This is a genomic window from Corynebacterium sp. c8Ua_99, from assembly GCF_039907185.1.
GTDB classification, from domain to species: Bacteria; Actinomycetota; Actinomycetes; order Mycobacteriales; family Mycobacteriaceae; genus Corynebacterium; species Corynebacterium jeikeium_D.
This window is the reverse complement of sequence record NZ_JASBOG010000016.1, coordinates 1-57671: the sequence shown is the minus strand read 5'-3', so window position 1 is coordinate 57671 and position 57671 is coordinate 1. Positions and strand designations below refer to the sequence as shown.

At 58.2% G+C, this 57671-nt stretch carries 49 protein-coding genes and 2 tRNA genes; 26 read left to right on the top strand and 25 right to left on the bottom strand.

What is annotated here, in order from left to right; translation table 11 throughout:
• Positions 1 to 89: 89 nt before the first annotated feature.
• The 10 genes from trxA (QKE19_RS09415) to QKE19_RS09370 all read right to left on the bottom strand — a co-directional run bounded on the left by trxA (QKE19_RS09415) (position 90) and on the right by QKE19_RS09370 (position 10110).
• On the bottom strand, positions 90 to 470 hold the full coding sequence (gene trxA, locus QKE19_RS09415) for a thioredoxin (RefSeq protein WP_016421700.1): 381 nt from the start codon (positions 468 to 470) through the stop codon (positions 90 to 92).
• Between the two features lie 142 nt (positions 471 to 612).
• Positions 613 to 1461, bottom strand: a complete 849-nt coding sequence (locus QKE19_RS09410) for a fumarylacetoacetate hydrolase family protein (protein ID WP_016421701.1) — start codon at positions 1459 to 1461, stop codon at positions 613 to 615.
• Between the two features lie 89 nt (positions 1462 to 1550).
• Positions 1551 to 2747 (bottom strand): acyltransferase family protein, encoded by a 1197-nt coding sequence (locus QKE19_RS09405; RefSeq protein ID WP_069358888.1) that lies wholly within the window; start codon positions 2745 to 2747, stop codon positions 1551 to 1553.
• Between the two features lie 142 nt (positions 2748 to 2889).
• Complete coding sequence (dnaB, locus tag QKE19_RS09400; protein WP_049170075.1) at positions 2890 to 4482, bottom strand: replicative DNA helicase; 1593 nt, start codon at positions 4480 to 4482, stop codon at positions 2890 to 2892.
• A 735-nt stretch (positions 4483 to 5217) separates the two neighbouring features.
• A complete protein-coding gene (gene rplI / locus QKE19_RS09395) occupies positions 5218 to 5670 on the bottom strand; it encodes a 50S ribosomal protein L9 (RefSeq protein ID WP_005511982.1) in 453 nt (150 codons plus the stop codon).
• A gap of 100 nt (positions 5671 to 5770) precedes the next feature.
• Positions 5771 to 6337, bottom strand: coding sequence for a single-stranded DNA-binding protein (locus tag QKE19_RS09390; RefSeq protein WP_005511984.1), 567 nt, complete (start codon positions 6335 to 6337; stop codon positions 5771 to 5773).
• Between the two features lie 121 nt (positions 6338 to 6458).
• Complete coding sequence (gene rpsF / locus QKE19_RS09385; protein WP_005511978.1) at positions 6459 to 6746, bottom strand: 30S ribosomal protein S6; 288 nt, start codon at positions 6744 to 6746, stop codon at positions 6459 to 6461.
• A 311-nt stretch (positions 6747 to 7057) separates the two neighbouring features.
• On the bottom strand, positions 7058 to 7249 hold the full coding sequence (locus QKE19_RS09380) for a hypothetical protein (RefSeq protein ID WP_016421704.1): 192 nt from the start codon (positions 7247 to 7249) through the stop codon (positions 7058 to 7060).
• Entirely contained in the window at positions 7250 to 9727 is a 2478-nt protein-coding gene (locus QKE19_RS09375; RefSeq protein WP_049170079.1) for a transglycosylase domain-containing protein, read from the bottom strand.
• 11 nt (positions 9728 to 9738) lie between these two features.
• On the bottom strand, positions 9739 to 10110 hold the full coding sequence (locus QKE19_RS09370) for a DUF5318 family protein (RefSeq protein WP_224433683.1): 372 nt from the start codon (positions 10108 to 10110) through the stop codon (positions 9739 to 9741).
• Between the two features lie 272 nt (positions 10111 to 10382).
• Here QKE19_RS09370 and QKE19_RS09365 point away from each other — a divergent pair, with 272 nt between their 5' ends.
• The 4 genes from QKE19_RS09365 to QKE19_RS09350 all read left to right on the top strand — a co-directional run bounded on the left by QKE19_RS09365 (position 10383) and on the right by QKE19_RS09350 (position 14033).
• Complete coding sequence (locus tag QKE19_RS09365; protein WP_016421706.1) at positions 10383 to 11468, top strand: inositol-3-phosphate synthase; 1086 nt, start codon at positions 10383 to 10385, stop codon at positions 11466 to 11468.
• Between the two features lie 522 nt (positions 11469 to 11990).
• A complete protein-coding gene (locus QKE19_RS09360) occupies positions 11991 to 12482 on the top strand; it encodes a MarR family transcriptional regulator (protein ID WP_016421708.1) in 492 nt (163 codons plus the stop codon).
• A 158-nt stretch (positions 12483 to 12640) separates the two neighbouring features.
• Complete coding sequence (locus QKE19_RS09355; RefSeq protein ID WP_016421709.1) at positions 12641 to 13573, top strand: universal stress protein; 933 nt, start codon at positions 12641 to 12643, stop codon at positions 13571 to 13573.
• Positions 13574 to 13616: 43 nt separating this feature from the next.
• The gene (locus QKE19_RS09350; protein WP_048733161.1) at positions 13617 to 14033 is read left to right on the top strand and encodes a hypothetical protein; all 417 of its coding nucleotides are present in this window, start codon (positions 13617 to 13619) and stop codon (positions 14031 to 14033) included.
• 156 nt (positions 14034 to 14189) lie between these two features.
• Here QKE19_RS09350 and leuS read toward each other — a convergent pair whose 3' ends face one another.
• Positions 14190 to 17108 carry a leucine--tRNA ligase gene (gene leuS, locus QKE19_RS09345; protein ID WP_347890858.1) on the bottom strand — a complete coding sequence of 973 codons (2919 nt, stop codon included), beginning with the start codon at positions 17106 to 17108 and terminating at the stop codon, positions 14190 to 14192.
• Between the two features lie 60 nt (positions 17109 to 17168).
• Between leuS and QKE19_RS09340 the strand changes: the two genes are divergently transcribed.
• The 4 genes from QKE19_RS09340 (at position 17169) to QKE19_RS09325 (ending at position 20976) form a co-directional block, all read left to right on the top strand.
• On the top strand, positions 17169 to 17780 hold the full coding sequence (locus QKE19_RS09340) for an SdpI family protein (protein WP_347890857.1): 612 nt from the start codon (positions 17169 to 17171) through the stop codon (positions 17778 to 17780).
• 71 nt (positions 17781 to 17851) lie between these two features.
• A complete protein-coding gene (locus QKE19_RS09335; RefSeq protein WP_016421713.1) occupies positions 17852 to 18835 on the top strand; it encodes a bile acid:sodium symporter family protein in 984 nt (327 codons plus the stop codon).
• Between the two features lie 108 nt (positions 18836 to 18943).
• Positions 18944 to 20074, top strand: coding sequence for a DUF695 domain-containing protein (locus QKE19_RS09330; RefSeq protein WP_347890856.1), 1131 nt, complete (start codon positions 18944 to 18946; stop codon positions 20072 to 20074).
• A gap of 14 nt (positions 20075 to 20088) precedes the next feature.
• Positions 20089 to 20976, top strand: a complete 888-nt coding sequence (locus QKE19_RS09325; protein ID WP_049170092.1) for a hypothetical protein — start codon at positions 20089 to 20091, stop codon at positions 20974 to 20976.
• 51 nt (positions 20977 to 21027) lie between these two features.
• Here QKE19_RS09325 and QKE19_RS09320 read toward each other — a convergent pair whose 3' ends face one another.
• From QKE19_RS09320 to QKE19_RS09305, 4 genes are all read right to left on the bottom strand, one after another.
• Entirely contained in the window at positions 21028 to 21378 is a 351-nt protein-coding gene (locus QKE19_RS09320; RefSeq protein ID WP_049170093.1) for an AzlD domain-containing protein, read from the bottom strand.
• Positions 21375 to 22058, bottom strand: a complete 684-nt coding sequence (locus tag QKE19_RS09315; RefSeq protein ID WP_049170132.1) for an AzlC family ABC transporter permease — start codon at positions 22056 to 22058, stop codon at positions 21375 to 21377. Before QKE19_RS09315 ends, QKE19_RS09320 begins: the two co-directional genes overlap by 4 nt.
• Before the next feature lie 111 nt (positions 22059 to 22169).
• Positions 22170 to 22811, bottom strand: coding sequence for a YqgE/AlgH family protein (locus QKE19_RS09310; RefSeq protein ID WP_016421725.1), 642 nt, complete (start codon positions 22809 to 22811; stop codon positions 22170 to 22172).
• Positions 22811 to 24253: a CCA tRNA nucleotidyltransferase gene (locus QKE19_RS09305; RefSeq protein WP_016421726.1), complete on the bottom strand. Its 1443-nt coding sequence runs from the start codon at positions 24251 to 24253 to the stop codon at positions 22811 to 22813. The genes QKE19_RS09310 and QKE19_RS09305 overlap by 1 nt, the downstream gene beginning before the upstream one ends.
• Positions 24254 to 24413: 160 nt before the next feature.
• On the opposite strand from QKE19_RS09305, the gene QKE19_RS09300 reads away from it, so the two are divergent.
• The 7 genes from QKE19_RS09300 to QKE19_RS09270 all read left to right on the top strand — a co-directional run bounded on the left by QKE19_RS09300 (position 24414) and on the right by QKE19_RS09270 (position 35662).
• Entirely contained in the window at positions 24414 to 25271 is an 858-nt protein-coding gene (locus tag QKE19_RS09300) for an NUDIX hydrolase (RefSeq protein ID WP_191622131.1), read from the top strand.
• A gap of 6 nt (positions 25272 to 25277) precedes the next feature.
• Positions 25278 to 27815: a hypothetical protein gene (locus QKE19_RS09295; protein WP_070546007.1), complete on the top strand. Its 2538-nt coding sequence runs from the start codon at positions 25278 to 25280 to the stop codon at positions 27813 to 27815.
• A gap of 27 nt (positions 27816 to 27842) precedes the next feature.
• Complete coding sequence (locus QKE19_RS09290; protein ID WP_347890855.1) at positions 27843 to 31451, top strand: murein biosynthesis integral membrane protein MurJ; 3609 nt, start codon at positions 27843 to 27845, stop codon at positions 31449 to 31451.
• A 235-nt stretch (positions 31452 to 31686) separates the two neighbouring features.
• Entirely contained in the window at positions 31687 to 32250 is a 564-nt protein-coding gene (locus QKE19_RS09285) for a sigma-70 family RNA polymerase sigma factor (RefSeq protein ID WP_224783764.1), read from the top strand.
• A 164-nt stretch (positions 32251 to 32414) separates the two neighbouring features.
• Positions 32415 to 33353: a thioredoxin-disulfide reductase gene (gene trxB / locus QKE19_RS09280; RefSeq protein WP_005511625.1), complete on the top strand. Its 939-nt coding sequence runs from the start codon at positions 32415 to 32417 to the stop codon at positions 33351 to 33353.
• Positions 33354 to 33746: 393 nt separating this feature from the next.
• On the top strand, positions 33747 to 34067 hold the full coding sequence (gene trxA, locus QKE19_RS09275) for a thioredoxin (RefSeq protein WP_016421730.1): 321 nt from the start codon (positions 33747 to 33749) through the stop codon (positions 34065 to 34067).
• 410 nt (positions 34068 to 34477) lie between these two features.
• Positions 34478 to 35662: an N-acetylmuramoyl-L-alanine amidase gene (locus tag QKE19_RS09270; RefSeq protein WP_048733139.1), complete on the top strand. Its 1185-nt coding sequence runs from the start codon at positions 34478 to 34480 to the stop codon at positions 35660 to 35662.
• 26 nt (positions 35663 to 35688) lie between these two features.
• On the opposite strand, the gene QKE19_RS09265 is transcribed toward QKE19_RS09270, so the two are convergent.
• The 8 genes from QKE19_RS09265 to rpmH all read right to left on the bottom strand — a co-directional run bounded on the left by QKE19_RS09265 (position 35689) and on the right by rpmH (position 42209).
• Positions 35689 to 36642, bottom strand: coding sequence for a hypothetical protein (locus QKE19_RS09265; protein WP_070827213.1), 954 nt, complete (start codon positions 36640 to 36642; stop codon positions 35689 to 35691).
• Between the two features lie 11 nt (positions 36643 to 36653).
• Entirely contained in the window at positions 36654 to 37931 is a 1278-nt protein-coding gene (locus QKE19_RS09260; RefSeq protein ID WP_016421733.1) for a ParB/RepB/Spo0J family partition protein, read from the bottom strand.
• Between the two features lie 21 nt (positions 37932 to 37952).
• Entirely contained in the window at positions 37953 to 38909 is a 957-nt protein-coding gene (locus tag QKE19_RS09255) for a ParA family protein (protein ID WP_016421734.1), read from the bottom strand.
• A 278-nt stretch (positions 38910 to 39187) separates the two neighbouring features.
• On the bottom strand, positions 39188 to 39823 hold the full coding sequence (gene rsmG, locus QKE19_RS09250; RefSeq protein ID WP_231367212.1) for a 16S rRNA (guanine(527)-N(7))-methyltransferase RsmG: 636 nt from the start codon (positions 39821 to 39823) through the stop codon (positions 39188 to 39190).
• 320 nt (positions 39824 to 40143) lie between these two features.
• The gene (gene yidC / locus QKE19_RS09245; protein ID WP_070827214.1) at positions 40144 to 41292 is read right to left on the bottom strand and encodes a membrane protein insertase YidC; all 1149 of its coding nucleotides are present in this window, start codon (positions 41290 to 41292) and stop codon (positions 40144 to 40146) included.
• 86 nt (positions 41293 to 41378) lie between these two features.
• Complete coding sequence (gene yidD / locus QKE19_RS09240; RefSeq protein ID WP_083324569.1) at positions 41379 to 41711, bottom strand: membrane protein insertion efficiency factor YidD; 333 nt, start codon at positions 41709 to 41711, stop codon at positions 41379 to 41381.
• The gene (rnpA, locus tag QKE19_RS09235) at positions 41671 to 42051 is read right to left on the bottom strand and encodes a ribonuclease P protein component (RefSeq protein ID WP_005511651.1); all 381 of its coding nucleotides are present in this window, start codon (positions 42049 to 42051) and stop codon (positions 41671 to 41673) included. Before rnpA ends, yidD begins: the two co-directional genes overlap by 41 nt.
• A 20-nt stretch (positions 42052 to 42071) precedes the next feature.
• On the bottom strand, positions 42072 to 42209 hold the full coding sequence (rpmH, locus tag QKE19_RS09230) for a 50S ribosomal protein L34 (protein WP_005511646.1): 138 nt from the start codon (positions 42207 to 42209) through the stop codon (positions 42072 to 42074).
• Between the two features lie 694 nt (positions 42210 to 42903).
• Here rpmH and dnaA point away from each other — a divergent pair.
• From dnaA to QKE19_RS09195, 7 genes are all read left to right on the top strand, one after another.
• Positions 42904 to 44652: a chromosomal replication initiator protein DnaA gene (gene dnaA, locus QKE19_RS09225; RefSeq protein ID WP_048731378.1), complete on the top strand. Its 1749-nt coding sequence runs from the start codon at positions 42904 to 42906 to the stop codon at positions 44650 to 44652.
• A 502-nt stretch (positions 44653 to 45154) separates the two neighbouring features.
• Positions 45155 to 46345, top strand: coding sequence for a DNA polymerase III subunit beta (gene dnaN, locus QKE19_RS09220; protein WP_048731377.1), 1191 nt, complete (start codon positions 45155 to 45157; stop codon positions 46343 to 46345).
• A gap of 9 nt (positions 46346 to 46354) precedes the next feature.
• Positions 46355 to 47554, top strand: a complete 1200-nt coding sequence (recF, locus tag QKE19_RS09215; protein WP_347890854.1) for a DNA replication/repair protein RecF — start codon at positions 46355 to 46357, stop codon at positions 47552 to 47554.
• A 5-nt stretch (positions 47555 to 47559) separates the two neighbouring features.
• Positions 47560 to 48222: a DciA family protein gene (locus tag QKE19_RS09210; RefSeq protein ID WP_049170117.1), complete on the top strand. Its 663-nt coding sequence runs from the start codon at positions 47560 to 47562 to the stop codon at positions 48220 to 48222.
• Positions 48223 to 48511: 289 nt separating this feature from the next.
• Positions 48512 to 50551, top strand: a complete 2040-nt coding sequence (gene gyrB / locus QKE19_RS09205) for a DNA topoisomerase (ATP-hydrolyzing) subunit B (protein ID WP_016421743.1) — start codon at positions 48512 to 48514, stop codon at positions 50549 to 50551.
• Between the two features lie 96 nt (positions 50552 to 50647).
• The gene (locus QKE19_RS09200) at positions 50648 to 51535 is read left to right on the top strand and encodes an alpha/beta fold hydrolase (protein ID WP_049189410.1); all 888 of its coding nucleotides are present in this window, start codon (positions 50648 to 50650) and stop codon (positions 51533 to 51535) included.
• Between the two features lie 47 nt (positions 51536 to 51582).
• A complete protein-coding gene (locus QKE19_RS09195) occupies positions 51583 to 53535 on the top strand; it encodes an alkaline phosphatase family protein (RefSeq protein ID WP_049189409.1) in 1953 nt (650 codons plus the stop codon).
• A 13-nt stretch (positions 53536 to 53548) separates the two neighbouring features.
• Here the strand turns inward: QKE19_RS09195 and QKE19_RS09190 are convergent, their stop codons facing one another.
• Together QKE19_RS09190 and QKE19_RS09185 are read right to left on the bottom strand one after the other, a co-directional pair.
• Positions 53549 to 53887, bottom strand: coding sequence for a hypothetical protein (locus tag QKE19_RS09190; protein ID WP_049170123.1), 339 nt, complete (start codon positions 53885 to 53887; stop codon positions 53549 to 53551).
• Positions 53884 to 54111, bottom strand: a complete 228-nt coding sequence (locus QKE19_RS09185) for a hypothetical protein (RefSeq protein ID WP_049189408.1) — start codon at positions 54109 to 54111, stop codon at positions 53884 to 53886. Before QKE19_RS09185 ends, QKE19_RS09190 begins: the two co-directional genes overlap by 4 nt.
• Before the next feature lie 169 nt (positions 54112 to 54280).
• Between QKE19_RS09185 and gyrA the strand changes: the two genes are divergently transcribed.
• From gyrA to QKE19_RS09165, 4 genes are all read left to right on the top strand, one after another.
• Complete coding sequence (gene gyrA / locus QKE19_RS09180) at positions 54281 to 56884, top strand: DNA gyrase subunit A (RefSeq protein ID WP_049193108.1); 2604 nt, start codon at positions 54281 to 54283, stop codon at positions 56882 to 56884.
• A 4-nt stretch (positions 56885 to 56888) separates the two neighbouring features.
• On the top strand, positions 56889 to 57221 hold the full coding sequence (locus tag QKE19_RS09175) for a DUF3566 domain-containing protein (RefSeq protein ID WP_016421749.1): 333 nt from the start codon (positions 56889 to 56891) through the stop codon (positions 57219 to 57221).
• Positions 57222 to 57424: 203 nt separating this feature from the next.
• Positions 57425 to 57498 (top strand) — tRNA-Ile (locus QKE19_RS09170).
• Positions 57499 to 57529: 31 nt separating this feature from the next.
• A tRNA-Ala gene (locus QKE19_RS09165) sits at positions 57530 to 57602 on the top strand.
• The last annotated feature ends 69 nt before the right edge of the window (positions 57603 to 57671 follow it).

Here is a 57671-nt window from a genome sequence, read left to right as displayed (position 1 = left end):
GCGCGCTTGAGGGCTAGTTCAGGCGCGGGGGCTTACGCGGAAGTGCTCCAAGTCGGAAAACGCACAGTATGCGGGCTGAACCGCAGAGTTTACTCGGTAGCGCTATCCTGTGCAGCCTGCTCGGCAATTTGCGCACGGACATCATCCATGTTCAGCTCCGAAGCCTGGCCAACCAGATCGCTCAGGGCGGCCTCCGGCAGCACACCAGAGTGCTGGAACAGCAGGATTCCCTCGCGGAAAACAAACAGCGTCGGAATCGACTGAATGCCCAGGGCTGCCGAAACCTCCTGGTTGGCATCGGTGTCCAGCTTTGCGAACACTACCTCTGAGTGCTTCTCGGAAGCCTTCTCATAAATCGGGGCGAACTGGCGGCACGGACCGCACCAGGATGCCCAGGCATCAACGAGCACAATGTCGTTGTTCTGAATAGTCTCAGCGAAAGTCTCGTTCGTAATATCAACAGTTGCCATGGGTCTAACTCCTCTTACTCTTTAACGTCGTGTTCTAACTTCACGTTCTTTACGTAGGTTTTTACCCGTTAGTCTCCCACAACGCACGCGGGGGTCGATTCATTCCCGCCGGGTTCGCGGGAACGTCGTAAAGCGGCGCGTGCTAGTGGTTGATGCGGACAGTGTTGGCCTGTTTACCCAGACCATCGATGGTGATGACCATTTCCTGACCATCCTGAAGGTAGGTCTGCGGGCTCATGCCGTGGCCAACACCCGCCGGCGTTCCTGTGGAGATGACATCGCCCGGGTTCAGCTGCACGAACTGTGAGATGTAGGCGATCAACTTCGCCGGGGAGAAAACAAGGTCCGCAATCGGTGCATCCTGGCGCAGCTCTCCGTCGACGTATGTGCGCACCCGCGCGGAGTCCGCATCGAAAGCATCAGCCGTGAGCATCCACGGCCCGAAAGCACTGGCGCGCTGCAACGTCTTCCCCTGTAGCCACTGCGCGGTGGCATACTGGAAATCGCGCTGGGTGAAATCATTCATAATCGCGTACCCAGCGATAGCGTCCTGTGCCTGCTCCTCCGACACCCGCAGGCAGGTCTCGCCGACGATAACCGCGAGCTCGCCTTCGTAATCGAGTTTCTCCGCGCAGGCCTCCGGCACTCGGATGTCATCCTTCGCGCCAGCGACGGCATCGGCAAACTTCGCGAATAACGTCGGCACCTCGGGGCGCTGGTGTCCCATCTCATCGATGTGCGCGGCATAGTTCAGGCCGACGCAGACGATCTTGCCCGGCCGCGTAATCAGCGGTGCGAACGCCCACGCGCTCTCCGCCATGACGTTGTCAGGGTTGTTCCCCGCCTCCGCCAAGAGTTCTTCCGCTTCACGACGCCACGTTGGCCGCGCTAACACATCTCCGAGACAGTGGTCATCAAAAAGGACCGCTACGCCGTCGCCGAGAACAGCGGCGCGGGTTGCACCCTGGTATCGCAACGTTGCTAGACGCATGGCTTTCTCATTTCTTCATGGCTATTCTCTGTGTCACTTCTGCCGCCTGATCGGCTCTCGGTTCCACGCTACCGCCTTGTTGAGCTGAATTAGGAAGCAGGTTCGCTCTTCGGCTGCCGCGGAGCCTCGCCTTCAGGCAGGGAAGAAGGATTCTGGCTGCGCTGAAGGGCACGCTGCCCCGGCGTAGTCATGCGCACTACCCACGCAGGACGGACAAAGAGCCACCCGGCACCGATGGCAAGCAGCAACCTGTGCAGACCAAGACACAGCATCGCCGCAATGATAGTCACCAGCGGCGTCATGATGACCAAGTGTGGGTCCTTCGGCAGGATGAGGTCACAAATAATCATGACCACAACCAACATTGGAATGTGCATGAGGAAGATAGGCAGCGTTCGGCCGCCAACCTTTTCAAAAGGCACAACTAGGCGAGTGTTCTGCAGCATCGCCATGACATTGATTGCAGCCAGTGCGCCAGTGGTGGACAGGTACACGCGGGTGAAGCCGACGTTGCCTTCGTTAAAGCTCGAGTAGGTCGCCTGCACCCAGATTGCCACCGACAGGAACGCCGTCAGTGTCACTAGCAGTGAGAGGCCGCTGCGACGCTGTGCCATCCGGAAAATCCAGGGCGCACCGTACATGCCCAGCACGTAGAAGAACAGCATTTTGCTGACGAAGTCCCACGACCAGCTGGACGAGGCAAAAGGTGCCCATGCACTAATGAGGCCTGTAACGATGAGCTGAATCACCGGATGTACCCAGCGAAATGCTCGTGTGAGAATTGCAAACAGCGCCAGCGCCCACAGGAACCACAGGTAGGAAGTTGGTTCGATGATCGCGTGAAGCGTGTTGTAAATTCGCGGCCCCCACGCGCTGTGGTCCGTGATCGGCGGCGGAGACACTATGCCATCGGCATCCACGTGCGTATATGGCATGAGGAAAAGCACGAAGTCACGCAGTGGCACCCAAATCACGTAGAGATAGACCATCACCCAGATTCGGCGATTGGCCAGCTTATGCCACGACTCCTTGAGTGCCTTACCGGCGAACAGACCAGATAACAGGAAAAACAGCGGCATACGGATTGGTCCGAGGAAGAAGTTAATCCCCGCCCACTGCGCCGTGTAGTAACCGTGCGCTTGCAGCTCTGTGATGGCATGGCCAAGCACAACTAAAAGAATGCACAGCCCCTTAGCCGCATCTACCCAACCGACGCGCTGTTTCGGCGCACTCTTCTGCCTTTTCGCTTTGGCCTCCGCTGCCACGGGAGCGGCAGTTGGTGACATAGTGCTTCCCCGCTTCCCGACGACTCCGCGTAACCCTCAAAACCTTCAAAACCATCAACGCACGAAAACTCGCCCCATTGACTGTCACTCACCTTACCTAGCCACCCGGATTGCACTAATTCTGGGTGGCTAGGCCAGGCACCTAGAGAGAACCGCTGGGCTCCTCCGCCAGGTTGGCGAACCTGGAGTAATGCAGCTGGTGGGCCACAGCAATGCTTCCGGTCGGTCCACCACGGTGCTTTGCGACGATAATATCCGCCTCACCAGCACGTTCATGGTCAGCCTCCTGCGAGTCCGGCCGGTAAATCAGCATGACGATATCGGCATCCTGCTCCAGCGAACCCGACTCACGCAGGTCCGAGACCTGTGGCTTCTTATCTGTGCGAGCTTCCGGACCACGGTTCAGCTGCGAAATTGCAATCAGCGGTACCTCGAGCTCCTTCGCCAACAACTTGAGCTGACGGGAGAACTCCGAGACCTCTTGCTGCCTGGACTCGACTTTTTTACCCGAGCTCATCAGCTGCAGGTAGTCGACCACGATCATCTTCAGATCGTGCTTCTGCTTCAGCTGACGTGCCTTCGCGCGAATTTCCATCATGGTCAGGTTCGGCGAGTCATCAATAAACAGCGGAGCATCACGAATCTTGTCGCCGACCTCGACCAGCTTTGTCCAGTCCCGCTCATCCAGGTCACCGGAGCGCAAAGATGCCATGTTGATCTTCGCCTCTGCGGACATGATGCGCATCATGATTTCGTTGCGCGACATTTCCAACGAGAAAATTGCGCTGGTCATGCCGTTGCGAATCGATGCCGAACGCATGAAGTCCATTGCAAGCGTGGACTTACCCACACCCGGACGAGCCGCAATAATCACCATCTGACCTGGGTGAAGGCCATTTGTCAGCTTGTCCAGGTTGGTAATCCCCGTCGGCACACCCTGCGCCAGGCCGCCGTTTTGGGTAATAAGATCCAGTTCCTCCAGCGTGTCATCCAGGACATCGGCGATGGGAACGTAGTCATTCTTCGTGTTCTCACGTCCAACGCTGAAGATGAGCTGCTGCGCCTCATCCACCAGCTGCTCCGGCTCCGTGTCCTCCGCGCCCGCATAGCCAATCTGGGCGATCTTCGTGCCGGCCTCGACCAGGCGACGGATTGTCGCCTTCTCCGCAACAATACGGGCATAGAACTGCGCATTCGCCGCCGTTGGCACCAGGGAGGCCAAGGTGTGCAGGTACAGCGGACCACCGATACGCTCCAGGTCTCCAGTTCGATCCAGACGACCTGCCAGCAAAATGGGGTCAATTTCCGAGGACTCACCGTAGAGGTGCAAAATCGCCGAGTAAATCGTCTGGTGCGCTGGCCGGTAGAAATCCTCCGGCGTCAGCTGCTCGTACACATCCGCGACGACCTCTGAGTTCAGCAGCATCGCGCCGAGCACACTCTGCTCCGCCTCGATATTGTGCGGCGGGGTGCGCTCAAAAGTCGCGCCCGCGACGGCACTCGCACGAGCGCCACGACCACGGTCTCGCTCCCAGTCCCGCGCCCCAGATCCGCTTGCCGACGATCCGTTGCCCGAGCTCTGCGAGAAGGAATACTCCTCCGGTGGCGCATCCTCTACCGGCGGTTCCGGAGGCAGCGGAACGTCATCGAAGGAATCATCGTGGGAATTTACCGAGTAGGACGACGCCTCGTCCCCTGCTCCTGAATGACCACCATCACCTACAGGCTGACTCATCGTGAGCAGCTCCTCCCCTTCTGGACCACTTAGGTGCCTTTTCAACCCTGTTGCTGACTGACCGTCACACTCAATATGTCTGTTCCGCCCGCCAGCACTGGACACCTGACTACCTACCGCAGTTATACCTGCTCGAGCGGATTGACGGACCTGTAAAAGTACCCTTGAAGGCCCCAGAAAACAATCTTCTACGAGGTTTATCCCCGAAGTTATCCACAGCACCTGTGGATAAGCCTGGGGAGAACATGTGCACAATCAAGAAAAGTCCAGGTGAACGGTCCGTAACCCTAAACCGCCGCTTGAATGTTAACGGGGGTAGCGGAGTTTCAATCCGAAAATATTCTATCTACGCAGGTCAGTGCGTATTTGCCTTAATCCTGCACAAATGTAATCCTCTGCTACCCCTTTAGCATCGATGCTGCTCATGCGGAGATTATTAACGATGAATTAATAAAAATCTCGCGCTCTCCAGAAAAGTTATCCACGGCAGCCAGGCAAGTTACCCACAGGTCTATCCACAGCAATCGTCGTTAGCCTGTGGACAAGTCGTAGACGCTCTTTCCAGCACCTGCGTAAAAGGCTTTAAACCAGCCTTAAACCACGAAAAGCCCCGACCTTTCACTACGAAAGATCAGAGCTTCACGTGTGCTGTTGTCATTGGGCCTCAGAGCCCGCGCAGTCTTTAAACGCGGTGCTCGTCAGCCGCCGTCAAAGTAAAAACTCTAAACCGCGAACTTACGCGGCGACGACCTGTACGGAAACATGCGCGGTAATCTGCGGGTGCAGCGCGATGTCAACGGTGTGCTTACCAAGGGACTTGATCTGGCTCGGAGCAAGCACGACTGCGCGCTTGTCGATAGCCTGACCGGAAGCCTTACGAACTGCATCGGCGATGTCACCCTTGGTGACAGAACCGAACAGCTTGCCATTTTCCGAAGCCTTCACAGCAACGGAGACGTTGTCGAGCGAATCAATCTTCTGCTTGACTTCACGTGCATGGTCGAGGTCGCGGATAGCGCGAGCCTCCTGGGCACGACGAATGCCCTCGATCTGCTTTTCTGCGCCGCGGGTGGCAACAATTGCCAGTCCGCGAGGAAGCAGGTAGTTACGTCCGTAGCCGGCCTTGACCTCAACGATGTCGCCTGCGACACCGAGCTTGTCAACGTCGGCGGTGAGGATCAGCTTCATGATCCCTGCCTTTCGCTGGATATGTCTTTAAAAGATTTTGAGAATTGTGGATGCTAAATCTGCTGCAAACTAGTCACGTAGTGCCGTGGCTGGAAGGAGTTTAGAACGGAGGCTCATCGCCGCCGAAGCCGCCACCGGCCGGAGGAGCTGAGTTCCACGGATCTTCCGCAGGAGCTCCGCCACCAAAACCGCGATCGCTCTGTCCACCCTGGTTGCCCTGGTTTCCACCAAAGCCACCGCCGAAACCACCACCGGCATTTCCACCCTGGCCGCGGTTGCCGCCGCCAAAGTTTCCACCGCCGTTGCGTGGAGTGCGCGTGACCTGAGCTCGAGCGAACTTCAGGGACGGGCCCACCTCATCGACCTCAACCTCAAAGACGGTACGACGCTCGCCCTCGCGGGTCTCGTAACTGCGCTGGCGCAGACGACCCTGGACGATGACGCGCATGCCCTTGGAGAGACTTTCGACAGCGTTCTCCGCTGCCTCACGCCACAGGCTGCAGGTGAGGAACATGCCCTCGCCGTCAACCCACTGGCCATCTCGGTACACCCGCGGAGTCGACGCAACGCGGAAATTCGCCACGGCGGTGCCATTCTGGGTGTACTTAAGCTCCGGGTCAGCAACCAAGTTGCCAACCACCGTGATTTGTACGTCTCCCTGAGCCATGCTTCTTCTCCTCGGTTGTATTCTGTCGAGCTGATGATGGGGCTTTCGCCCGCTATCCTACGACTTTCGCATTACCGGTGTGTCCCATTCGAGCACTCTGGTTACGCAAATATGACGCAGATTAACGATCAACCCGCAGCACCTTGGTGCGCAGGATGCTGTCGTTCAGATTCAGACGACGGTCGAGTTCCAGCACGGTTGCGGACTCGCAGGTGAGGTCGACGACAACGTAGATGCCGTCTTCCTTCTTCTCGATCGGGTAGGCGAGGTGGCGCTTACCCCAGATGTCCACCTTCTCCACCTTGCCGTTCTCCTTGCGGACAACGTCGAGGTACTTCTCCAGGGACGGGCCTACGGTGCGCTCATCCTGAGACGGATCGATAATAATCATTACTTCGTAGTGACGCACGGACCTCATCACCTCCTATGGTCTAGTTCTTGTATTTCGGCTACACAGCGTGGTGCGCTGGCACTGTCTTTCATGCCAACCGCTATGCAGCAGGAGGATCGTTGCGTCAAGCAACCCTGCCAGGGTACCGCAGGCAGAGGTATATGTCCTAATCGCAGGCGCCATCGGCAAGCAGTACTGGCAAGCGGTGTCAGGGCGCCGAATAGAAAGAGACGCACACAGAGCTACTGCGTGCGCCTCTTTGAATTGTGAAGTTGTCGCGTGCTTGGTGGGCAGTTAACGCTCTAGCAACTGACTACCTGGCCTGCGTCCTACATTGATGTCGAGGAAGCATGTGCCAACGCAATAATCACCGGAATGACTGTCGCGAATAGGAAAGCTGCCAGGCACAGAGCCCAAATGATTGCCGGTTTCCACTTCTGCATGAAGCCCCAAAAGGCCGTGCCGAACATCAGGAAGCCAATCGCGACGCAGACGATGGTGAAAATCACCCACGTGTCCACTTACTGTCCACCTCCAGGGTTACCGGGGTCTCCGCCGCCTTCATTGCCACCGCCGAAACCACCGCCTCCCGGAATCGGGATGGGCAGTAGGTCAGCGATTCCGCCGCCACCGCCTCCGCCATCGCCACCCGGAACCGGAAGCGGTGCAGGCTGCTCCTCGGAGGACTCAGAGGTCGACTCCTCGGCCGACTCCTCTTCTGTGGTCTCCGGGGCATAGCCCTGGTCATAGCCAGAGTCAGAGGTCGACGGCGCCTGGTACTGCGGCGCACCTGCGACACCACCGATTGGCTCCGGCTTGGTGAAGTACTCAAAGTCCTCGTTAGACAGTGCGTTATCCATGGTGTACTTCCACAGATCGCCCGGGGTTTGCGAGCCGTACATGATGCCACCATAGGAGTTGTAGAGCGCCGAACCATCGACGTTGCCAACCCACACTGCAGTCGACAGCTGCGGTGTCGAACCGATCATCCACGCATCCTTGTTCTGGCCGGTGTCACCCAACTGCGTAGTACCGGTCTTGGCGGCCGACGGGCGACCACCACTCAAGGGCTTGTTGCTGTAACCGGCAATAGGCTCCATGGCCGATATCATATTGGTGGCCACTGCCTTGGAAACTCGACGGTCGCCCTTGTCAGCGTTGGACTCGTAAACAATCTCGCCCTTGGAGTTTTCGACCTTCTCTACGAAGTGAGTCTGCTGATAGACGCCATCGTTAGTCAGGGTAGCCAGACCAACGGCCATATCCAGCGGACGTGAGAGGTACTGACCCAGGGCGATACCGTCCTGCGAGTGACCGTTGTCGTCCATCAGAGTCTTTTCAATACCCGGGATGGACTCAGCCACGCCCAGACGATGAGCCATTTTGGCGGTGTCATCCGGACCATTCTTCAGGTCGCGCTGCAGGCGAATAAACGGGGTGTTCAGCGACTGCTTCAGGGACTCATAAAGCGGAAGCACGCCACCGCCGGCACCGCCGTCGTTGTGCAGAGTGACGTTACCGGACTGCACAGGTGCCGAAGAGTACTGCGCGGTCAGTGGAATACCTTGATCGAGAGCTGCTGCCAGCGCAAAAATCTTGAAAGTAGAGCCGGTCTGCAGACCGCTGTTTGCGTAGTCCCAACCAGTCGGATCGTCGCCACCGTAGTAGGCGCGGACAGCACCGGTCTTCGGCTCCACCGAAACGATGGCGGCACGCAAACCCGTTGACTGATCGACGTAGTTTTCCATCGCATCCAGGGCAGCCTGCTGCACCGTCGGGTCAATGGTCGTCGTAATGCGTAGACCGCCAGTGTTGACCTCCTGCTCGGAGATACCTTCGCGCTCCAACTCAGCCAGAACCTGATTCTTAATCATGGCAGCCGGGCCGGGCTCCGGAGCCTGCTTCGGCGCCAACGCCGGATCGATGGTCTCCGGGTACTGCATTCCCGCGCGGTCCTGCGGCGAGACGATGTTCATCTCCACCAGGCCATCGAGGACGTAGTTCCAACGCTGCTCAGCCTCCGGGCGGTTAGTCCACGGATCCAGTGCAGATGGACGCTGAATCGAGGCTGCCAGCACAGCACCCTCTTCGGCATTCAGCTCACCGACTTCCTTACCGAAGTAGGCCTTCGACGCTGCCGCGATACCGTATGCGTTACGACCAAAGTAAATCGTGTTGAGGTAGGCCTCAAGGATTTCGTCCTTAGTCCACTCCCGCGCCATCTTCGCCGACATGACCAGTTCCTTGGCCTTACGGGTCAGCGTGCGCTCATTGCCCACCACAGCATTCTTGACGTACTGCTGCGTAATGGTCGAGCCGCCACCGGCACTGGAATTACCAGTCACGACTCCCAGAGCCGCACGGGCATAACCAGTCAAGGAAAAACCCGGGTTGGTATAGAAATCACGATCCTCAGCTGCCAGCACTGCATTGCGTACAGCATCCGGCACCTTGTCGATAGTGATGTTGCTTCGGTTACCGCCCTCGGGGACGATGCGCGTGATTTCCTTTTCACCACTGCGGTCATAAATCACCGCAATCTGGCTATTGGCCAACTCCTCTGGCTCCGGCACGTCCGTTGTCGCATAAGCAACACCGAACACAACTACCGGCAACAGCACGACCAGCGCCACGGCTAGACCGAGCCACGCTAAAATTCGCCGCTTATTATCAGTCGGCTGTTCTTCTTGCGCCATCGAGCTTTCCTCTTCATGGTCATCTGGTTCATGGTCATCTGGGGCGTACTGCCCCTTCTCCGGGTCCGGCTCGCTTGCCGACGTCATCTCTGAACCGGTAGCCAGACCCTCGTCACTGCCACCGACCGAAACAGCATCAATGCTGTCGCTGGAATCGTCGTCAAGCGATGCGTCATCGGAGCGTGCGTGCGTATTGAAGGAATCAGCATCCGGCTGATCCCACCACTCGCCTGATGAATTAGAACCCTGGCCCTCGTGAGGGCTGTTAGGACCGCCTGGGCTATCGGGTCGATCATTGCTCACGGGTGCTCTCCCTAGTTTTCTGACTCTTCTCGAGCTGCCTGAAGTGTCCGGGTCAGGAAACTCCACTTGCAGTCGGGGCACACCTCAACTTCTTTGACGGTGCACGAACCATATTCATTAACTATTGCGGATAATTCGTTTTCAGTACAAGCAGAGCCGGAACGACGGCCCAAGTTTTCTCCGAACACCCAGAATACGAGTCGGAGGTCGAATTTGCGACATACTGGGCACTCTTCCTGGGGCTTTCTGCCGTGAAAACGCGCGGCAGCGACCAGCCGAGCATCGGCATCACAGAGTGATTTCCGTGAAATCTCCCCTGCACGCCACTGCTCCAATAACTGCTTCTTGAGCAAGGAGTGATCGATCTCGCCCTGCCATGTCATCACGAAGACAGATTAGCAGGCGCGTGCGGGCTGATTTCACCCCCGCTTTATCGGTAAACACATGCCCCCTCACGGTTCGGGCATCGGCAAAAAACGCATAAAGGTATAACGTCACGCTCGTTACCTCAATGCGTGCACCCACTCACGGCCGCACTGCTGGCGTAAGGCCCTGGCGCGGGGTCCTGATGCTAGGTCCTGATGCGAGTTCCCGGTGTGAGTTCCCGGCGCGAGGTCAAAGCCTCCGAGCACATAGTTTCAAGGAGAATTACCAAATGAGTTCAATTCGCGTCGCTATCGTCGGCGTCGGCAACTGCGCCTCCTCCCTGGTGCAGGGTGTCGAGTTCTACCGCGATGCAAAGCCCGATGAGACCATTCCTGGCCTCATGCACGTCGTCTTCGGCGACTACCACGTCTCCGATGTCGAGTTCGTCGCAGCTTTCGATGTTGACGACAAGAAGGTCGGCAAGGACCTCTCCGAGGCCATCGTTTCCTCTGAAAACTGCACCATCAAGATCGCCGATGTCCCGACTCTCGGCGTTGAGGTTCAGCGCGGCCCGACCCTGGACGGCGTTGGCAAGTACTACGCGGACACCATCGACGAATCCCCAGCTGAACCGGTCGACGTAGTTCAGGCGCTGAAGGATGCCAAGGTCGATGTCCTGGTCTCCTACCTGCCAGTCGGTTCCGAGCAGGCCGACAAGTTCTACGCACAGTGCGCCATTGACGCTGGTGTAGCTTTCGTCAACGCCCTGCCGGTCTTCATCGCTTCCGACCCGGAGTGGGCCAAGAAGTTCGAAGACGCAGGCGTTCCGATTGTCGGCGACGACATCAAGAGCCAGGTCGGCGCAACCATCACCCACCGCGTCATGGCCAAGCTATTTGAGGACCGCGGTGTTCGCCTCGAGCGCACCCTGCAGCTCAACGTCGGCGGCAACATGGACTTCAAGAACATGCTCGAGCGCGACCGCCTCGAGTCCAAGAAGATCTCCAAGACCCAGGCTGTCACCTCCAATCTCACCGGTCCGCTGGCCGGCAAGATCGATGACCGCAACGTCCACATCGGCCCGTCCGACTGGGTGGACTGGCTGGATGACCGCAAGTGGGCCTACGTCCGACTCGAGGGCAAGGCCTTCGGCGAGGTGCCGCTGAACCTTGAGTACAAGCTCGAGGTCTGGGACTCCCCGAACTCCGCTGGCATCATCATCGATGCTGTTCGCGCTGCCAAGATCGCCAAGGATCGCGGTATCGGCGGCCCGGTTTACGCCGCTTCTTCCTACCTGATGAAGTCCCCGCCGAAGCAGCTTGCCGACGATGTTGCGCGAGCACAGCTCGAAGCATTCATCAAGGGCGAAGACTAAAAGGTACAAGCACTCAAAAGTACAAGCGAGCAGCTCCGAGAGCATGTTCCTTGAAAAGCGTCAGCCGGTTACCCATGCGGTAGCCGCTGGCGCTTTTGTGCTTCTCTAGCCTCCCCGCGCCCTCCCACGCTCTTCTCTTCCTCCTCGCCCTACTCGCTGCTGCGCCCATCTCGTCCCCGCCATGGATGCGTGCGCTGCAGTCGTCGTAAAGCAGACAGCAATACACCCGCGAGGATGAATCTGCGAGACATATCACAAGCCAAAAGCATTCTCGAAAGTAGCCGTATGGCTACCTCCAACCCAACGTTCTAAGTACAGAAGAAGTGACACTTTAGGGGGTTTCTGCCAGCACCGAAAAACCTTATACGCAGATAGGTTTAATGTTTTGTACTGGGGTTTTAGATGTTTGGTGAAAATTCCTGGTGATTTCATCGCCGAAATCACCAGTTGTAGAAAAATAAATAGCACCCCAAATAAATTTCGTATTGGCAACTAGCACTGTTCGCATATAACATCGTCGCTATGACATTATCTTCGGGCTCGATTGGCAATCCTGATGCCGTTACTCCTCTGTCGCTCGCTAAGCGCATTCGCCCTCTCCTGACTCGCGCTGAGCTGCTCTACAGCCGCCGCTCCTCGGAGTCCCAGCTCAGCCGCGCGCAGCTGTCCATCATGATGACCCTGGAGGCACTGGGCGCCTGCCGTATCAGCCAGTTGGCTGAGGCCGAGGCCATCCGCATGCCCACCGCCTCCAACGCCGTGCACCACTTGGAGGTCGCCGGCATGGTGGAGCGCGTCCGCGACAGCAAAGACCGCCGTGGCGTCCGCGTTGAACTGACCGACCGTGGCCGTGAAGAGCTGCACCGCGTTTCTGAAGAGCGCAATCAGCAGATGGCTGAGATGTTCAGCACGCTGACCCAGGAAGAGCTGGAGTTTGGCGCTGGTCTTGAGACGATTCTGTCCAAGATCCTCGAAAACTACCCGGAGCACCCAAAGACAAACCCAAGCGTCTAGTCTCTTTTCCAGCTAGCCCTGCCACCTTTAAGCCCACAGGCAGGATACATAGCTTTTACACTTCCTCGGTGCCGTTTTAAATATGCCCGCCTATCCACGTAGGCTATTACCCAGAAGCACCACTTGGATATTTCTGAGTAATCACAGGAGGATTAGCGATGGCTTCCCGCCCGCTTCGTATCATGATTGCGTGGCGTCCAGGCGAGTACGGCACCGAAACGCTTGCTTACGCCGCTTGGTTAGCTCGCACCACGAAGGTGCAGATTCGCGTTGTCAGCGCACTGTCGCGTGGCTGGCCGCTGACCTCACTGGCTCGGTTGAGCACCAATGACTCCTGGGTTTCCCACGAAACCGAGTCTCTTGAAAAAATCATCAAGGATGAGCTAAAGCTCGCTGGCCTGCGCAAGGGCATGCTTGACGACGATGCCGTGCGAATCATCGAATCCTCCAGCGAATCCACAACTATCTGCAACGAAGCCGAAGAATTCGAAGCCGATGTGGTTTTGCTTGGCACGCGCCGAAGCAATACCAAGGACTGGACCGCCAAGAACCGCAGTCGCTTTACTGCGGGATCAACCTCGGATGCGCTGCTGCATTACTCGCCAATCCCGCTGGGATTGGCGATCCCCGGCGCGAAGCTTTCTAAGCACGGTGTGACCCGTGTCAGCATTTGCTACATTGACACCCCGCAGTCCCACCATGCATTGAATAAGGCTGCTGACCTGGCATATCGCTGGGAAGTTCCCCTGCGCCTGGTCTCGTTTACGCCTCGTGGTGCGACCATGTACCCAACGGAGAACGGCTACGGCCCCTCCTCTGACCTGATGATTGAGTGGCGCGAGCAGGCTATGGGGCTGCTCGACCGCGGTATCGACCGCGCACATACCCGTTACCCAGACCTTTCCGTTGATGCGGAAGTGGCGTCCGGCAACGGTTGGGAAGAGGCCATTCAGTCCATCAAGTGGAAAAAGGGAGACTTGCTCGTTTTGGGTTCGTCTACCCTTGGCCCATTCGGACGAATTTTCATCGGCTCGTCGACTAACCACATCGTTCGCCACAGCCCGGTGCCAATGCTGATTACTCCGGCCTAGTATGGCAGGCACATCAGACGGCATTTAGAGGCGAGGGGAGCAGATGGTGGATAATTCACCGAAGCGCAGTACACCAGAGCGCAATGAGGATGAAATCTTCGACGAGCTTGAGCGCAAGATGTATTCCGGAAAGCGTGCCTACATCTACACCGCGGGTGTGATTCTTACGACGCTGCTCGCGGGCCTCATTATCGGCATCGCCGGCGCCATTGTCGGTGGCCCCACCTGTGATGCGGGTAAGTCCAGCTTCCTCTGCTCCCGCACTTGGGAGATCCTTTTCCCCGTTGTCCCGGGCGTAATCTCCCTGGTCGGCTGCCTTTTGGGCTTCTGGCAGACCTACGTGGAGTGGAAAAACTTCCGCAACTGGCGCGCGTGGCTCGCTATGTGCTGGGTGCTCATGCCCTTCACTTTGATGTGGATGCTCTCCACATTCGGTGTCCTGATTCTGGGCGTTAAGTAGGGGTAAGAGGCGGCCAGCCTCGGAGCCACCCTCTTGAGGTTTTTGCGAGAAAGCCTCAAGCGAGAAAGTGTCTGGGTTTATGACAAATTTGAGTCGATTTTAGGCCTCAAACTGTCATAAACCCAGACACTTTCTTGTACGCACTAGTCTCCTTGGCTACTTCTTCACAACCAGGTTGACCATCTTGCCCGGAACGACAATGACCTTCACGATATTGCCACCGGCGTTCTCCACAGCTGCGACAACCTTTTCGTCGGCACGCGCGGCGGCCTCGATGTCCTCGCGGGAAGCATCGGTAGCCACGTCAATGCGAGCGCGAACCTTGCCGTTGATCTGAACTGGCAGCTCAACGGTGTCGTCGACCAGCCACTTTTCGTCAACTGCCGGCCACGGACCGTGTGCCAGGGACTCGGTGTGGCCGAGACGGCTCCACAGTTCCTCCGCGATGTGCGGTGCCACAGGGCCAAGCATGAGGGCCAGCGGTTCCACGGCGGCGCGCGGGGCACCGGTCGAACCGTAGGTCTTAGTCAGGTAGTTGACGTACTCAATGAGCTTTGCGACGGCCGTGTTGTCACGCAGCTCTGCGTAGTCAGAGGTAACCCCTTCCACGGTGCGGTTGAGCGCCTTGAGGTCGTCGTCGGAAAGCGCTGCGTCCGTGACGGCGAGCTCACCGGAGTCCTCATTGACCACCAGGCGCCAAGCGCGCTGGAGGAAGCGCTGCGAGCCGACCAGATCCTTCGTCGCCCACGGGCGGGAGGTGTCCAGCGGACCCATGGCCATCTCGTAGACGCGCAGGGTGTCAGCGCCGTAGTTGTCGCAGACCTCGTCGGGGGAGACGGCGTTCTTCAGGGACTTGCCCATCTTGCCGTACTCCTGGAAGACCTCCAGGTCAGAGCCGTCTTCGGCACCGCCTGGGATGAGGAACTTACCATCGCGCTCAACAACCTGATCCGCCGGCTGGTAGACACCACGGGCATCGGTGTATGCGTAAGCCTGGATGTAGCCCTGGTTGAACAGACGGCGATACGGCTCCTTGGAGGTCACGTAGCCGAGGTCGAAGAGGACCTTGTGCCAGAAGCGGGAGTAGAGCAGGTGCAGCACTGCGTGCTCGACGCCACCGACGTAGAGGTCGACGCCGCCTGGGTCGTCCTTACCGTGAGTCTCCGGGCGAGGGCCGGTCCAGTAGCGCTCGTTTTCCAGGTCAACGAACTCCTCAGCGTTATTCGGGTCGATGTAACGCAGCTGGTACCAGGAGGAACCTGCCCAGTTCGGCATGACATTGGTGTCACGGCGGTACTTCTTCTTGCCATCGCCGAGATCGAGCTCGACATTGACCCAGTCAGTGGCCTTGTCCAGTGGAGCCTTTGGCTCGGTGTCAGCATCGTCCGGGTCGAAGGTGACCGGCTTGTAGTCCTCGACCTCTGGCAGCTCGACCGGAAGCATGGACTCGGGCAGCGCGTGGGCGTGACCGTCCTCGTCGTAGACGATGGGGAAGGGCTCGCCCCAGTAGCGCTGGCGGGCGAACAGCCAGTCGCGCAGCTTGTACTGGACCTTCTCGTGACCAGCACCTTCCTTCTCCAACCACTCAATGACGGTGGCGATGGCGGTGTCCTTGTCCAGGCCATTGATGTCCAGGCCGGAATCATTGGCGGAGTTCACGCACGTACCGTTACCGACGTACGCCTCCTTTGCAATGTCACCACCTGCGACGACCTCGCGGATTGGCAGACCGAAGGCAGTGGCGAACTCGTAGTCGCGCTCATCGTGGGCCGGGACAGCCATGATGGCACCGGTGCCGTAGCCAATCAGGACGTAGTCGGAAATGAATACCGGCACCTGCTCACCGCTCACCGGGTTGGTGGCGTAAGCGCCCAGGAAGACACCGGTCTTTTCCTTGTTCTCCTGGCGTTCCAGGTCGGACTTGGAGGCAATTGCGGCGCGGTAAGCGGCGACGGCCTCGGCTGGGGTTTCCTTGCCGAAGGTCCAGCGCTCATCCACGCCCTCGTAGGAACCGCTGCCGGCTTCAACCAGCTGATCCACCAGCTCGTGCTCAGGAGCGAGCACCATGTAGGAGGCTCCGAAGAGAGTGTCCGGGCGAGTGGTGAAGACCCTGACCTTGGTGGAGACCTTCGGGCCGACCTCGGCTGTGAAGTCGACCTCGGCACCGCGGGAGCGGCCAATCCAGTTGCGCTGCATGGACTTGACCTTGTCCGGCCAGTCCAGCAGCTCCAGGTCGTCGACTAGGCGATCAGCGTAAGCGGTGATGCGCATCATCCACTGGCCCAGCCGCTTGCGGAACACCGGGAAGTTACCGCGCTCCGAACGGCCCTCGGCGGTCACTTCTTCGTTGGACAGCACAGTGCCGAGGCCCGGACACCAGTTGACCATCGAATTCGACTGGTAAACCAGACGGAATTCGTCGACTGCTTCGCGCTGCTCGGTCTCGCTGAGCTCAGCGTAGACGCGACCGTCCTTGGTAGCCATCTCGCCCGACTCCAAGAGTGGAATCAGCTCATCGATGCGACGGGCCTTCTTCTGATCCTCATCGAACCAGGCGTTGTAAATCTGCAGGAAAATCCACTGCGTCCACTTGTAGTAGTCCTGGTCAGTGGTCGCGAAAACACGGCGGCGGTCATGGCCAAGTCCCAGGCGGCCCAGCTGTCGCTCCATGTTGGCGATATTCGTTTCCGTCGTCACGCGCGGGTGCGTACCGGTCTGGATTGCGAACTGCTCCGCCGGCAAGCCGAAGGCGTCGTAGCCCAGGGTGTGCAGCACGTTTGCGCCCTGCATGCGGTGGAAGCGCGCGAAGACGTCGGTGGCGATGTATCCCAGCGGGTGGCCTACGTGCAGACCGACACCGGACGGGTACGGGAACATGTCCTGGACGAAAAGCTTGTCCTTCGGCGGAGTCGATCCGTCGGCAGCTGCCAAATCGCCCACCGGGTTGGGGGCGTAGAAGGTGCCGTTATCTTTCCAATACGCCTGCCACTTTCCCTCTAGCTGAGTCGCCAGCTCGGGGGAGTAGCGGTAGTCGGTGGCTTCTGCCGAGGACGAGGACTTTTCGCTGTTGGTCATGGTCTCACAGTCTAATAGGTGCGTTTGGCACGTGCTCAACCACCTATATAAATTGGAAGCATGATTGTCATCCCTGTAATTACCCTGGTTCTGGCTGTTTGCATAGCCGTTGTCGCTGGTTTGGCATGGTCGGCGAAGCTACCGGGTAATAACTGGATCGGAATTCGTGCGCCTGAGGCTCGAAAGTCCCAGGAAAACTGGGATATTACGCACCGCGTTGCCGGCCCGCCGTGGGCTGTGTCCGCTGTCGCTTTCCTCGGCGCCGCCATGCTCGGCTTCCTCGCCATCCGCCCGGAGGCCTCTGGTTGGATGTGGCTGTGGTACGCCGTCGCTCTGCTCGCCGGTATCGCCATGCTCGGCATTGGTGCGGCTATCGGCTCGCACACCATCGCGCTTTACGACGCCAAGGTCTCCGCCGAGTCCGGCTCCGGTTGTGGGTGCGGCGACGGTGACAGCGGCTGTGGCTGTGACTCCGCCGCCACTGATGCCACCGACACTGCGGCTGATGATGCCTGCTGCTCCGACAACCCGGCAGCAGACTGCGGTGTCTCCGGTGGCTGCAGCTCCTGTGGTCTGGAAGGACTGTGCACGGACAAGGGCTCATCCGCGAATGCCACTTTCAAGCCTGTGGACAAGGATGCGCTGCGCAAGGCAGCTGAGCAGAAGAAGTAAAAAATTATTGCAGAGAAAAGCTTCTGCAAAACAGTAAGACAACCTCTGGTTGCCCACTAAGCTATTTGTCCATGTGGCAACGAATTGTGAATTGGCGTCCAGATCCCCTCATCGTCGGTATCGTTGCTGCAGCGATACTGGCGATTATTTTTCCTGCAAGCGGCACTACCGCTGAGGTTTTCAGCTGGGCCACAAAGATCGCCATTGGCTTCTTGTTCTTCCTCTATGGCGCGCGCCTGAGCCCGCAGGATGCGTTGGCCGGTGTTAAGCATTGGCGGCTGCACATAACCATTCTGGCTTTCACATTCGTGCTGTTCCCAATCCTCGGCCTGCTGATGAAACCCCTGGATTGGATTCTTTCTCCTGGCCTCTACCTGGGCATTTTGTACATGACGCTGGCACCGTCGACGGTGCAGTCGAGTGTGAACTTCACCTCCATCGCCAAGGGCAATGTCGCCGGCGCAATCGTCAGTGCCTCGGCATCTAACCTGCTGGGCATTGTGGTCACACCGGTGCTGGTGATGCTGTTGATGGCCACCGGCGGCGGCATTCATGTGGATTCGTCGGTGTTCTTGGATATCTCGCTGCAGTTGCTGCTGCCATTCGCAATCGGCCAGCTCACTCGCCGTTGGACCCTGAAGTTTGCCGCCGCGAAGACGACTAAGAACGTTGACCGCCTATCTATCGCAATGGTCGTTTACGCGGCGTTCTCCGAGGGCATGGTGCAGGGCATCTGGTCGAAGGTGCCGGCAGGGGACATTGTCATCCTGTGTGTGCTTTCGGTCGTGCTGGTGGAATTCGTTTTGCGGTTGTCCGGATTCATCGCAAATAAGATGGGCTTCGACCGCAAGGACCGCATTGCGATTCAGTTCTGCGGTTCGAAGAAGTCCCTGGCCACCGGTCTGCCCATGGCTGCCGTTATCTTTGGTGCCGATGCCAGCCTCTACATTTTGCCGCTGATGATTTTCCACCAGATTCAGCTGATGATCTGTGCGGTCTACGCCGCTCGCTGGGGCAAGGAAGCAGAAGCTGAGCCGGAGCCACAACCCGCTTAACGCGGTCTAGCGCATGGACCCGAGGGGCGAATCCGGCTTGGCACATATACTGGGGCGCACAACATATGGTTCGGTTTTAAACGAGCAAACGAAAGTGTGAGATTCAGCATGGCTAACGAGAATCCGGCTCCGTTCTCCCCGGAACAGCGCGCCGCAGAAGAGACCGCAATCAACGAGTTCTGGTCGTGGTGGAACTCTTTTGGCGCCGATGCGCTCGACTCGATGTTTAGTGTCCAGCTCGGTATCGATGGTGCTCCGAATGCCGCCGATGTGGACATTATTGATGTCCAGAAGGAGGTCGGCGGCCGCATCGCCGCTATTAATGACCGGCTCATCTGGGGGTTTGAGGCTGGCGCTCCGTATTCTCGCCACCTTCTGACTGTTAGCGCTGCCGGCGATCCGGAGCTGCGTCCGGTCGCTCGCCGTTGGCTGGAGGCCGCGCCTGACGACGGCGCGGTGTGGTCTTTCACCGACCTCCGTCAGGCGGATCCGGCGATGAAGCTGTCGCTGGGGGATGTCGCGGCCACGTTGGTTGCACAGGGTGCGCTCGAGGCCGATGCTCCGGCCGAGGTCGATCCGGCAGACGCACGCGTGGCTGTTAGCAGTGGTCATGGGGCAGTGGACGTTCGTCTATTCCACCCGCTGTTCCCGGCAATTGCTCAGTTGGAGGACGGTGAGCGCTTGGTAGCTCAGCTCGGTTTCACGCTGCTGCAGCTGGCTCTGGGGGAGGAGGACTTCGGCCTATGGCTGCGCGGCTTTGCCTTCGCTGGCGAGGAGCCGGAAGGTGCTATCCCGCTACCGGAGCTGGGCGGTGTCGTCGAGCAGCTCGCGGAAGAGTGCCCGGAGTGGCTCACCATTGATGCCGAAGCCAACGGCCAGCCACTCGTCGTCGCTACTCGCGCGCCGATTACGCAGCTGGTGAGCCCGACTATGACGCAGCATGTGCTGATTCAGCTCATGCTCGGCAATATTGATGACAAGGGCTTGCCGACGGACGAATCGAAGGAATCCCTCTCCGAGTTCAATACCGCTGCCGCTGAAGCCATCGCTGAGGACAAGGGTATTTTTGTTGCAACTGAGCAATCCGATGGCATGGCTCTGATGCACTTCTTTATTGACCCGGCATCTGATGCGGAGGCGGGTCTGCAAGCTGTTGCGGAGACGTGGACCGAGGGAGAGCATGTCATCGATACCGCTTACGATCCAGCTTGGCAGCGCGTCGGTCACCTGCGCGTGTAGATTGGTTTTTTGTTATGAACGCTCGTCATCGTCTTACTCCACGGCCTTCCCGCGCGATTCGCATGGGTCTTACCGGTGTCATCGCTGTCACCAGCCTTCCGCTGGCAGCTGGAAACGTCGCTGCGGCTCCGCAGCCAAAACTGACTCCGCAGGGCACTATTGATGCTCCGGGGCGAACCCAGATCAGCTTTACCCACACCCCAAGTGGCACGCACTACGGTACGGCGAACGAGAATGAAGCTCGTCCGGGGCTTTCGATTGTCAAGCTCTACATTGCGGACTACGTCTTCAAACATGGCACAGAAGCGGACAAGGCGAAGGCCACAGAGATGATTCGCTACTCCGATGACAATATCGCCAGTGAGCTCTATGGCCGTTACCCGGATTCCATCAACGCCACTGCGCGTGAATACGGCCTCAGCAACACCCACGATGCAGGTCACTGGGGAAATTCAACTACGTCCAGCGCGGACACTGTGAAGTTCCTGGAGGCCAAGAAGCGTGAGAACACTTCTGACCCGGTTCTGGTTGCTATGAGCACCGCGTCACCTGTGGCAGCGGATGACTACCGTCAGGATTACGGCACCGCCACGCTGCCGGGTGTTATTGGCACAAAGTGGGGTTGGTCCGATGACCGCCAGAGCGTTCACGCCTCGGCATCCATTGGACCTGACTTCAGCGTCGCTGCTAACACCTACGGCACGAAGGAAACTCACACCAGCGATGTTCAGAATGCCTTCGACGGCACGCTGGGCACTCCATCGCTGCCGGACATCCCAGGCGTCCCGAACCTGCCCGAGAGCCCAAATCTCGGCGAACTACTGAATCTGCCGGAATCCCCGCAGCTGCCCCAGATTCCGGGACTACCGGACTTCACTGGTCAGGTACCGGCACAGTTCTAGCCACTGCCGCTAGCCACTGGTCCGCTGGCACCGTCCCACACACAGCGCACCTCACGCGACAAGGTTCACGAGGACCATATACAGCGCCGTGCCTACAAAAATCGAAATCACGGTGTTGCGCCGCCACCAGTGCAGGCCAACGGTGACGGCCAGCGCTACGGGCACGGCCCAGGCAGCGCCGGGGTCGCCACTCTCACCGCTGAGTCCTAGCCGCCCGAAGACGGTGTAGGCAACCAACGCCACCATGACTCCAACCGGCATGGTCGTGCCGAGGAACTCGAACAGGGGAGACCCCTTCAGAGTGCGCACGAATGCAAACGGCAGCGCACGCAGCGCAAGAGTCACCGTACCCATCGCAAAGAGCGCGGCAAGCACATAGCCGGAATCGGGCATCGCGGTCATGCTCGCTCTCCCTCCGTCGTACGCTGATTGCTTGCCGACGTCATGCGCATCACCCGATCCACCCGCGGTGACCACACGCGCAACAGCAGCAGGCCGAAGTACATCAGCAGTCCGATAACCAGCATCTGGTTCGGGTTAATCAGCCAGCCCACCAGCGTGCAGACGATAGCGGACAGGGGCAGTGACCAGTCCTTAGAAGTCTCAAACGCGTCCATGGCCAGCACCGTAAAGAGCGCCACCAGTGCGAACTCGGCACCGCGGATACCCTCGGGCAGTGCTGCGCCGGTTAGCGCCCCGACAATGCCGGAGCCCACCCACAATAACTGGCAGAGAATCTGAATCGTCAGCAGTCGGTGGCCCGACATCTTTTCGGTCGGATTTGCTGCAGAGACGATGGCATACGACTCGTCGGTAAGCGCGTATGTGGAATATGCGCGGCCGAGACGAGACTGTATCCGGTCGCGTGGGAACGTCAGTCCGTAGAAGACGTGGCGGAAGTTGACCATAAAGGACGTCACGGCACAGCCGAGCAGACCCGTATGCGCCATAACCAGGCCGACAGCGAGGAATTCCATCGACCCGGCGTAGACCACGAAGGAGAAGATGGGGGCCCACCACCAGCTAAAGCCAGTTTGTGCGATGAGCAGGCCGAATGCGAGCCCTAGCGGAATGAGTCCCATGCCCACGGGCAGTGTCTGCCGGATGCCGGCAGCTATGTCGCTGCGGTCGCTGTTTCCTGTGGCGCTACTTCCTTCAGCCCTGTTTCCTTCGGTATTGATGTGCTCACTCATCTAGTTGTCACGTACATCTACGGGATAGGTGCCATACAGTGGCAGCGGCCAGGGCTGACGGCGCATGCAATCACCCCAGATGTCCGCGGCAGCAGGCGCGAGTACATCTGAGGGCAGGGCAGGGGCGACGTACCAGTCACCGCGCTCGAGCTCGTCTTCCAGCTGCCCCGGATCCCAGCCTGCGTAACCGGCGAAGATGCGTGCGCCATCTATGCGGTCGCGTACGCCCTCCGGCTCCGCACCGAGGTTGACCAGCGCAAACCTGTGAGCGATGCGTTCCATCAGCGGGGCACCGGTAATACTGTCGGTCTCCTCTGGGAGGGTGGCACCATTTCGCACCACACCAATGCAGATTGGCTGTGTCTGGTTGACCGGACCCCCGACGTAGAGCACCGGCGGCTTGGCCATCAGCGGCGCCCAAGGCTCGAGCACATTGTGCACCGGCGTCTGCGAACGCTGCGTGAGATCGACACCAAGGGTGCCGTGTTCATCGTGCTCAATAAGGAAAATCACCGAGCGGGAAAACTCCGGCGAGAGCATGCCGGGTGCTGCGAGCAGCAGCATCCCGGCAGCCGGGTCGTTGCGCTCAAGGCTGGTAAAAAGCCGGTCGCCGTAGAGATTTTCCGGATTAATCGATGCCATTAGCTCTCACTTTCGCTTTCAGCCTGCTCACCGGACTGCTCGTACCACCATTTCTTCAGCGCCAAGATAGCATCTTCACGCTCCAGCGGACCGGACTCCAATCGCAGCTCTTTCAGGTAATTCCAGGCCTGTCCGACTTCTTTGCCGGGCTTCAGGTCCAGAATTTCCATGATTTCGTTGCCATCCAGGTCGGGGCGGACGCGTGCGAGGTCCTCCTGCTCGGCGAGCTCCTTGATTCGCGCTTCCAGGCTGTCGCAGGCTCGTGCGAGGCGTGCTGCTTTACGACGGTTTCTCGTCGTACAGTCGGCCCGCACGATTTTGTTGAGTCGTTCCAACAGATCTCCGGCGTCGTTGACATAACGTCGCACCGCCGAGTCCGTCCACTTGCCTTCGCCGTAGCCGTGGAAGCGCATGTGCAGGTAGACCAACTGCGAGATTTCGTGGTTGGTCTTCTTCGGGAACTTCAGTTTCCGAAGGCGGCGCCGCACCAGCTTCGCACCAACCACTTCGTGCTGGTAAAAGGTGACGTTTCCCTGCTCGTTGTAGGCACGGGTAGCGGGTTTGCCGCAGTCGTGCAGCAGTGCCGCCCAGCGCAGTACGAGGTCCGGTTCACCGGGTTCTTCCTGGTCAATAGCTTGCCGCATGACCTGCAGAGAGTGTTGGTAGACATCCTTGTGCTGGCGGTGTTCATCCTGCGTCATGCGCATGTCGGAAATCTCCGGCAGCACGCGGTCGGCCAACCCCGATTCCACCATCAGGTCGATACCTCGGCTTGGGTCCGCACCCAGGATGAGCTTGTTCAGCTCGGTGGAGATGCGCTCGACCGTGATGCGGTCAATTTCGCTGGACATTTCCTTCAACGCCTTGAGCACACGCGGTGCCACATCGAACCCCAACTGGGATGCGAAGCGGCAGGCACGCAGCATCCGCAGGGGGTCGTCGCCAAAACTGACCTCCGGCGCACCCGGGGTATCCAACACACCCGCGACAAGATCCTCGAAACCTCCGAGCGGGTCAAGGAAGGTGCGGGTGCCGTCACCGTGGAGCTCCACGGCGATGGCGTTACAGCGGAAGTCACGGCGGATTAGATCGCCCTCCAACGTGTCACCGAAAGTGACCTCCGGATTCCGGCTGACCTGGTCATACGTATCCGCGCGGAAGGTGGTGATCTCCACCTGACGGCCATGCCGTTCCGCGGAGAGTGTGCCGAATTCAATGCCGGTATCCCAGACAATGTCCGCCCAGTCATCGAGGATTGCGCGTGTCACCTCCGGGCGCGCGTCGGTGGTGAAATCGAGATCCACGCCCAGTCGCCCTAAGAGAGCATCGCGCACAGAACCGCCCACGAGGTACAGGCGATGGCCAGCTGCACTAAACGCAGCTGCCAGCGAATCCAGGATCTCCGACTCCTTGGCGATTGCCTGATCCGCCACTGCCAGCATTGCCGTCCTGCGCACCTGTGGGTCCGCGTCAGCAGTCGCCGGAGTAGCACCGTGAGGTGTAGTCCCCCCGGGCTGGTCACCATTTGTCGTTGAAGGAGTCGATTGTGTCACGACCGACACAATACCCGCTTATACCTATAAACCCGGTAGTCTAAGTGGAATGAACAACGTGGTACGCAATGACAACTCGGCGGCGAAGAGCCGTCGACGTCGTCGGCGACCGCGCAGAAGGGGTGGCGTTTCCTCGTCCACCAACACTAGCAACGCTACTACCAGCGGAAATTCTGCGAAACGTAGTGGCTCCGGTGCCAATGGCCCCCAAAAGGCCAAGCCAAACTCCGGTGGCGCCAAGAAATCTTCCAAATCACCGAAGTCGGCACGACCCTCGAAGCAGTCGAACAACCGCGGTGGCCGTAAGAACGGTCAGGATAGGACCAATCGCCGTCGTCACGCACAGACGAAGCGCACAAACAATCGCCGTGCGCACTCGTCGCGCGCGCAAAATGCAGCGCCGATGCAGACCTCGATTGAGACTTCGGCGGGCGGACTGGTCGTCTCGGGGCTTGCCGAGGCGGTCGGAGATGGCGGCAAGGTCAACCTGTCACGGATTTATGTCGCGCTCATTGGTCGGCACGATCGTCGCGGGCGCCTGCTGTGGTCGATGCCTAAGGGCCATGTCGAACCCGGCGAAGCTTTCGCTTCCACCGCCGAACGTGAGGTGTGGGAAGAAACGGGCATTCGCGGCGAGGTCATCGAAGAGCTCGGTGTGATTGACTACTGGTTTGTCTCCGATGGCACGCGGATTCACAAGACCGTGCACCATCACCTTCTGCGCTACGTCGATGGCGATTTGAACGACGAAGACCCCGAGGTCACCCAGGTCATGTGGGTCCCTGTAGACACCCTGGTGGAACGGTTGGCCTACGCTGACGAACGCAAACTGGCCCGGCGCGCGCACAATCTGCTGCCCGATCTCGCCCGCGCGGAAAAGCGAGCAGGCCGGCAGACGCCGAGGTGATTGCGCATGTTCAGGTTGCAGTTGCCAAGAAATGTTGTTCGTAAAGTCACGGCCGCTTCCGCAGCGCTCATACTGTGCTTGCCGACGACCGTTGCGCCCCCAGCTTTTGCGCAAGATGAGCAGTTGTGGGGCAGTGGCACCAATCGTGTCGGTGAACAGGGCCCCCTTCGGCTTTCGATAACCAGCTTCACTCCGCATGTCGCGGCTCTGCATTCGACACTGACCATCAAGGTGCAGGTGCACAACACCTCCGATGCGGATATCAGCAATGTTGCGCTGCGCCCACAGCGGGCCGGCGCACTGGCTTCCTCTGCAGATGCGCGGACGATTCTCGCTGAGCCTGAATCAGTGTTTGATGTGGCTGGGACCTTCAGTGCCCCCATCGAGCTGAAAGCGGGGGAGAAGCGTGAGGTTACGCTAAGTGTTCCTATCTCCGCACCGTCCCCAGAAGGACTCGACATCACGGAAGCCGGCACGTTTCCGCTGCTCATCAATGCTAACGGGCAACCGGCAGATGACATCGACCGCCTGCTGGCGGAAACACGCGCACTGCTACCGGTGACGGATCCGCAAGCCGCAGGTGATGAGCCGGAACCGCCTGCCGGTGATGAGAACGACAACGATGAGACCGACAATTCCGATGCGCCCACCCGCCGCGACCCAGTGCCGTTTTCGCTGATTTGGCCCATCAGCCAGCCAGTGCCACTGGTCGGCGGTGAGACCGGTGACGCACCCTCGTCGCCGAATCTCATCCTCACCGACAATTCTTTGGCCGAGTCTCTCGAACGCGGTGGCCGCCTCGACGGTTTGCTCACCTCGTTGGAAAAGGGCTTTGCCGGCCCGGATGGGCAGAGGTTGCGGGAATCGACCTGCATCGCCATCGACCCGGAGACCCTCGACGCAATCTCCAGGATGACCCGCGAATACTGGATTGGCACCAGCCGCCCAAGTCCTGTGGAGTCCTCTCCGCGACTGCGGGATTCCTGGGGAAACGCGGATGACACCAATCTCACGCATATGCCCGCCAGTGACAATGCTGCCGCCTGGCTCAATCGGCTGCACGATCTCACACAGGACACCTGCACACTGTCACTGCCGTGGGGCGGCACCGATGCCAGCGCCGTGGCTCGCGTGGGGGATCACGAGCTTTCGATGGAGGCACTCGCCGCTGGTCGGCAGACTATCGCCAAGCATTTGGACGTTCAGGCACTGCCGGGCCTCTATTTGCCGGCCGAGGGATACGTGACGTCGGAAAGCGCCCCGCTGTACTCGGCGGCCACGGCCCTGAACGGGACCACCCCGGAGCGCGCATTCGAAAACCGCGTAGATACCAGCGAGACGATGCCACCCTCGCCCACTCCACCCGAAGCCGCGCACGACACCACCGTGTTAGTCGCAGACAACACCGCCTTCACCGCCGATGGTCAGACACTGCGCCCCGGCCATAGTGGCGTGCTTGCCGACGGTAGCCGCGCCTTCGCCCTCCCTGGGGCACTGACAACCTCTCTGGCTGCAACAGGACGGTCTCCCCAGACTGTGGCGTATTCGAATTTGCTCGGACGCTACGATTTCCGAATCGACTCCGAGGCTGCACGGATGCAGACAGCGATTGGCACTCTGTTCCAATCACTGACTGATTCGGATGACCCTCGCGCGGCTGTGGTGGCAGCACCACCGTCCGGTTGGGATCCACGCGCTAGCGACGCTGAAGATTTCATGGCCGCGGTCCGGAAAGCCGTGGACGATAACCTGGCTGAGCTGACTCCGCTGATGGACTCCATCACCACTTCAGCTCACGACCTGGATGCGGGCTCGGTTACTCCAATTGACGAACTTGCCGATCCCGCGCCAGTGAGTGAGACGCTCGTGGAGAAGGCTCAACTGGCCTCCCGCGAAATCACGGACCTGACCACAATCATGTCCAACGATCCCAATGTCGCACTGACACGGTATGAATTCACCCGTCCCCTGCGGCACGACTTGCTGCGCTCGTTTACAACTCTCGGCCGGCGAAATCAGCTGCAGTCAACTGACGTGCAGCGGCGGAGCGAAGAACTCAGCGACCAGGCACTGATTATGAATCGACGCCTGCGCAATTCGGTGACGTTGGTAGCTCCCGGCGGTGTCTACACCCGCGCAACGCAGCTGTCGCCGATTGCGGTGCTGGCTCGTAATGGCCTGCCGCTGCCGGTTCCCGCGTTCGTGCGCGTCGGCGCTGGAGATTCGGTGTTGGAGGAGAAGTATGAGGCCGCCATCCCCGCCAAGGGGTCGGTGACTGTTCAGTTCACTCCGAAGTCGGGTGATGATGCAGAATCCACTCCGGCAACCAATGCTCCAGAGGGAGACCGGCCACGGGATAGTGGAGACAACTCCCACAATCTGTTGCTGTGGCTCGAATCACCTGGCGGCACGCCGATTTCTCGATCAGTGAGTATTTCCGTGCAATCGGGCGCTTCGGTTGGGGTTTTGGCTATCGTGACCCTCGTCATCGTCACTGTTGGTGGGTTTTTTGCCGCAAAACGGTCACAGTACTTTCGGAAATAGACCCCCTTTTAAGCAACAATAGGACATGTGACTGACTCAGACGCGCATAAATCTGGACTTCGAGGCCGCATTCGTCGCCCCGCGCCACCGGCTCCGGTTCCGGCGGCGCGGCCAACGGCTGAATCTCAGCCGGCCGAAGCGGCCCCGGACCTAACTCGCGTATCCGGCCATAAGGCAAATGCCGATACCGCCACTGACGCGATGACGGAATTGGCATCACCATCGCCAGCAAAGGCGGCAACTGCGACAGCAACCGCTTCCAGCGATTCCTCCGCAGGCTCGACGGCGGACGCAAATCAGGGACAGTCGAACTCGGACATCGTCGCCTCCACGGGCTCGATGGCAATCGCTACCCTGATTTCGCGCATTACGGGTTTTTTGCGAAACCTGCTCATCGGCGCGACGCTGGGTCCGGCTGTGGCTTCAGCCTTCAACGTCGCCAACACACTGCCGAACCTGATTACGGAAATCGTCCTCGGCGCAGTGCTGACTTCTCTGGTGGTGCCAGTGTTGGTGCGCGCGGAGAAGGAGGATCCAGATCACGGTGCCGCCTTCATTAGACGTCTCTTGACTGTCTCTATGACGCTGTTGGCAGTGGTGACGGTGCTGGCGGTGATAGGTGCGCCACTGTTGACCAGATTGAGCCTTAACGAGGCCGGTAAGGTCAACGTTCCGCTGGCAACGTCATTTGCGTTCTTACTATTGCCGCAGATTATCTTCTACGGCATATTTGCGCTGCTCATGGCGGTGCTAAACACCAAGGGAATCTTTAAACCCGGTGCGTGGGCACCTGTCGCCAACAACGTCGTGGCCATTGCCACGCTCTTGCTATATCTGTTCCTGCCCGGCCAATTGAGTCCGGATTCGGACGGTTCACTCTCCGATCCGCACATCCTGCTTTTGGGTCTTGGTACCACCCTGGGTGTCGTCATTCAGGCAGCCATCATGATTCCCTACCTCAAGCGCGCGGGCATTGATTTGCGTCCGCTGTGGGGTATCGACGACCGCATCAAACAGTTCACCGGCATGGGTGTCGCGATTATTACCTACGTGGCAATTTCCCAGGCTGGTTACTTCATCACCACCAATATTGCCTCGACTGCCTCCAAGGCCGCGCCGACGATTTACCAGCAGGCGTGGCTGCTGTTGCAGGTGCCCTACGGCATCATCGGCGTTACCTTGCTGACCGCCATCATGCCGCGACTGTCCCGCAATGCAGCCGACGGCAATGATGGGGCAGTGGTCCGCGATCTGTCCATCGGTACGCGCCTGACCATGATTGCGCTGGTGCCGATCGTCGCATTCTTCACCGCATTCGGCCGCCCCATCGCCGTCGGTCTTTTTGCGTATCTGGAGTTCCCCCGCGAAACCGCAGAGATTCTCGGCTGGACGCTGTCCTTCTCGGCGTTCTCGCTTATTCCATACGCCATTGTGCTTTTGCACTTGCGTGTTTTCTACGCCCGTGAAGAGGCCTGGACCCCGACTTTCATCATCCTCGGCATTACCACCGTCAAGGTGATTCTGTCGTTCTTCGCTCCTCGTCTGGCTTCTGACGATGAGACCGTCGTCGTGTTGCTCGGTGCCGCCAACGGTTTCGGTTTCGTCGCCGGCGCGGTAATTGGCTTCTTGCTCTTGCGCCGCACTCTCGGACACTTGGACAGTAAGGCGACCGTCCACACCGTGCTGTGGGCACTGGGGGCGTCGCTTGTCGGTGTCGCCGTTGCTTGGGGCGCATTCGCATTGACCGACCTTGTGCTGTTCGATTTCTTCGGTTCCTTCGGCGTGCTGCTGCAGACCATCGTCACCGGCGTGGTCTTCCTCATCGGTACCGGCCTGGTGCTCGCTCAGGCTCCATTGGAAGAGGTCCGCGTTCTGGGTGGCTTCCTCGGCCGCATCCCGGGTCTACGCCGCTTTGCTCCGCAGCCTCATGCAGCCGACAATGCCGTCGCCGACCGTGAGGATATGGAGCGCGAACGTGGCTTCGCCGCTGATGCTTTCTCGATTGCCCCGTCGAACCTGATCGGCGAGGCCACGGGTCTGGCAAACGAGGGCTTCACCGCTTCGCCGCTGCTGCCACCGATGCCGACGCAGGGTTCTCGCCCAACCCGCTATGTACCCGGCGAGATGGTATCAGGTGGTCGTTTCCGTCTGCGTTCTGAAGTCGCAACCTACCCAGGTCTGCGCCTGTGGCGTGCCATGGATATGGGCGATCCCGACAACTCAGATGTCGCACTTGTCTTCGTCGACACGATTGCACTGCCGTACTACGACACTTCGCCATCGGTTGCCGCCCAGAAGATTGCCACGACGACCAATGAGCTGCGTGACCTGGCTGGCACCGGGATGTCCCGCATTCATAGTGTGGCGAAGACACGCACCGAGGTGCTCATCGTCGCCGACTGGACCAGCAGTATCGGTATTGAGCGGTTCGATCAGGCCGCCCACCCGGATGCCCTGGCACTCGCAATAGCATCACTTGCCGAGACAATCGCCGACGCCCACGAATCTGGGCGCTGCCTTGGCCTGACAAACAAGCCTGGACAATTGCGCATCAGCAGCGACGGCCACATCTACGACGCTTTCCCCGTCGTTTTGCCCGATAGCTCGCAACGTTCGGACTACAACGCGTTGCTTTCTGTCATCGACGAGCTGTTCTACAACGTGCCAAATATCCCCTCCGATATTTCTGCTGCCATCGACCGCGCGAAGCAGGTTCGCCCGGAGAACTTCAACCAACAGGAGTCGCCAGCTCGCACACTCGCGGAGGATTTGCGCACTGCAGCGCTCGGCCCCGACTCTTCGGAGTTTCTCGCAATCGACCCCGACACCGGTGCGCGCGAATCCGTCGATGCCGACGGTGTAGCCCAATCAAACGCTCGCCACACCAAGAATCGCACCCGCGCATTCAGCACCGGCGCAGTCGTTGTCGGTGTAGTCATTGTCGGTGCACTTGTCGCCGCGGGCATCTTTGGTCTGGTTAACCGTTCCTCGGACGCACCGATTAACTCCGAGTCCGTACGACGCGGCCCGGCTCCGATCACGACGCTTTCGCTTGCCGACGCTAACGAGTGGCAGGCCGACAGCGACAACCCGGCAGCCGGTCCAGACAATCCGGACATGGCTGAGCTGACCATCGATAGTGACGAGGAAAGCTTCTGGGTAACTTCGACTTACCTCAGCCAGTTCGGCAATCGTCCAGAGGACTTCAAACCTGGCGTTGGTATTCGGGTCACTCTGGATGAACCGGCAACCATTCGAGAACTTAAGGTCGCGGCGACCCCGGGCGCACACATTGAAGTTCGCGGCCTACGAGATGCTGACTCGACGAACTTGGATGACACAACGGTTCTCGGAAGCGCTACTGCCACCTCAGATACGACGACCATTGAAATCGATAGCCGCGACACTGAGTGGAAGAACCTTGTTGTCTGGATCTCCGGCTTGCCGACGGCTGCGGAAGCGGTAGCCGACAGCGACTCAGACACTGACGCTGATACAGATGCTGATGCTGATGCTGAGTCGCAGAATTCCGATGCGGACAACCCACTTGTCGGCGACCGCAATCTGGCTGAGCAATCTCCGGATTCGTTGCTGCCAGTTGCTATTGGCGACATTCAGGTGCGTGGTACGGAATAACGCTCTGAGCTTGCCTTAGGTGGCAACAGTTCAAGTTGTCCCAAGTTATCCACAGCTACTGGGACGTTTTGAAATTCATCCACAGCCCGCGGTCTCCACAGCAGTTTTGCCAAGCGGAGAGCGCGGGTTTCGTGTTTGCATAGGAGCCATGAACTTTGGGGGAAGAAATCGAATTGGGGACAGTCACCGTAAGGCCCGCATGGGTCGGCGACTGGGGGATTGTGGCGTCGTCGGTATGCAAAAGCATGCATCTGCGGACGAGGTCGATCGTGAATTATTGAAGGCGCACCTGGCGGGGGATCGTCGCGCGTTCGCGGTGTTGGCACGGCGTTATTATCCGCAGTTGGTAGCGATGGCGCGGCGCTATCGTCGGGATGATTTCGATCCCTTGGATGGGGTACAGGAGGGGCTGGCGCGGGCAATTGCGGGGGCGGCGAATTTTCGCGGGCGTTCGACGGTGGCGACGTGGCTGACGTGCATCGTGAAGAATGCGTGTATTGACCACAACCGCGGTCGTTTCGGGGAGATCCCTCTCTGCGATAAGGAGGAGGATTTTGAGACGTTTATGAGTTCACAGCCGATTCCCTGCCCGGATGTTCCGCTACGTGTGACTATGGCCGCCGCATTGGAGCAGCTGCCAACGGATCAACGGGATGCCCTGCTGTACTTGGACATCTTTGGATATTCGCTGCAGGAGACCTCTCGCAGTATTGGGCAGCCGAGCGGGACGTTGAAGTCTCGGCGGGCGCGGGCGCGTCGTACGCTTCGGCGACAATTGGAAGAAGTGCAGGTGGCCTAACAACTGCGGAGCAGGGGAGAGGCTGGGGGAATAGAGATGGCTAACCTCACGTTGGTTGAGGTGGCTGGTTCCGGTAATTTCTTTCCCGGAGCTGAAAAATTTGCTTACTACTGAGCATCACTGTGCGCCATGTGATGTGAGAGATAAAAATTATAGGAGTCTTCATGAGCGATATCGTTCACGACCTGATCATCGTCGGTTCCGGTCCCGCCGGTTACACGGCTGCCACCTACGCAGCCCGTGCCGACCTGAAGCCTGTGGTGTTCGAGGGCATCGAGTTTGGCGGCCTGCTTATGACGACTACCGATGTGGAGAACTACCCAGGTTTCTCCGAGGGCATCATGGGCCCAGAGCTGATGGATCAGATGCGCGCACAGGCAGAGCGCTTCGGCGCTGACCTGCGCATGGAGATTGTCGATCGCATGGATCTCACCGGCGATATCAAGTCTGTCTGGGTTGGCGAAGAAGAGCACAAGGCTCACGCTGTCATCCTGGCAACCGGTGCCGCTCCGCGTTATGTGGGTGCTCCGGGTGAGCAGGCGCTGCTTGGTCATGGTGTCAGCGCTTGTGCCACCTGTGATGGTTTCTTCTTCCGCGACCACGATATCGCCGTCATCGGCGGCGGTGACTCCGCAATGGAAGAGGCAACCTTCCTTACCAAGTTCGCCCGCTCGGTGACGATTGTCCATCGCCGCGATGAGTTCCGTGCGTCGAAGATCATGGTCGAGCGCGCGCAGAACAATGACAAGATTCGCTTTGCGACGAACAAGGTTGTGTCCCAGGTTCTTGGTGAGGACAAGGGTTCGGTTACCGGTCTCGAGCTGGAAGACACCGTCACTGGTGAGAAGTCCGTCCTGGATGTGACTGCCATGTTCGTAGCAATTGGCCACGAGCCACGTTCGCAGATGGTTCGCAATCAGCTGGATTGCGATGAGAATGGCTACATTCAGGTAGCCGCTCCGAGCACCCAGACCTCTCTCAAGGGCGTCTTTGCGGCGGGCGATGTTGTTGACTCGCATTACCAGCAGGCAATTACCGCCGCTGGTTCTGGCTGCAAGGCTGCGCTGGATGCTGAGCACTACTTGGAAACTGTTGCTCGGTAGCTGACAGCAGGGCAGTCGCACTAGCTGGATAAACACCTAATAGTTGGGGTATCGCAATTGTTGGATAAGCCCTACGATTGCAGATATCCAACTATGGGGAATATCCGATAGCCGGTAAGCCCAATTGTTGTTAGCTGTAGCTCAATCAGGGCGCAGCAGGACGTGTTATAGCCCGGTACGCCCCGTACTCATCGAGCACTTGCAGCGTTCTCAAGAACACCATTAATTAACAATTTAGTACTTCACTCGCACCACCGGAAGCCCTAATTTTTGACGCCTTGAGCGCCAAATCCGTACGCGAGGCTGAAGAAGCTAGGTTGAAAAATTAGAATCAAGACCACAAAACAAAACCACTAAGAACTCAAACGAGCTCATTCTAAGGAGAAGAATTTCATGGCTCCGGTAACCGTCACCGCCAACACCTTTAAGTCCGATGTCCTCGAATCCGATAAGCCGGTGCTTGTTGATTTCTGGGCAGAGTGGTGTGGCCCGTGTAAGAAGATTGCTCCCGTTTTGGACGAGGTTGCGACCGAGCTCGATGGCAAGGCCGTCATCGCCAAGGTCAACGTTGATGAGGAGCGTGCACTGGCTGGCATGTTCCAGATCATGTCCATCCCAAGCCTGCTCCTATTCAAGGACGGCAAGAAGGTCGAAGAGATTCGCGGAGTCCGCCCGAAGGGCGAAATCACGTCGCTCATCGAAAAGCACCTTTAAAAGAACTTGGGGTTGCTCCTTATCCGATACGAGGTTACGACTGCCCACCCGCCACTTCGCTATTGCCACCTTCGTTGGACACACCCCATTATGATGTGACTGAAGTTGTGGTTGTGATTTAGAGTTAGTCCTGGGGTTCTGCCGTCGGGCTAGCCGACGCGCCCTCGTAACAATCAATTCGCGCCTGCGACCTGGTAATCTTGCTGGAAATGGCGGTTTACGTCTTCCTTAATACCGTGAAGGAACCAGGTTGCCGCCAACTTGAGAGGTATTGCTGACCATATCCTCTGAGAGTGCGCGAGATTTCTTAACTGAAGTTTCGTTTAGCTCACTGGCCAGTAATACTGATTAAGTGTTGTGAGGACCCACAACGGCCTAAACATAATTGTGGAGTTCGGAAGGGAGTTTTCGTGCCAGAGTTTCTGAAGGTGGGCGATAGGTCACCTCGTGTAGCCGAGGTACGTTCGACCCTGGCTCGTCTTGGGCTTCTGCCCAATTGGGAGGGCTCAGCCGCGGAGGAGAACTCGCCTCAGTGGTCTGGTGACGATGACCTCTTTGATGAGGATATGCGCAACGCTCTCCTGGCGTTCCAACAGTCCCGCGGTGTCTATGCCGACGGGATCATCCGCGACAGCACCCTGCGCCTACTGCGAGAAGCCTCGTACACTCTGGGCACCCGCGTACTGTCCTACGATCCACTGTCACAAATGACCGGTGAGGACGTAGGCGTTCTCCAAGCTACCTTGCAGGAACTCGGCTTCCACGATGCCCGAGTAGACGGCCACTTTGGCCCGAAGACCGATGCCTCTGTACGTGAATACCAGCTCAATTACGGGCTGGAGCCCGACGGTATCTGTGGTCCCGTTACTCTCCGGGCGCTCAGCTACTTGGGCAGGAGGGTTACTGGTGGCTCTGTAAACGCCTTCCACGAGAAGGAAATACTGCGCACGATGGGGCCGAAGCTCTCTGGAAAGCGCATTGTCATTGATCCAGGTCTTGGGGCAGGGGAGCCCGGCATTGTGGTCGACGGCCCTTACGGTCAGATTTCTGAAGAAGAGATTCTTTGGGATTTGGCCTCTCGCATTGAGGGTCGCCTTGTCGCGGCAGGTGCAGAGACTATTCTGTCTCGTCCTCGTACCGACAATCCGTCCATCGAGGATCGCGCTGAGATGGCCAACGCATTTGGCGCTGACGTCTTCATCTCCCTGCAGGCCGACCACTATCACAACAACCGCGCCAGCGGTATTGCGACTTTTTACTTTGGCTCGATGAAGGGCTCCAACTCCATTCTGGGCGAACAGCTCTCTGGCCTTATCCAGCGAGAGATTGTTGCCCGTACGAGCCTGGTAGACTGCCGCTCGCACGCCCGTACCTGGGATCTCCTCCGTCTGACCAGGATGCCCACGGTGGAAGTCGCCGTTGGTTACCTGACCAACGAGGATGACGTCGCAATTCTTTCTTCCCCAGATCAGCGTGACGTAATTGCCGAATCTATCGTTGTCGCTGTAAAGCGTCTGTACCTGGGCGATGAAGAGCAGCAGCCAATGACCGGCGCTTACAGCTTTGCGCAGCTGATTGAAGAGGAAAAAGCCTAAACACGGCTGATCAATCAAACCCGGCGCTAAAGACTGAACAGCTTTGAGCGCATAAAGGGTTCTTTCGCACTTAGATCCAACGCATGGCCGATTTCTTCGTCCCAATCCAATTCCGCATCCAACTCGATACGGAGTTTCGGATGAATCGGATGTGGAGTGACCACCCGAAACCCGGAGTCAAGAAGGGTTCGCGTACGAATCAAATCACCGGCGTTATGGTTAATCGCCGCCAACGAATCTGAAATACACGGCTTAGGATTTAGCTTTTCTTCAAGTTGCGCTTCGAAATCAGCGATTAGGTTCTCCGTACCGTCGTCAGGCGTTGGCGACGACGGCGTAAATGCCGACATAGAATCCGCCGTGCCACTGCAACCAAACGCTTCTACCGCTGAAATCCCGCGCAGCGCGAGCTTGTGCAGAGCGGTCACAATGAGCACGCGGAGCATGTCATCGTCAACCTCTAAAGCGTTGTAATGCAGACTCGTCAGCGCAATCGCATCCGGCGATATTGGTCCGGAAGGCATGGAAAATGTCGTCGGGCAGAAGCGTGGCGGAGCAAAGAGCAGCGTGCCGACGGTCTCAGGTTTCCCATCGATAAGTGATGCCGGTGGCTTTCGTCGTAGCGAATATCCGCACGGTCCCCAGGAAAGGTAGACGGTATTGAGCCATGCTTCCTTCTCCAAGCGCACCTGGGCGGCTAAATCAGGGCTTAAATCGCCATTTAAGAGGTTTTCACTAGCTCCGCCTGGCCGAGTAGGGGGTTGGCCGTCCGAATGCTTTAAATCACCGTTAGGCGCTTCATCCTCTTCTGGCGTGCTGGGGTCCAAATTAGGTTCGCGCGGCTCAGTCGAGAACTGGGGTAGGGCAGTTGCTGTACGGATATGCTCCATGCCCTGTTCCCAAAACAGGCTTAACATCGTCTCTGGATAGATTCCCTCGATGTCGGCCAGCGAAATTTTCTCGATGAATACTTCAGTCACAGTAACCGGGTTTACTCTTCGTCGAGATGCATCAGTGACATGATGCGATCAAAGTCCTCGAGGTTGCCGAATTCGATAACGATTTTGCCCTTACGCTTGCCCATCTGGGCAGTCACCTTCGTATCAAAAGAATTGGACAGGCGGTCAGCCCAATTGTGAAGGACCTCCGGCTGCGGAGTGGGCTCACGGTGCTGCTTTTTCGGTCGCTCGCCGGCATTGAGTAATGTCACTGCTTCTTCGGTCGCACGGACGGATAGTCCTTCAGCAACAATTCGCTCGGCGAGGCGCTGCTGTTCTTCCTTACCTGCCTTAACTCCAAGCAAGGCACGTGCGTGACCAGCCGACAGAACACCGACCGCTACTCGTCGCTGTACCTCCACCGGCAACTGCAAGAGTCGAATCATGTTGGTAATAACGGGCCGCGAGCGACCGATTCGATCCGCCAGCTCTGCCTGAGTTACACCAAACTCTTCGAGTAGCTGCTGGTACGCAGCGGCCTCTTCGAGTGGGTTCAGCTGAACGCGATGGATGTTCTCTAGTAGGGCATCGCGAAGCATGTCCTGGTTTGGAGTATCGCGAACGATGGCGGGAATCGTGTCGACCCCAGCTCGCTGAGAAGCACGCCAGCGACGTTCACCCATGATGATTTCAAACTCGGGTTGCGGCGCGTTCGGATCTTCCTTGCGCGCTGCCTCGAGTGCGGCCGCACGACTATCCTCAGAGATTGGTCGTACGATAATCGGCTGCAATAGACCGAACTCACGAATAGAGTGAGCGAGCTCATTTAGGGGCTCCTCATCGAAGACCTCTCGTGGCTGCTTCGGGTTCGGCGTGATCAGCTTCAAGTTGATCTCGCGATAGGTCGCGCCAAACTCGTTTGCGGCCGAAGCGTCAACATCGGTAGCCTCGGCGCTGCCATGGTCCGCTGCTCCCGACGTCGTCGAGGGCAATGTTTCACGTGAAACATCACTAGACTTACCAATAACCTTATCGTCACTGTGACGTTTCTGCGCCTCATTGGTATGAGGTTTGCTCTGGCCGGATTTTGCAGATTTTCCGGCGTTTTTGCCTTCAGTCAACGAGGTGCCGGATCCCGTCGCGGCTGCCCCCAGTACGTCGGCAACTCCGCTACTTCCAGGCTGCTTCGTCCCCTGGGTACGGCGGGGACCGAAGATAATATCCGCGGCACTCTCACCTACCGAGGGGTTAGCCGCCGGAGCAGTTGGGATCAGCGCGGCGATACCGCGACCGAGCCCTCCCTTGCGGTTCTCCTTTTTTTGATTCGACATCGGTAACTACTCCTAGTGGCTTTAATTTGTCTCAGTGGAATTGGACGGGGTAGGGGAGGAAGCTGGTTTTTGCCCAATCGCACTTCCACCCGGAACTGCGGAATAGTCGCCACGCGTTGCCAATTCCTTCGCGGCGTCAAGATAAGCAACTGCGCCCCGAGACCCTGGATCGTAGGAAATTACGGTCTGCGAATATCCCGGCGCCTCCGATACCTTCACGGATCGAGGGATGAGATTACGTAGCACAACCTCACCGAAGTAGTTACGAACCTCATTGGCAACTTCTTCCGAAAGCTTGGTGCGGCCATCGAACATAGTGAGCAGCACAGCAGAAATATGTAGCTCCGGATTGAGATGCTGACGAATCATCTGCACGTTATTCATCAGCTGAGTCACACCCTCCAAGGCGTAAAACTCACACTGAATCGGAATCAAAACCTCGTTGGCGGCAGTCATCGAATTCAGAGTCAACAGACCGAGCGAAGGAGGGCAGTCAATAATGAGAAAGTCAAAGCCGTTGTCAATCAGGTACTGATCTGACACTGCATCGAGAAGTCGGCGCTCACGGTTCAGGAGCGAGACCAGCTCAATCTCGGAGCCCGCCAAGTCCAACGTCGCTGGCACACAAAAGAGATTCTCAGATTCAGGGGAACGCTGGATGACATCGTCAATCTGTAGTTCGCCAATTAGAAGCTCATACGTCGACGGGGTCCCGGAAACATGCTCAATCCCCAGGGCCGTAGAAGCATTTCCCTGCGGGTCATTATCGATGACTAGCACCTTGAGACCATGCCGCGCGAGCGCCGACGCGATGTTGACTGCCGAAGTGGTCTTGCCCACGCCACCCTTCTGGTTGGCGATAGTAATACGGCGCGGGCGTTCGGGGCGTGGAAGCGATAAACGGTTCGGGGCCTTAACTTGCGCTGCCCGTTGAGCTGCCGCAGCGATGGGTGTGTCTTGCCAGGACTTCCGGCTCATTAACTATTCCCCTTACAAGCACAGCAATCACCAATCATGGCCACTGGAGTGCGAATAAAAACTTAGTAACTATCTGCAAAAGCGTAATCATCAAGCCCCAACAAGCGTTAGACGCCGACGATTGTGGAAATGTTTCACGTGAAACATCCACCTTGGCCGGTAGGACTTTGCCATACCGCGATACTTATCCCACTCTAGCCCGACGGCACTACGCGCCTCAATGTCGAAACCAAAACACAAGCGAACCGGCAGTGGAGTAGGGGAGGGGGACTTACAACCTACTTCTTCTGAATAATCACGGCGTACGTCGAAGTTCCCAACACGGAACCGCCAACCTCTACAACGCGGGGATTAGTTCCCTTCGCCTTGGCAATAAGCTTTGCGTCCCGATCAATCTCCTCTTGCGCAGTTCCACCCTTCAGTGCAACCATCGCGCCTCCGGATTTAACTAAAGGAAGCGACCAGCCCGCCAATTTCCCAAGAGGGGCAACAGCGCGAGAAGTGACGACATCTACTTGGCCAACCTCAGCGCGAACCACTTTCTCCTCAGCGCGGCCGCGAACCACGGTCACATTGTCCAGCTCGAGATCTTCCACAACTTCGTTCAAGAAAGTCGTACGGCGCAGCAATGGTTCTACAAGAACCACCTTCAAATCTGGTCGTGCAAGAGCAAGCGGAATCCCGGGCAAGCCTGCCCCCGAACCAATGTCCGCAACTACAAGCCCTTTGCCTATCGCTTCTCCAACTACCGCAGAATTGATAATGTGCCGATCCCACAGCTTTGGAGTTTCACGTGGCCCAATCAAACCTCGGACTGTAGCCTCCTCAGCCAACCATGAGTGGTAGCGGTATGCTCGATCGGCATTCCCTCCAAACACGGTATCTATCACCGAACGCAGATCCGCATCGACCAAACCTGCGGAGGCTTCTTGATTATCGACGTCTTTCGCGGAGTTACTCAACAGTTCCACTAACCTTTCCAATGGGGCAGCTGTGCCGTCACCCGTCGAGCTTTTCATTACCCCTAGTGTACGACAGTGCAACAGCGATGTTTCACGTGAAACATTGATCAAAGTTGGATGCCAAACTCCAGGCCCCGGAGAAAATTACATGCCTGTAATAACAGTGACGTTGTTTGCTCGATAGAGCACGAAGGCAAGCAAAAACGCCCCGCATCAACTGCGGGGCGTTTCGATTAATTAACTTATGTAGACGAAGGGCGATTCCACTTCAGCTATTTCTTTTTCCGCTTCCGGTTCTTCCGATTTGCGGGTTTCTGTCCTGGCGCTGGCTTCGAGGCTGGGCCCTGCTGTCCCTTCCCCGAATTACCATCCGGAAGATGGCTAGAAGCCTTGTTCGCTGCAGAAGCCTCACCAGACTGCAACTGCTGCGCTTTCTGCGCTGCCTGGCGCTTGCCGCCCTTCTTCGGGTTGATTGGCTTCTGGCCAACCTTCGGAGCGAGCTTCTCCTGTGCCTCGCGCTTAGCAGCCTTCTTGGCTGCGACAGCTTCCTTCTCTTCCTCATCCAGTTTGCCAAAGATGTAGCGCTGCTGGAAGTAGGTCCACACGTTGTTAGTCACCATGTAGACAAGAAGACCGATGTGCCAGAAAGCACCGGTAACAAGAATCATGATTGGGAAGAACCAAAGCATCATCTTGTTCATCATGTCCATCTGCTGCCCCATAGGGCCTTCCTGGCGCTTCACCAAGCCGGCTTCCTGGCGGGCACGGGTGCGCTCAACAGACATGCGAGCGTTGAAGTGCGTTGCCAGTGCCGCGACAACAATCAGCGGGATAGCAACGATCATGATGTCCATGCGGGTGAAGTCTGCAGGCGTACCAGGCACGGTAAAGGCTGCGTATTGATCCTCACCCATTCCAACCGAACTGGACAGTGGAGCATTGAGCACACGAGCCAGGAGGAAGGACCGCACCTCATCTACACCGAAGATGTAGTTAGGCGTATTCCAGTTCTGCTCCACCGACATGCCGAGCGCATTGCCCGACGTACCCGTTCGGTTAAACGAACGCAGCACGTGGAAAAGACCGATGAACACAGGCATCTGAACCAGAATCGGCAGACAGCCGCCGAGCGGGTTGACACCCATTTCCTTCTGTAGCTGGCGCATAGCAAGAGCCTGAGCCTGCTGATCATTCTTGTACTTCTCCTTGATCGCCTGCATCTCAGGAGCGAGTTGCTGCATCTTGATGGCAGAACGCTGCTGGTTCAGCATCGGCTTAAACAGGAGGATACGGATGGTGACCACAAGCAAAATAATGGCCAGCACCCACGAGATACCCGAGGAGGGATCGAATAGGAAACCTGAGGCCTTATGCCAGAACCACAGGATGGCCGAAATCGGCCGATACACGAAATTGAGCACGGTCTAAGATCACTCCGTTCTTTAGGGGGCAGCGCACTCGCGCCTTCGTCTACAAAGCCCGGTCAAAGGCTAAGCATTACTAGAGGTTACCTGTGCATTCGCTTTAACCACGAACCCAGGCCGGGGAATGTAGCTGGAACTGGATTCCAGCCGCCCGGATGCCAGGGTGCGCAACGGAAGATACGCAGGAGAGTCAGCCACAGGCCACGAATAGCTCCGAAGCGGCGCACGGCCTCAAGACCATATGCGGAGCACGTCGGTTCAAAACGACATGTGCTCGTTGGCTTCAGATTAGAGATACGACGGCGGTAGAAGAGAATCGCCCTCTCAGCCACACGTGCACCGGGGGCCTGGGCGAGGGGGCCGTCGTCAAGCGAATTAGCGCCGACGTTCGTATGTAGCGAGTGCCGATTGCACATCGTGGGACAGCTCCTGGCTGGTGGCTGTGGCAGAAGCGGGCAGCGCGCGAACGACAATGTCCATAGTGGACGGGAGATCCTGCGCGGCCGCGGCCATAACATGGCGGAGCTTGCGGGATACAGCGTGACGAGTCACGGCGTTGCCCACAGCTTTAGATACGACAAGACCGACACGTGGACCACCAAACCTGGCAATCTGCGTATCGGTCTTATCTTCACCGCCAGAAGCGGCGGTGTCACGAATATGCAAGACCAAGGTCTTGCGTCCGATTCGGCGTCCACGTCGTACGGTGACCGTGAAGTCACGCGAAGAACGCAGCTTATTGCTCTGAGGGAGCACCGAAATCGGTGTCCTCTTGCTTAAGCGGACAGGCGGGCACGGCCCTTGCTGCGGCGTGCTGCCACAACGGCGCGACCGGAACGGGTACGCATACGGGTACGGAAGCCGTGCACGCGTGCACGACGGCGGTTATTCGGCTGGAACGTCCGCTTCGACACGGTTGACACTCCTTGAAACTCAAACGACCACGAGTCCACGCTGAACACACCGCAGTAAACTCCTCGCTTCGAGTGCGAGGCAGCGATGCGTCTGACGCATTCCCGTGATGCACGGAAAAATTACTTACCGACAGATTGAAAGCTACATGCGTTCTGTCGGGTCCAAGCACAAGCTCGGACTCATATCTCAATGGATATGAAACACCCAGATAGGTTACGTCGAATCGAGCGAGAAATTCAAATCAACACGCCGGATTTACCTGGAGAATCATTTTCCAAGTTTTCCGACGGTACCGATGTTGACCTGTGGAAATACTGACCTATGCACTGCAATCCACAGGGTGTTTATCCCATTAGCTGTGGATAACTTCCACACCATGAATCACAGCGAGCAGGGGAAATAACGTGTTTACCTAGGTAAACGCAGACTAGGGGGCTATTTTTCATTGTGGGCAAACTGTGGATAAACTGTTAGTCAATTAGCGACAAGGTTTATCCACAGGTGTGGACAAACATGTGGAAGTCCTGCTCGGGGCGTATAGCACCTTGTGTAGAAACACCCCACAGGGCGAATTACAAGAAATAGCCCCCAAATGGGCAGATATGGCGCTCTCGCCATGCCAAAAACACTCCACAAAAACAGGTCGCCTCGATAAATTTGATGAACGTAAACATGTAAAAGGACATTCACACAGTGAGCGAACAACCAGAATTGCCAGGTGGACTCTGGGAGCAGGTCGTTTCTATCCTGACTTCACCAGAAGGTGCGCCGGAGTTGGGCATTGCACCACTACGCCCGCCACACAAGGCACTGCTGCGGTCAGTGACGCACACTGGTGACTTTCCAGGTTTTTTCCTGCTCAGCACTCAATCGCCAGTGGTGCAGGCACTGGTAAAAGAAGAGCTCAAGGGCATTATCGAGGCCGTCTTAGCCTCGCTGACCGGCGAGGAGTTGGAAACAGTCATCACCGTTGCCGATCCTGCTGACGACGCTGAAGATAGCCAGGCAGCAGAGACCACTCAACCATCTGCACAGCACTCGGGGCAGATGCCATCTGCAGCTTCGCGTCCGCAGCAGGCTCAGCGTCAACAGCCAAACCAGCAGCACCAGCAGCAATCTGGCCGCAACTACCCGTTCCCCAGTGCAGATACGAACGACTTCAATCTCCACGAGCAGCACCAGGGATCGACGCAGACGCCACAGGTGTCGCAGACGCACCAGCCGAATGTCCATAATCAGCAGAGTGCCCAGTCACAACGCCGATCGATGGACGCCGTAGATTCGATGGCCCAGGGGCTTTCGCACTCATCTGCCGAGAATCCGATGACTATTGCTGATCAGCGCCAGGTCACAAGTCCTTTCCGTTCCGAGAGCCACGGCACTCCAACCGAGATGAGCATGCCTTTCGAGGAGCCCACCCTCAACCCGAACTACACCTTCGAGACCTTCGTTATTGGTCCGCAGAACAAATTCGCCGCCGCAGCCGCCGTCGCTGTTGCAGAGTCTCCGGGGCGCACCTACAACCCGCTGTTTATCTCCGGCGGTTCGGGTCTTGGCAAGACGCACCTGCTCCACGGCATTGGTCACTACGCCAAGCATTTGTACCCTAACCTGCGGGTTCGTTACGTTTCCTCGGAAGAGTTCACCAACGACTTCATTAATTCCGTGCGTGACGACGCCCAGGAATCCTTCAAGCGTCGCTACCGCGATTTGGACATGCTCATCATCGATGACATCCAGTTCTTGGAGGGCAAGGAAGGTACACAGGAAGAGTTCTTCCATACGTTCAATGCCCTGCACCAGTCCAATCACCAAATTGTGCTGTCGTCGGACCGCCCACCACGCGAGCTTAAGACCCTGGAGGATCGCCTTCGTACCCGCTTCCAGTGGGGGCTCAATCCGGATCTGCAATACCCGGACTTGGAGACGCGAATCGCAATTCTGTCGAAGAAGGCACAGCTGTCTGATTTGGTCGTTCCGCATGATGTACTCCAGTACATCGCGGAGAACACCTCGTCTTCTATTCGTGAGCTCGAGGGGCGTCTCCTGCAGATTAGTGCTCACGCATCCATGATTCATGAGCCTGTGACCTTGAAGTTTGCGCAGGAGATCCTCGGTGCCGACGAAATCGAGGTGCAGATTACCCCGGAGATCATCATCTCCACCACGGCTGAGTACTTCGACTTAACGGTTGCGGATTTGGTGGGCCCGGGTAAGACTCGCCCGGTCGCTCATGCACGCCAGATTGCTATGTACCTGACGAGGTCCTTCACCGAGCTTTCGTTGCCGTCGATTGGCCGAGAGTTCGGAAATCGTGACCATTCAACGGTTTTGCACGCTGAACGCAAGATTGTTAAGGAAATTCAGGAGAAAAAGCCCTCAAAGGACCAGGTCAACGACCTGACTACACGCATTCGTGACCGAGCTCGCGGCACGGCTTAAAATCCTTGGGTTCGGCGTGCGGAATTCTTGTTATTAACTGCGGTTTTTCCGTGCACAGAGCTGTGGACAACTCCTAAATTTTGTGGATGAAAGATGAAGCCCGAACACTATCCACAGACACCCCAAGTTATCCACAGTTAGACGCACTGGTTATCCACAGCGCGAAATCAGTGAAGACCAGCGGGAATCATGTAATTTCACAATGTGCACACCCCCTATTACTACTCCCGACTTTAAAAATCTCTAGAAACTTCTAGATAAAAGGGGGCCTGCGCACAACCTCTGGCAAGCAACCTCTCGCGCACAACTTCATAAATGCCAAGAACGAGTAAGAACTACGATCAAGCACTAGACGGACTACAAGAATCCCAGTGAGGTCTTTGGCAGTCTGCAGTAGAGTTGTACGATGGAATCTTTGTAACTCCAGTCATGTGCGCTGACATAGCGTGCTGACAACACAAAAGACGGCTAATAACAGACATCCAATACCGGTGGAGGAACGATGGAGCAGACCGAAGTCCGTATTCGCGCGGCTAAGGACGATCTCGCGGGTGCGGTGAGCTGGGTTGCTCGTAACCTGCCTGCACGCCCGACTCAGCCGATTCTGCGTGGCATGATTTTTCTCGCGGATGACAATGGTCTGCAGCTCGCTGGCTATGACTACGAGGTCTCGACTCAGATTCGTATTAGTGCAGAGGTCGATGAGCCCGGTCGCTTCGCCGTCAATGGCAAGTTGGTTTCTGACATTGTCTCTAAGTTGCCGAATAAGCAGGTAGAGATGCACTTTGATGGCACGAAGGTCATCGTTCGCTGTGGTTCTTCCCGCTTCGAGCTACCAAGCCTGACCTTGGAGGATTACCCTCAGCTACCAGAAGCTCCGGCTGCTACCGGTACTGTCGATGCTGCTCTGCTGGCTGAGGCTATTGGTCAGGTCGCTATCGCTGCCGGCAAGGATGAGTCGCTGCCGATGCTGACCGGCATCCGGATGGAAACCGAAGGTAACGAGGTCACTCTCGCTGCCACCGACCGTTTCCGCCTGGCGGTTCGCAGTTTCGAGTGGGAGCAGATCCCTGAGGGGGAGACCAAGCTGCTCATCCCGGCAAAGACATTCGCGGAGACTGCCCGCACTCTCGATACCACTTCCAGTGAGCCAGTGACCTTGGCATTCGGCGACGGATCCGATGATCGTGAGGTCGGCTCCGAAGGTCTGCTGGCTATCCTCGCCGATCCTCGTCGCACTACCACGCGACTGCTGGACGCCGAGTTCCCGAAGTTCCGCCCGTTGCTGCCGAAGCAGCATTCCTCCATGGCTGTTGCCCGTGTTGACCAGCTGCAGGATGCCATCCGTCGTGTGTCTCTGATGGCCGATCACGGTGCGCAGATTCGCATGGACTTCTCCGACGGCCAGGTTGTCCTTTCCGCTCATGGCGACGAGGTTGGTCACGCAGAAGAGACTGTGGCCTGCAACTTCTATGGGGAACCACTTCTGATTGCCTTCAACCCGCAGTACCTGCTCGAGGGGCTCAGCGCTGTTCGCTCCCACCGCGTTCTGCTGGGCTTTACGCAGCCCTCGCGTCCCGCGATTCTCATTCCGGAGCCGGAAGCCATCCCGGAGCTCGGTGAGGACGGCTTCTACCCAACGCCGGAGACCGACTTCACTTACCTGCTGATGCCTGTGCGCCTGCCGGGCTAGTCTGCGGCTATGCACATTCGGTATTTGTCCTTGCGGGACTTCCGCTCCTGGCCGGAGTTGGAAGTCGAGTTCACGCCTGGAATTACCGTATTTACCGGGCAAAATGGCTACGGCAAGACCAATATCGTCGAGGCCGTTGGATATCTCTCCACGCTCGGTTCGCATCGAGTGTCTACGGATGCTCCGCTGGTTCGTTCGGGGACCCCGTCGGCACGCATTTCGGCGACGGCGGTCAATGATGGCCGAGAGCTGACGGCGCATCTGCTCATCAATCCGCATCGCGCGAATCAGGCGCAGATTAATCGCACGCGGCTGAAGTCTCCGCGGGAGCTGCTGGGGATCGTCAAGGCGGTCTTTTTCTCGCCCGAGGATCTCACGTTGGTCAAGGGCGAGCCCGCGTCCCGTCGCCGCTACATCGATGATTTGCTCGCTTTACGACGGCCACTGTCCGCAGGTATCCGCATTCAATATGACAAGATCTTGCGTCAGAAAAATGCGCTGCTGAAGTCGGCGGGCTCGACGCTGCGCCGTGGCTATTCTTCCTCGGAGGGGCAGGCCGCACTGAGCACGCTGGACACCTGGGATGCGCAATTGGCGCAGGTGGGAGCGGCACTAATGGCTGCGCGCATGGATTTGATTGCCGAACTGTCGGAACACGTCAGCGAGGCCTATGCCACGCTTGCCCCGCACTCGCGCCCAGCCACGATTGCCTATGCGCCGAAGGTCGACAGTCTGGATGGCGGGCCATTGCCCAGCGAACCGGAGCTGCTCGAGGCACTGCTGCTGACGAAGATGGCGGAGCGCCGCACCGCGGAGATTGAGCGCGGTTCCTGTCTCGTTGGTCCGCATCGCGATGATCTCAACCTCATTCTCGGCAATGACCCCGCCAAGGGCTTCGCTAGCCACGGCGAGACCTGGTCTTTTGCACTCGCGCTGCGTCTCGGCGCGTACTTTTTGCTCCGTGCCGATGGGCCCGACCCGATCTTGGTGCTTGACGACGTGTTTGCGGAGCTCGACCGGCATCGTCGGGAAGCTCTCATGGAAATCGCGCAGCAGGCTGAGCAGGTGTTGATCACCTCGGCGGTGGGGGAGGAGTTGCCTCAGGCACTGGTCGAGGATTCTTCTGTCACTCATCACACGGTGACGGTGGCGCAGACTGAGCAGGGGCGAATCTCACTGCTGGATGAAAACCCAGTCGCGGAAGAGTGACGGGTATGGTCGAGAACATGGAGCCGGATAACTCACCGGAAGAAGAAAAGGACCTGATTAGCGACGCTTTCTTCCGCATGCGCGATGCCGCTAAGGAGGGCGGTCACAAGTTACCGAATCTCCAGCGGCCACCGAAGAAGAAGGGCTCGTGGTCTGGCCTCGATAGCCGTGTGCCTGTGAAGGCCGCGGAGGGGATTGTTGCGGACGTCGATAAGCAGCGGGCAGCGCAAGCAGTGGTACGAGATCGTGCCGGTACGGTGATTTCGCCGAGCCTATTGAAGGAGGCGGGGATTCGGCTGTACCGGAAATATGACCGTCGACCTGCGCCGATTGGTGCGGTGCTGAATAAGGCAGTAGTTGATCGCGGCTGGCAGATCCATATTGCCCACGGTGTGATCATGACGGAGTGGGATTCGATGGTCGGCAAGGTTGTCGCGGAACACTCCCAGGTCAAGGAGTTCAAGGACGGCACTTTGGTGGTCGAGTGCCAATCGACAGCATGGGCAACACAGCTGCGGCTAGCACAGCGACAGGTTTTGAAGTCGATTGCGGAACGCGTCGGGGATGGAGTGGTTGAGGAAATTAAGGTGCTTGGGCCAAAAGCGCCGAATTGGCGCAAGGGCAAATTGCACATCGAGGGCCGAGGACCGCGTGATACTTACGGGTAAAGGTCGGTAAACGGTCTACGATTAGCCGTCGGTATGCGTAAAACTGCGAAATTTGGTCCTTTGAGCGCATCGGCTATATCCACAGTAGGGGACTACGTTGGGGTAAGATGGGCAGGAGAAAACCGGCAGGCGGTTCTTGAGACGTTATCGACTTCCAAACTAGCCAGACCTATCTAGTAGTCCTAGGTGGTTCTGGCTGGCGCTGATAGCACTTGACCGCCGGCCTATTTTTCGCGCGCTGACGAATGTTGCGCGGGGAGAGAACCAAGAATAGGAGACGCGCCGAACCGTGGCTGCTACCGAACATCAATATGACGCCTCATCGATTACCATCCTCGAGGGCCTCGAGGCCGTGCGTAAGCGGCCGGGTATGTACATTGGCTCGACTGGTGAGCGTGGTTTGCACCACCTGGTGTGGGAGGTTGTAGACAACTCCGTCGACGAGGCGATGGCGGGTTACGCCACCGATGTTGAGGTCACTCTGCTGGAAGACGGCGGCGTTCAGGTCCGCGATAACGGCCGTGGTATTCCTGTCGAAATGCACCCGTCGGGTATGCCGACGGTGCAGGTGGTTATGACTCAGCTGCACGCCGGCGGCAAGTTTGACTCCGAGTCCTACGCTGTTTCCGGTGGTCTGCACGGTGTGGGTATTTCGGTGGTTAACGCGCTGTCGACGCGCATGGAAACCGAGGTCATCCGCGATGGCTACACCTGGTACCAGAACTTCGACCAGGCTGTTCCGGAAGAAATTATCCGAGGTAAGAAGACTCGCGGTTCGGGTACCACGCAGCGTTTCTGGCCGGACCCGGAGATTTTTGAGACCACCGATTTCAAGTTCGACACCATTTCTCGCCGCCTGCGCGAGATGGCGTTTTTGAACAAGGGCCTGACCATCACGTTGGTGGACAAGCGTGTCTCCGAGGAGGAGCTCGAGGCCGAGGCTCTGGCGGAGCAGGCGGAGACCGAATCCGCTGAAATCGCCAAGGATGCGGTTGAGGAGCAGAAGGAGAAGGCAGAGAAGACCACCAAGCCGAAGGAGCGCCGCAAGGTCTTCCACTACCCGAATGGTCTGCGGGACTATGTCGAGACTCTGAACAAGTCGAAGAACATCATCCACCCGACCATCATTTCCTTCGATGCTGCAGGTGACGGCCACGAGGTCGAGATTGCAATGCAGTGGAACTCGGGTTACTCCGAGTCGGTGCACACCTTCGCCAACACCATTAACACCATTGAGGGTGGCACGCACGAAGAGGGCTTCCGTTCTGCGTTGACATCGCTGATGAACCGCTATGCGCGTGAGCACCGCCTGTTGAAAGAGAAGGAAAACAACCTCTCCGGCGAGGACTGCCGTGAAGGTCTCGCTGCCGTGATTTCGGTGAAGGTCGCCGATCCGCAGTTCGAGGGCCAGACGAAGACGAAGCTCGGTAACACCGAGGTGCGTTCCTTCGTCCAGCGCATGACTAATGAACACATCGGTCACTGGCTGGAGGCCAATCCGGCTGAGGCCAAGGCCATTGTTAACAAGGCCATTGCTTCGGCGCATGCCCGTCAGGCGGCTCGTAAGGCCCGTGACCTGGTACGTCGTAAGTCCGCGACCGATCTTGGCGGTCTTCCGGGTAAGTTGGCGGACTGCCGTTCGAAGGATCCGAAGCAGTCCGAGCTGTTCATCGTGGAGGGTGACTCCGCAGGTGGTTCTGCAAAGGCAGGCCGAAACTCGCTGTTCCAGGCCATTTTGCCGCTGCGCGGTAAGATCTTGAACGTCGAGAAGGCGCGCCTGGATAAGACTCTGAAGAATAACGAGGTCCAGGCCATTATTACGGCGCTGGGCACCGGTATTCACGACGAATTCGACATCGAGAAGCTGCGCTACCACAAGATTGTGCTGATGGCCGACGCCGACGTCGATGGTCAGCACATTGCCACGCTGCTACTGACGCTGCTGTTCCGTCTGATGCGTCCGCTGATTGATGAAGGGCACGTCTACCTCGCCCAGCCGCCGCTGTACAAGCTCAAGTGGGCCAAGGGTGAGCCGGGCTACGCCTACTCCGATGCTGAGCGCGATCAGCTGCTGGAAGAGGGGCTGGCTGCCAACCGCAAGATCAACAAGGACGATGGTGTTCAGCGTTACAAGGGTCTCGGTGAGATGAACGCCGCTGAGCTGTGGGATACCACCATGGATCCGGATCACCGCGTGCTGCGTAAGGTCGCCCTCGAGGACGCGCAGAAGGCCGATGAACTGTTCACCATTCTGATGGGCGATGACGTCGCTTCACGACGTTCGTTCATCACCCGTAATGCGAAGGACGTTCGCTTCCTCGACGTTTAAGCCGGTACCTGGTTTTAGTTTTCGCCTTGTCGGTTCCCCTGACAAAACCTCAGTTCAGCCATTAATGTTTATGAAATGGAAGATACTCGGGGAAGCATGGTCAACGGGGAACCGCCAGTCGAGCCACGTATTGTGCAGGAGACTTTGCCAGATGGCTCCGTGACCCCGATGGCGCTTCGGTTTCCCGAAGGTTCGCCTCGGGGCATTGTCGTTATTTGGCCGGGCTTTGGCATGGGTGCTCGCTACTACCGGCCGATTGCCCAAGAGTTACAGCGTCGAGGTTTTTGCGTCCTGACCTCGGAGTTGCGCGGCCAGGGTAACCAGACTGCGGTGGCCACCCGCCGTCACAATTGGGGCTACCAGGATCTCGCATCGGTGGATTACCCGCTGGCCGTGGCGCGGGCTCGCAAGGAGTTTGATCACCTCGCGGCAGGGGAGAGCACAGGGGAGAAGCTACCCGTCTACTTGCTGTGTCATTCCATGGGCGGTCAGATTGCCTCGCTGTATCTGGCCCGACCGGAAGCGGACGTGGCCGGCGTAGTGATGGTCGGCTCCGGTACTCCGCACTACAACTGTTTTACTGGCAACGAGTACAAGCGGCTTCGCTACGGTGCACCGTTTATGCAGGTGGTGTCCCAGATCCTGGGCTATTGGCCAGCGGGCAGGCTTGATTTGGCCGGCTATGGCCGCCAGGCTCGTAACCATGTGGTGGAGTGGGCGCGGTTCTCGCGCACGGGTCTTCTGCGACCGCGCGGTGCGGATATCGACTACGCCGCTGAGATGCCGAAGGTGACCACCCCGGCGCTGCTGCTGAACTGTGGTGGTGACCGTGACTGCCCGGAGGCTTCCGCACAGGCGCTGGCACGGATGCTGCCGAATTCGGCAAAGTACGAGTTCATTGAGCAGCGGCTGGGCCACAATCGCTGGGCGCGTGAGCCACAGGCTGTGGTTGACCGTCTAGAGCAGTTTATTGAGGAAATTTAAACCGCAATTTTCCAGCTGGTAATCTGCGCTTCTTAACGTAGATGCCTATGGCAACTTCACCTAAAAATATATCTGAATTTTCCCGTCGGCACTTCCTGCAGACCGCCGCAGGAGTCGGTGCTGTCACCGCTGCGAGCACGCTGCTGCCGCCATCATTGCGCCATGCACTCGCGCAGCCCCGACCGGCTGGCTCCCTCGACCAGGTTGAGCACGTTGTCGTGTTGATGCAGGAAAACCGCTCTTTTGATCACTACTTCGGCACTCTCCGAGGTGTGCGGGGGTACAACGACAATTCCGCTTTGCCGGGCGTTTTCAACCAGAGTGGGGTCAGTCCATACCTGATTCGCAACGCCGCTAATCGCGGTGATCTCTCGGTGGAGTACATTGCAAGTTTGCCGCACGGTTGGGAAGACGGGCAGGTTGCACTAAACGGCGGCCGCTGTAACGGCTGGATCGAGGCTAAGGGCAAAGGCACGATGGCCTGCTATGACCGTCAGGACATCGCGTTCCAATTCGCACTCGCAGAGACATTCACTATCTGTGATGGCTACTTTTCTTCAATGCCTACGTCGACAAGCCCGAACCGCAACTACCTGTTTTCGGGTGATACCCGAAAGGAACCGTGGGGGACTGGAGCGGTTGGCAATGCGGCGTACGAGCCGACGCACCCGGGGTACAGGTGGCGCACGTATGCCGAGGATCTCTCGGCGGCTGGGGTGCCATGGCGCGTCTACCAGGAGTGGGATAACTACACGGACAACAACCTGGATTTCTTCGCCGCGTTTCGAAATATTGGCCGCAAGGTCATTCGTGAGGCCGGGCTGCCTGGTCGCGACATGACGGGCTTCCACGAGAAGCTGCTGGAACTGGGTGATGGCACGCCGCCAACTGCAGAGCAGCAGCAGATGGTCGACCGCCTGAATGCCGCTGTGGAGAAGCTGCCTGAGGCGGAACGGGATCTCTATGATCGCGCGCTGCACCGCCGCCAGCCGGGCACGCTAACCGACGCTTTCCGACGGGATGTTGAATCTGGGGAGCTGCCAAAGGTGTCCTGGATTGTGCCTTCGGCCGCGGAAAGCGAGCACCCGGGAGCGTCCTCGCCGATTCAGTCGGCGAATATCACTTACCGCCTGTTGGATGCGTTGGCCTCCAACCCGGAGGTGTGGGCCAAGACCGTCTTCCTGATTAACTTTGACGAGTTTGATGGTTACTTCGACCATGTGGTGCCGCCGCTGCCGCCGAAGAATGAGCCGGGGGAGTGGTACCTGGGCAAGCCGAAGGGGCTCGGGTTCCGTGTCCCGATGACTGTCATTTCACCGTGGTCGGTGGGTGGTTTGGTGTCCTCAGAGGTCTTCGATCACACTTCGGTGATCCGTTTCCTGGAGCAAGTCACCGGCGTGAGCTGCGGAAATATCACTGATTGGCGTCGTCGGGTATGTGGTGATTTGGTATCCACACTGGACTTCTCGGCGTCTACGGGAATGCAGCTTCCAGAGCAGCCGGGACCAGCGCCGGAGTTTGTGAAGCGCTGGGAGGCGGAGCCGGCCGGTGACTATCCTGTGCAGGAGTCCGAGCAGGCGACCGCGCTGCCGACACCGTACCGGCTGCACGCCTACCTCAAAGGCGGCAATCTTGTGCTGGTCAATGACGGTTCCCGTGAGGCTGTTTTCGCTGTTTACAGTGGCAATAAGGTGGAGCATCACACGGTGCTCGGTACGTTAGAGCTGCGAATTGGACTCCTGGAGCGCGAACTTACCGTGTGCGGCCCGGACCGCTTCCTGCGTGTATTCAGCAAGACGGCGAAAGAGTTGCCGGAGGTCACTTTGGAGCACGCGGCGGGACGTGTTCTAGTTGGCGGGCAGGACCGGACGGCTGATTATGTCCGTGATGGTTGGTACGAGGTTGAGCTGGCTGAAGGTGAGGCCACGGCGTATTACACGGGCCGGCTGGAGTCCGGCAATCGCATTCCGACCAGCCCGTTTACCCGAAAGAGTGACTAGGCCCTGTCCCCGGCTAAGTGCCGCCTTTGACCAGATCCCACGTCTCTGCGAATGACAGCTCTTCGCCGTTGGTGGTGAGGAGTATGTGTGCAAGTAGTGCGCCCAGTGCGGTGTTGCCAAAACTTAGTGGTTTCACGTGAAACGTTGCGTAAGCGACCGCCTGCGCTGCCGCAGAAATCGCGGGAAAGCTACGGTGACCAGCAATGACTCCTGAGCTGGCGGCGACAATAGCGCTGATTGTCCACGGCCTCGCAAGTGTAGCGTCGGCCAATTCCGGCACTGTGGCCACCAGTTCATCGGTAGCCGCCAGGATAGCGGCCTCGCTGAGAGGCTGAATCTGGGGCGCGCTCATTCTTGTACTCCGCGGGGCCTTGGGGAGCTCAACTTTCGCAGCAGCGCCATGTCAGTATCAATTACGCTTGCCGTAATTTCCCGAGCCTGACCTTGCTGAAGGGCTCTCGCTGCGGCGGATTCGATGGCGCGAATGGCGGCCTCGTGTTTAGACACGCCCTCCATGTGCGCCAGCAGCGCCAGAGCGGTGTCCTGTTCTTTCGTGAGTCTCAAGGTCATCGCCATCGCATTTGCTCCTTGCTGCCTAGCTTGTGCCGTCTTATTCGTCTCTACTAGGCCTAAAACCCAGATTTGATACCACAATGGTATCGAAAAGTTGCACACGGCGTCGTAAAGCGGGCTCTAAAGCCCTGTAGAATGGATGCGAACCTCTTTTAAGTAAAGGAAGCAGTCATTGAGCGACGATAACAACAACGACGGCTCATCCTTCGGAAGTGGAGTATTGGGCCACCAGGTTCGCCCGATCGACATCAATGAAGAGATGCAGTCGAGCTATATCGACTACGCCATGAGCGTGATTGTGGGCCGTGCGCTGCCGGAGATTCGTGATGGTCTCAAGCCGGTGCACCGCCGCATTCTCTACGCCATGTTCGACAACGGCTACCGCCCGGAGCGCGGTTATGTGAAGTCCGCAAAGCCGGTTTCGGACACGATGGGTAACTACCACCCGCACGGCGACAGGGCTATTTACGACACCATGGTGCGCATGGCGCAGCCGTGGTCCATGCGCTATCCGCTTGTCGACGGTCAGGGTAACTTCGGCTCCCGCGGTGACGACGGCCCCGCAGCTATGCGTTACACGGAGGCCCGTCTGACGCCGTTGGCCATGGAAATGGTGCGCGACATTCGCGAAAACACCGTCGATTTCCAACCGAACTATGACGGTCGTACGACAGAGCCTGTTATTCTGCCGTCGCGTGTCCCGCAGCTGTTGATGAACGGCTCCGGCGGTATTGCCGTCGGTATGGCCACCAACATCCCGCCGCACAACCTGCGTGAGGTCGCGGATGCCATCAACTGGTGCCTGGACAACCCGGATGCGGATGAAAAGACCACGCTGGATGCGGTCATGGAACGCATCAAGGGCCCGGATTTCCCAACTGCCGCCCAGATTGTCGGCGACAAGGGCATCAAGGAGGCCTACACCACCGGCCGTGGCTCGATTCGCATGCGCGGTGTGACCTCGATTGAGCAGGAGGGCACTCGTCAGTCGATTGTCATCACTGAGCTGCCATACCAGGTCAACCCGGACCGCATGATTGCCAACATCGCAGATCAGGTCAAGGATGGTCGTCTACAGGGCATTGCCTCCATTGATGACGAATCCGATCTGAAGTGGGGCATGCGCATCGTCGTCAAGCTCAAGCGCGACGCCGTGCCGCGTGTGGTGCTGAACAACCTGTACAAGCACTCCCAGCTGCAGACCAGCTTCGGTGCGAACATGCTCGCCATCGTCGACGGTGTGCCGCGTACGCTGCGCATTGACCAGATGGTGACGCTGTACGTCGCCCACCAGATTGAGGTCATTGTCCGACGGACCCAGTTCCGCCTGGACGAGAAGGAAAAGCGTGCCCATATCCTGCGTGGTCTGGTCAAGGCCCTGGATATGTTGGACGAGGTCATCGCCCTGATTCGCCGGTCTGCCACGGTCGATACCGCGCGCACGGGCTTGATGGGTCTGCTCGACATCGACGAGATTCAGGCTGACGCCATTTTGGCGATGCAGCTGCGTCGCCTGGCTGCTCTGGAGCGCCAGAAGATTATTGACGAGTTGGCTGAGATCGAGCTCGAGATCGCCGACCTGAAGGACATCCTGGCCAAGCCGGAGCGTCAGCGCGCCATCGTTAAGGAAGAGCTGGGCGAGGTCGTGGAGAAGTACGGCGATGACCGTCGTACCCAGATCGTGGCCGCTGAGGGCGACGTCACCGAAGAGGACCTCATCGCCCGCGAAAACGTGGTCGTGACCATTACCTCCACGGGCTACGCCAAGCGCACCAAGGTCGATGCCTACAAGGCACAGCGCCGTGGTGGCAAGGGCGTACGCGGCGCGGACCTGAAGCAGGACGACATTGTCCGCCACTTCTTCGTCTGCTCCACGCACGACTGGATTCTGTTCTTCACCAACAAGGGTCGCGTCTACCGACTCAAGGCCTACGAACTGCCGGAGGCCACTCGCGCCGCCCGCGGCCAGCATGTCGCCAATCTGCTGGAGTTCCAGCCGGAGGAGCGCATCGCCGAGGTGCTGCAGATTCAGAGCTACCAGGACAGCCCGTACCTGGTGCTGGCCACCAGCGAGGGCAAGGTAAAGAAGTCCCGTTTGGAGGACTACGAGTCCGCTCGTTCCGCTGGCCTGATTGCCATCAACCTGCGCGAAGGCGACTCCCTCATCGGTGCCCGTCTGTGCTCTGCTGACGATGACCTGCTGCTCGTCTCCGAGCGCGGCCAGGCTATCCGCTTCACCGCCTCCGACGACGCGCTGCGCCCGATGGGCCGCGCCACTGCCGGTGTCCAGGGCATGCGCTTCAAGGGCGACGACAAGCTGCTCAGCATGGTCGTGGTCGAGGAAGAGCACAACCTGCTGGTCGCAACGACCGGCGGCTTCGGCAAGAAGACCAAGCTCAGCGAGTACACCCCGCAGAACCGCGGCGGTATGGGCGTGCTGACGCTCAAGTACGACCCGAAGCGTGGTCCGCTGATGGGCGCCCTGGTGGTGGACAACGACGACGAAATCTTCGCTGTCACCTCCGCCGGCGACATCATCCGCACCAACGTCAACGAGATTCGCGCCACCTCGCGTGCCACTAAGGGCGTGCGCCTGGTCAACCTCGCTGACGGCGTGGAACTGCTGGCTATCGACCGCAACGTCGAGGATGAGGGCGAAGAGACCGCTTCTAAGGTCTCTGAGGCCGGAACCTTGGACGTAGTCCCGAAGCGCACCGGCGCCACCAAGAGCACCGGTGCTGCCGAGTCCGGTGACTCGGAGGCGGAGAAGGAGTAAGCGCATGGCCGAAACTAACTTGGTAGTCGACAAGGTGAGCCCCTGGTCCGCCATGCGCATTACGGCGGCCACTGGTTTCATTTGCTTCCTCGTCTGGCTTGCCGCGGTTGGCCTGCTCTACCTCTTGCTCTCCGGGATGGGATTGCTCGCTCCGATTAGTGAAATGGTCGGCGGGGAGGATTCCATCAGCGCGGGTCTCGTCCTTGGCCTGGCGGCCGCTGTAGGAGCGCTGTGGTGGGTGCTGTCGATTGGGCTCATGGCCCTCGGCGCGGTCATCTACAACGCTTGCGGCGGTCTCGTCGGAGGTCTCAAGATTTCGCTTGCCGACGACGACTAGGCTGCCTAGCCTCCCGCTGGCCCCGGTGTCACCCCCGTTCGGTGGCCCCGGGGCCGCGTTGGTTCAGAGGTGTTTTCAGTGATCTGGTTATGGAGTAGCCGTAATGACTACTTAATGACTGCTTTTTAACTCAATATTTAGGCCGCTGACCAGGCGATTTGTGAAGTGTCATGGTTACGGGTTAAGTTATATCTCGTTCCACGGGGCCTATAGCTCAGGCGGTTAGAGCACTTCGCTGATAACGAAGGGGTCGGAGGTTCAAGTCCTCCTAGGCCCACTGCCGAACAAGGTATAATTGCTCGGTGTACGGGGCTTTAGCTCAATTGGTAGAGCACCTGCTTTGCAAGCAGGAGGTCAGGGGTTCGATTCCCCTAAGCTCCACAAGGAACAATATCCCCCGGTCGTAAGGCCGGGGGATTTTTGGGGTTAAGTAAAGAAAAGTGTGTCTTT

Excerpts from the sequence above, each read along its gene's own strand:
- dnaN (WP_048731377.1), top strand. The coding sequence starts at position 45,155 with ATGGAGCAGACCGAAGTCCGTATTCGCGCGGCTAAGGACGATCTCGCG.
- rplI (WP_005511982.1), bottom strand. The coding sequence starts at position 5,670 with ATGAAGCTGATCCTCACCGCCGACGTTGACAAGCTCGGTGTCGCAGGC.
- dnaB (WP_049170075.1), bottom strand. The coding sequence starts at position 4,482 with ATGAGTCAGCCTGTAGGTGATGGTGGTCATTCAGGAGCAGGGGACGAG.
- leuS (WP_347890858.1), bottom strand. The coding sequence starts at position 17,108 with ATGACCAACAGCGAAAAGTCCTCGTCCTCGGCAGAAGCCACCGACTAC.
- QKE19_RS09285 (WP_224783764.1), top strand. The coding sequence starts at position 31,687 with ATGCAAAAGCATGCATCTGCGGACGAGGTCGATCGTGAATTATTGAAG.
- QKE19_RS09315 (WP_049170132.1), bottom strand. The coding sequence starts at position 22,058 with ATGGGACTCATTCCGCTAGGGCTCGCATTCGGCCTGCTCATCGCACAA.
- QKE19_RS09255 (WP_016421734.1), bottom strand. The coding sequence starts at position 38,909 with ATGAGCCGGAAGTCCTGGCAAGACACACCCATCGCTGCGGCAGCTCAA.
- QKE19_RS09195 (WP_049189409.1), top strand. The coding sequence starts at position 51,583 with ATGGCAACTTCACCTAAAAATATATCTGAATTTTCCCGTCGGCACTTC.
- trxB (WP_005511625.1), top strand. The coding sequence starts at position 32,415 with ATGAGCGATATCGTTCACGACCTGATCATCGTCGGTTCCGGTCCCGCC.
- QKE19_RS09200 (WP_049189410.1), top strand. The coding sequence starts at position 50,648 with ATGGTCAACGGGGAACCGCCAGTCGAGCCACGTATTGTGCAGGAGACT.
- QKE19_RS09325 (WP_049170092.1), top strand. The coding sequence starts at position 20,089 with ATGAACGCTCGTCATCGTCTTACTCCACGGCCTTCCCGCGCGATTCGC.
- QKE19_RS09340 (WP_347890857.1), top strand. The coding sequence starts at position 17,169 with ATGATTGTCATCCCTGTAATTACCCTGGTTCTGGCTGTTTGCATAGCC.
- trxA (WP_016421700.1), bottom strand. The coding sequence starts at position 470 with ATGGCAACTGTTGATATTACGAACGAGACTTTCGCTGAGACTATTCAG.
- QKE19_RS09405 (WP_069358888.1), bottom strand. The coding sequence starts at position 2,747 with ATGTCACCAACTGCCGCTCCCGTGGCAGCGGAGGCCAAAGCGAAAAGG.
- QKE19_RS09185 (WP_049189408.1), bottom strand. The coding sequence starts at position 54,111 with ATGGCGATGACCTTGAGACTCACGAAAGAACAGGACACCGCTCTGGCG.
- QKE19_RS09175 (WP_016421749.1), top strand. The coding sequence starts at position 56,889 with ATGGCCGAAACTAACTTGGTAGTCGACAAGGTGAGCCCCTGGTCCGCC.
- QKE19_RS09370 (WP_224433683.1), bottom strand. The coding sequence starts at position 10,110 with ATGACATGGCAGGGCGAGATCGATCACTCCTTGCTCAAGAAGCAGTTA.
- QKE19_RS09190 (WP_049170123.1), bottom strand. The coding sequence starts at position 53,887 with ATGAGCGCGCCCCAGATTCAGCCTCTCAGCGAGGCCGCTATCCTGGCG.
- QKE19_RS09210 (WP_049170117.1), top strand. The coding sequence starts at position 47,560 with ATGGTCGAGAACATGGAGCCGGATAACTCACCGGAAGAAGAAAAGGAC.
- trxA (WP_016421730.1), top strand. The coding sequence starts at position 33,747 with ATGGCTCCGGTAACCGTCACCGCCAACACCTTTAAGTCCGATGTCCTC.
- QKE19_RS09320 (WP_049170093.1), bottom strand. The coding sequence starts at position 21,378 with ATGACCGCGATGCCCGATTCCGGCTATGTGCTTGCCGCGCTCTTTGCG.
- QKE19_RS09350 (WP_048733161.1), top strand. The coding sequence starts at position 13,617 with ATGGTGGATAATTCACCGAAGCGCAGTACACCAGAGCGCAATGAGGAT.
- QKE19_RS09365 (WP_016421706.1), top strand. The coding sequence starts at position 10,383 with ATGAGTTCAATTCGCGTCGCTATCGTCGGCGTCGGCAACTGCGCCTCC.
- QKE19_RS09295 (WP_070546007.1), top strand. The coding sequence starts at position 25,278 with ATGTTCAGGTTGCAGTTGCCAAGAAATGTTGTTCGTAAAGTCACGGCC.
- QKE19_RS09260 (WP_016421733.1), bottom strand. The coding sequence starts at position 37,931 with ATGTCGAATCAAAAAAAGGAGAACCGCAAGGGAGGGCTCGGTCGCGGT.
- QKE19_RS09360 (WP_016421708.1), top strand. The coding sequence starts at position 11,991 with ATGACATTATCTTCGGGCTCGATTGGCAATCCTGATGCCGTTACTCCT.
- recF (WP_347890854.1), top strand. The coding sequence starts at position 46,355 with ATGCACATTCGGTATTTGTCCTTGCGGGACTTCCGCTCCTGGCCGGAG.
- QKE19_RS09390 (WP_005511984.1), bottom strand. The coding sequence starts at position 6,337 with ATGGCTCAGGGAGACGTACAAATCACGGTGGTTGGCAACTTGGTTGCT.
- QKE19_RS09300 (WP_191622131.1), top strand. The coding sequence starts at position 24,414 with ATGAACAACGTGGTACGCAATGACAACTCGGCGGCGAAGAGCCGTCGA.
- QKE19_RS09410 (WP_016421701.1), bottom strand. The coding sequence starts at position 1,461 with ATGCGTCTAGCAACGTTGCGATACCAGGGTGCAACCCGCGCCGCTGTT.
- QKE19_RS09335 (WP_016421713.1), top strand. The coding sequence starts at position 17,852 with ATGTGGCAACGAATTGTGAATTGGCGTCCAGATCCCCTCATCGTCGGT.
- QKE19_RS09355 (WP_016421709.1), top strand. The coding sequence starts at position 12,641 with ATGGCTTCCCGCCCGCTTCGTATCATGATTGCGTGGCGTCCAGGCGAG.
- QKE19_RS09310 (WP_016421725.1), bottom strand. The coding sequence starts at position 22,811 with ATGGCATCGATTAATCCGGAAAATCTCTACGGCGACCGGCTTTTTACC.
- QKE19_RS09305 (WP_016421726.1), bottom strand. The coding sequence starts at position 24,253 with ATGCTGGCAGTGGCGGATCAGGCAATCGCCAAGGAGTCGGAGATCCTG.
- QKE19_RS09330 (WP_347890856.1), top strand. The coding sequence starts at position 18,944 with ATGGCTAACGAGAATCCGGCTCCGTTCTCCCCGGAACAGCGCGCCGCA.
- yidD (WP_083324569.1), bottom strand. The coding sequence starts at position 41,711 with ATGTGCAATCGGCACTCGCTACATACGAACGTCGGCGCTAATTCGCTT.